This window comes from Halomicroarcula saliterrae, from assembly GCF_031624395.1.
In the GTDB taxonomy this organism is placed as follows: domain Archaea; phylum Halobacteriota; class Halobacteria; order Halobacteriales; family Haloarculaceae; genus Haloarcula; species Haloarcula saliterrae.
The window spans coordinates 1,037,082-1,092,164 of the sequence record NZ_JAMQON010000001.1 but is presented as its reverse complement, the minus strand read 5'-3'; the positions used below and the strand labels follow the sequence as shown (position 1 = coordinate 1,092,164).

General features: G+C 65.6%; 55 protein-coding genes, 2 tRNA genes and 1 pseudogene (2 of these 58 running past the window's edge). 30 read left to right on the top strand and 28 right to left on the bottom strand.

Going from position 1 to position 55,083, the window contains the following annotated elements; translation table 11 throughout:
• The 3 genes from NDI56_RS05980 to NDI56_RS05970 all read left to right on the top strand — a co-directional run.
• Nucleotides 1-1,373 carry the 3' portion of a DUF6789 family protein gene (locus tag NDI56_RS05980; protein WP_310918520.1) on the top strand. It extends 895 nt beyond the left edge of the window, so only the last 1,373 of its 2,268 coding nucleotides appear in the window; its start codon lies off the left edge, out of view; the stop codon is at nt 1,371-1,373.
• Between the two features lies 1 nt (nt 1,374).
• Complete coding sequence (locus NDI56_RS05975) at nt 1,375-1,884, top strand: DUF7979 domain-containing protein (protein WP_310918518.1); 510 nt, start codon at nt 1,375-1,377, stop codon at nt 1,882-1,884.
• Nucleotides 1,885-1,997: 113 nt separating this feature from the next.
• Nucleotides 1,998-2,384: a hypothetical protein gene (locus tag NDI56_RS05970; RefSeq protein WP_310918517.1), complete on the top strand. Its 387-nt coding sequence runs from the start codon at nt 1,998-2,000 to the stop codon at nt 2,382-2,384.
• 37 nt (nt 2,385-2,421) lie between these two features.
• On the opposite strand, the gene NDI56_RS05965 is transcribed toward NDI56_RS05970, so the two are convergent.
• The 5 genes from NDI56_RS05965 to NDI56_RS05945 all read right to left on the bottom strand — a co-directional run bounded on the left by NDI56_RS05965 (nt 2,422) and on the right by NDI56_RS05945 (nt 8,448).
• Nucleotides 2,422-3,240: a cytochrome c oxidase subunit 3 gene (locus tag NDI56_RS05965; protein ID WP_310918515.1), complete on the bottom strand. Its 819-nt coding sequence runs from the start codon at nt 3,238-3,240 to the stop codon at nt 2,422-2,424.
• 115 nt (nt 3,241-3,355) lie between these two features.
• Entirely contained in the window at nt 3,356-4,282 is a 927-nt protein-coding gene (locus NDI56_RS05960) for a hypothetical protein (RefSeq protein ID WP_310918514.1), read from the bottom strand.
• Nucleotides 4,283-4,352: 70 nt separating this feature from the next.
• Nucleotides 4,353-4,871: a PH domain-containing protein gene (locus NDI56_RS05955; RefSeq protein ID WP_310918513.1), complete on the bottom strand. Its 519-nt coding sequence runs from the start codon at nt 4,869-4,871 to the stop codon at nt 4,353-4,355.
• A gap of 4 nt (nt 4,872-4,875) precedes the next feature.
• On the bottom strand, nt 4,876-5,670 hold the full coding sequence (locus NDI56_RS05950) for a hypothetical protein (protein ID WP_310918512.1): 795 nt from the start codon (nt 5,668-5,670) through the stop codon (nt 4,876-4,878).
• Between the two features lie 1,911 nt (nt 5,671-7,581).
• On the bottom strand, nt 7,582-8,448 hold the full coding sequence (locus NDI56_RS05945) for a DUF8054 domain-containing protein (RefSeq protein WP_310918511.1): 867 nt from the start codon (nt 8,446-8,448) through the stop codon (nt 7,582-7,584).
• Between the two features lie 278 nt (nt 8,449-8,726).
• On the opposite strand from NDI56_RS05945, the gene NDI56_RS05940 reads away from it, so the two are divergent.
• Nucleotides 8,727-9,707, top strand: coding sequence for a hypothetical protein (locus NDI56_RS05940; protein WP_310918509.1), 981 nt, complete (start codon nt 8,727-8,729; stop codon nt 9,705-9,707).
• 123 nt (nt 9,708-9,830) lie between these two features.
• On the opposite strand, the gene NDI56_RS05935 is transcribed toward NDI56_RS05940, so the two are convergent.
• On the bottom strand, nt 9,831-12,092 hold the full coding sequence (locus NDI56_RS05935) for a CDC48 family AAA ATPase (protein ID WP_310918508.1): 2,262 nt from the start codon (nt 12,090-12,092) through the stop codon (nt 9,831-9,833).
• 1 nt (nt 12,093) lies between these two features.
• Complete coding sequence (locus tag NDI56_RS05930) at nt 12,094-12,339, bottom strand: DUF7127 family protein (protein ID WP_310918507.1); 246 nt, start codon at nt 12,337-12,339, stop codon at nt 12,094-12,096.
• Between the two features lie 149 nt (nt 12,340-12,488).
• Here NDI56_RS05930 and NDI56_RS05925 point away from each other — a divergent pair, with 149 nt between their 5' ends.
• Entirely contained in the window at nt 12,489-13,271 is a 783-nt protein-coding gene (locus NDI56_RS05925) for an alpha/beta fold hydrolase (protein ID WP_310918506.1), read from the top strand.
• Nucleotides 13,272-13,273: 2 nt separating this feature from the next.
• On the opposite strand, the gene NDI56_RS05920 is transcribed toward NDI56_RS05925, so the two are convergent.
• Nucleotides 13,274-13,960: a protein sorting system archaetidylserine synthase gene (locus NDI56_RS05920; protein ID WP_310918504.1), complete on the bottom strand. Its 687-nt coding sequence runs from the start codon at nt 13,958-13,960 to the stop codon at nt 13,274-13,276.
• A gap of 188 nt (nt 13,961-14,148) precedes the next feature.
• Here NDI56_RS05920 and NDI56_RS05915 point away from each other — a divergent pair, with 188 nt between their 5' ends.
• Nucleotides 14,149-14,682, top strand: a complete 534-nt coding sequence (locus NDI56_RS05915; RefSeq protein ID WP_310918502.1) for a DUF7504 family protein — start codon at nt 14,149-14,151, stop codon at nt 14,680-14,682.
• A 1-nt stretch (nt 14,683) separates the two neighbouring features.
• Here the strand turns inward: NDI56_RS05915 and NDI56_RS05910 are convergent, their stop codons facing one another.
• Complete coding sequence (locus tag NDI56_RS05910; RefSeq protein WP_310918501.1) at nt 14,684-15,130, bottom strand: SRPBCC family protein; 447 nt, start codon at nt 15,128-15,130, stop codon at nt 14,684-14,686.
• 131 nt (nt 15,131-15,261) lie between these two features.
• On the opposite strand from NDI56_RS05910, the gene NDI56_RS05905 reads away from it, so the two are divergent.
• Nucleotides 15,262-15,567: a PRC-barrel domain-containing protein gene (locus NDI56_RS05905; protein ID WP_310918500.1), complete on the top strand. Its 306-nt coding sequence runs from the start codon at nt 15,262-15,264 to the stop codon at nt 15,565-15,567.
• Here NDI56_RS05905 and NDI56_RS05900 read toward each other — a convergent pair.
• Nucleotides 15,564-17,018, bottom strand: coding sequence for a DHH family phosphoesterase (locus tag NDI56_RS05900; protein ID WP_310918498.1), 1,455 nt, complete (start codon nt 17,016-17,018; stop codon nt 15,564-15,566). The genes NDI56_RS05905 and NDI56_RS05900 overlap by 4 nt on opposite strands.
• Before the next feature lie 493 nt (nt 17,019-17,511).
• Between NDI56_RS05900 and NDI56_RS05895 the strand changes: the two genes are divergently transcribed.
• Nucleotides 17,512-17,585, top strand: a tRNA-Lys gene (locus NDI56_RS05895).
• A 302-nt stretch (nt 17,586-17,887) separates the two neighbouring features.
• Nucleotides 17,888-18,133, top strand: a complete 246-nt coding sequence (locus NDI56_RS05890) for a hypothetical protein (protein ID WP_310918497.1) — start codon at nt 17,888-17,890, stop codon at nt 18,131-18,133.
• A 1-nt stretch (nt 18,134) separates the two neighbouring features.
• Here NDI56_RS05890 and NDI56_RS05885 read toward each other — a convergent pair whose 3' ends face one another.
• Together NDI56_RS05885 and guaB are read right to left on the bottom strand one after the other, a co-directional pair.
• Entirely contained in the window at nt 18,135-18,572 is a 438-nt protein-coding gene (locus tag NDI56_RS05885; RefSeq protein WP_310918495.1) for a GNAT family N-acetyltransferase, read from the bottom strand.
• A 37-nt stretch (nt 18,573-18,609) separates the two neighbouring features.
• Nucleotides 18,610-20,094, bottom strand: coding sequence for an IMP dehydrogenase (gene guaB / locus NDI56_RS05880; protein WP_310918494.1), 1,485 nt, complete (start codon nt 20,092-20,094; stop codon nt 18,610-18,612).
• A 365-nt stretch (nt 20,095-20,459) separates the two neighbouring features.
• Here guaB and NDI56_RS05875 point away from each other — a divergent pair, with 365 nt between their 5' ends.
• The 4 genes and pseudogenes from NDI56_RS05875 to NDI56_RS21835 all read left to right on the top strand — a co-directional run.
• Nucleotides 20,460-21,347 carry a DUF5794 domain-containing protein gene (locus tag NDI56_RS05875; protein WP_310918493.1) on the top strand — a complete coding sequence of 296 codons (888 nt, stop codon included), beginning with the start codon at nt 20,460-20,462 and terminating at the stop codon, nt 21,345-21,347.
• Nucleotides 21,348-21,719: 372 nt separating this feature from the next.
• Nucleotides 21,720-21,947 carry a DUF5795 family protein gene (locus NDI56_RS05870; RefSeq protein ID WP_310918492.1) on the top strand — a complete coding sequence of 76 codons (228 nt, stop codon included), beginning with the start codon at nt 21,720-21,722 and terminating at the stop codon, nt 21,945-21,947.
• Nucleotides 21,948-21,990: 43 nt separating this feature from the next.
• A tRNA-Trp gene (locus NDI56_RS05865) sits at nt 21,991-22,171 on the top strand.
• A 240-nt stretch (nt 22,172-22,411) separates the two neighbouring features.
• Nucleotides 22,412-22,726: pseudogene (locus NDI56_RS21835) on the top strand (DUF7692 domain-containing protein); the annotation flags it as partial.
• Here the strand turns inward: NDI56_RS21835 and NDI56_RS05860 are convergent.
• On the bottom strand, nt 22,667-23,509 hold the full coding sequence (locus NDI56_RS05860) for a transglutaminase-like domain-containing protein (protein WP_310918491.1): 843 nt from the start codon (nt 23,507-23,509) through the stop codon (nt 22,667-22,669). The pseudogene NDI56_RS21835 and the gene NDI56_RS05860 overlap by 60 nt on opposite strands.
• 936 nt (nt 23,510-24,445) lie before the next feature.
• Nucleotides 24,446-24,994 carry a hypothetical protein gene (locus tag NDI56_RS05855; RefSeq protein WP_310918490.1) on the bottom strand — a complete coding sequence of 183 codons (549 nt, stop codon included), beginning with the start codon at nt 24,992-24,994 and terminating at the stop codon, nt 24,446-24,448.
• Between the two features lie 216 nt (nt 24,995-25,210).
• Here NDI56_RS05855 and NDI56_RS05850 point away from each other — a divergent pair, with 216 nt between their 5' ends.
• From NDI56_RS05850 to dinB, 4 genes are all read left to right on the top strand, one after another.
• Nucleotides 25,211-25,681 carry a hypothetical protein gene (locus NDI56_RS05850; RefSeq protein ID WP_310918488.1) on the top strand — a complete coding sequence of 157 codons (471 nt, stop codon included), beginning with the start codon at nt 25,211-25,213 and terminating at the stop codon, nt 25,679-25,681.
• 158 nt (nt 25,682-25,839) lie between these two features.
• Nucleotides 25,840-27,237 (top strand): FAD-dependent oxidoreductase, encoded by a 1,398-nt coding sequence (locus NDI56_RS05845; protein ID WP_310918487.1) that lies wholly within the window; start codon nt 25,840-25,842, stop codon nt 27,235-27,237.
• Between the two features lie 87 nt (nt 27,238-27,324).
• Nucleotides 27,325-27,636, top strand: coding sequence for a hypothetical protein (locus NDI56_RS05840; RefSeq protein ID WP_310918486.1), 312 nt, complete (start codon nt 27,325-27,327; stop codon nt 27,634-27,636).
• A gap of 171 nt (nt 27,637-27,807) precedes the next feature.
• The gene (gene dinB, locus NDI56_RS05835) at nt 27,808-29,130 is read left to right on the top strand and encodes a DNA polymerase IV (RefSeq protein ID WP_310918485.1); all 1,323 of its coding nucleotides are present in this window, start codon (nt 27,808-27,810) and stop codon (nt 29,128-29,130) included.
• A gap of 1 nt (nt 29,131) precedes the next feature.
• Here the strand turns inward: dinB and NDI56_RS05830 are convergent, their stop codons facing one another.
• The gene (locus NDI56_RS05830; RefSeq protein WP_310918484.1) at nt 29,132-29,479 is read right to left on the bottom strand and encodes a hypothetical protein; all 348 of its coding nucleotides are present in this window, start codon (nt 29,477-29,479) and stop codon (nt 29,132-29,134) included.
• A gap of 130 nt (nt 29,480-29,609) precedes the next feature.
• On the opposite strand from NDI56_RS05830, the gene NDI56_RS05825 reads away from it, so the two are divergent.
• Nucleotides 29,610-31,451, top strand: a complete 1,842-nt coding sequence (locus NDI56_RS05825) for a helicase HerA domain-containing protein (RefSeq protein WP_310918483.1) — start codon at nt 29,610-29,612, stop codon at nt 31,449-31,451.
• 73 nt (nt 31,452-31,524) lie between these two features.
• Here the strand turns inward: NDI56_RS05825 and tpiA are convergent, their stop codons facing one another.
• The gene (tpiA, locus tag NDI56_RS05820; RefSeq protein ID WP_310918482.1) at nt 31,525-32,172 is read right to left on the bottom strand and encodes a triose-phosphate isomerase; all 648 of its coding nucleotides are present in this window, start codon (nt 32,170-32,172) and stop codon (nt 31,525-31,527) included.
• A gap of 112 nt (nt 32,173-32,284) precedes the next feature.
• Here tpiA and NDI56_RS05815 point away from each other — a divergent pair, with 112 nt between their 5' ends.
• On the top strand, nt 32,285-32,842 hold the full coding sequence (locus tag NDI56_RS05815) for a response regulator transcription factor (RefSeq protein WP_310918480.1): 558 nt from the start codon (nt 32,285-32,287) through the stop codon (nt 32,840-32,842).
• On the opposite strand, the gene NDI56_RS05810 is transcribed toward NDI56_RS05815, so the two are convergent.
• Both NDI56_RS05810 and NDI56_RS05805 read right to left on the bottom strand, forming a co-directional pair.
• Complete coding sequence (locus NDI56_RS05810) at nt 32,839-33,363, bottom strand: multiprotein bridging factor aMBF1 (protein WP_310918478.1); 525 nt, start codon at nt 33,361-33,363, stop codon at nt 32,839-32,841. The genes NDI56_RS05815 and NDI56_RS05810 overlap by 4 nt on opposite strands.
• Nucleotides 33,364-33,576: 213 nt before the next feature.
• Entirely contained in the window at nt 33,577-35,166 is a 1,590-nt protein-coding gene (locus NDI56_RS05805; RefSeq protein WP_310918477.1) for a GMC family oxidoreductase, read from the bottom strand.
• A gap of 150 nt (nt 35,167-35,316) precedes the next feature.
• Here NDI56_RS05805 and NDI56_RS05800 point away from each other — a divergent pair, with 150 nt between their 5' ends.
• Entirely contained in the window at nt 35,317-36,177 is an 861-nt protein-coding gene (locus NDI56_RS05800) for a helix-turn-helix transcriptional regulator (protein WP_310918476.1), read from the top strand.
• A 186-nt stretch (nt 36,178-36,363) separates the two neighbouring features.
• Here the strand turns inward: NDI56_RS05800 and NDI56_RS05795 are convergent, their stop codons facing one another.
• The 4 genes from NDI56_RS05795 to hisC form a co-directional block, all read right to left on the bottom strand.
• Nucleotides 36,364-36,909 (bottom strand): hypothetical protein, encoded by a 546-nt coding sequence (locus NDI56_RS05795; protein ID WP_310918475.1) that lies wholly within the window; start codon nt 36,907-36,909, stop codon nt 36,364-36,366.
• Between the two features lie 133 nt (nt 36,910-37,042).
• Nucleotides 37,043-37,651, bottom strand: coding sequence for a CDP-alcohol phosphatidyltransferase family protein (locus NDI56_RS05790; RefSeq protein WP_310918474.1), 609 nt, complete (start codon nt 37,649-37,651; stop codon nt 37,043-37,045).
• Entirely contained in the window at nt 37,648-38,154 is a 507-nt protein-coding gene (locus NDI56_RS05785) for an adenylate kinase family protein (protein ID WP_310918472.1), read from the bottom strand. The genes NDI56_RS05790 and NDI56_RS05785 overlap by 4 nt, the downstream gene beginning before the upstream one ends.
• Nucleotides 38,151-39,233: a histidinol-phosphate transaminase gene (gene hisC / locus NDI56_RS05780; protein WP_310918471.1), complete on the bottom strand. Its 1,083-nt coding sequence runs from the start codon at nt 39,231-39,233 to the stop codon at nt 38,151-38,153. The genes NDI56_RS05785 and hisC overlap by 4 nt, the downstream gene beginning before the upstream one ends.
• Nucleotides 39,234-39,421: 188 nt before the next feature.
• On the opposite strand from hisC, the gene NDI56_RS05775 reads away from it, so the two are divergent.
• Both NDI56_RS05775 and NDI56_RS05770 read left to right on the top strand, forming a co-directional pair.
• On the top strand, nt 39,422-40,117 hold the full coding sequence (locus NDI56_RS05775) for a chemotaxis protein CheC (protein WP_310918470.1): 696 nt from the start codon (nt 39,422-39,424) through the stop codon (nt 40,115-40,117).
• A 76-nt stretch (nt 40,118-40,193) separates the two neighbouring features.
• A complete protein-coding gene (locus tag NDI56_RS05770; RefSeq protein WP_310918469.1) occupies nt 40,194-40,649 on the top strand; it encodes a transporter in 456 nt (151 codons plus the stop codon).
• Nucleotides 40,650-40,655: 6 nt separating this feature from the next.
• On the opposite strand, the gene NDI56_RS05765 is transcribed toward NDI56_RS05770, so the two are convergent.
• Nucleotides 40,656-42,293: a GMC family oxidoreductase gene (locus NDI56_RS05765; protein ID WP_310918468.1), complete on the bottom strand. Its 1,638-nt coding sequence runs from the start codon at nt 42,291-42,293 to the stop codon at nt 40,656-40,658.
• A 160-nt stretch (nt 42,294-42,453) separates the two neighbouring features.
• The gene (locus NDI56_RS05760; protein WP_310918467.1) at nt 42,454-43,227 is read right to left on the bottom strand and encodes a fumarylacetoacetate hydrolase family protein; all 774 of its coding nucleotides are present in this window, start codon (nt 43,225-43,227) and stop codon (nt 42,454-42,456) included.
• Between the two features lie 172 nt (nt 43,228-43,399).
• On the opposite strand from NDI56_RS05760, the gene NDI56_RS05755 reads away from it, so the two are divergent.
• Both NDI56_RS05755 and NDI56_RS05750 read left to right on the top strand, forming a co-directional pair.
• Nucleotides 43,400-44,134 (top strand): NAD(P)-binding domain-containing protein, encoded by a 735-nt coding sequence (locus tag NDI56_RS05755; protein WP_310918466.1) that lies wholly within the window; start codon nt 43,400-43,402, stop codon nt 44,132-44,134.
• Entirely contained in the window at nt 44,131-45,552 is a 1,422-nt protein-coding gene (locus NDI56_RS05750; protein ID WP_310918465.1) for a small ribosomal subunit Rsm22 family protein, read from the top strand. Before NDI56_RS05755 ends, NDI56_RS05750 begins: the two co-directional genes overlap by 4 nt.
• Nucleotides 45,553-45,630: 78 nt before the next feature.
• Here NDI56_RS05750 and NDI56_RS05745 read toward each other — a convergent pair whose 3' ends face one another.
• Nucleotides 45,631-46,791 carry a hypothetical protein gene (locus tag NDI56_RS05745; RefSeq protein ID WP_310918464.1) on the bottom strand — a complete coding sequence of 387 codons (1,161 nt, stop codon included), beginning with the start codon at nt 46,789-46,791 and terminating at the stop codon, nt 45,631-45,633.
• A gap of 582 nt (nt 46,792-47,373) precedes the next feature.
• Here NDI56_RS05745 and surE point away from each other — a divergent pair.
• From surE to NDI56_RS05725, 4 genes are all read left to right on the top strand, one after another.
• Complete coding sequence (surE, locus tag NDI56_RS05740) at nt 47,374-48,165, top strand: 5'/3'-nucleotidase SurE (RefSeq protein ID WP_310918463.1); 792 nt, start codon at nt 47,374-47,376, stop codon at nt 48,163-48,165.
• Nucleotides 48,166-48,192: 27 nt separating this feature from the next.
• Nucleotides 48,193-49,242: a lysylphosphatidylglycerol synthase transmembrane domain-containing protein gene (locus NDI56_RS05735; RefSeq protein WP_310918462.1), complete on the top strand. Its 1,050-nt coding sequence runs from the start codon at nt 48,193-48,195 to the stop codon at nt 49,240-49,242.
• Nucleotides 49,243-49,424: 182 nt separating this feature from the next.
• Nucleotides 49,425-50,132, top strand: a complete 708-nt coding sequence (locus NDI56_RS05730; RefSeq protein ID WP_310918461.1) for a carbonic anhydrase — start codon at nt 49,425-49,427, stop codon at nt 50,130-50,132.
• Nucleotides 50,133-50,154: 22 nt separating this feature from the next.
• Nucleotides 50,155-50,874: a DUF7117 family protein gene (locus NDI56_RS05725; protein ID WP_310918460.1), complete on the top strand. Its 720-nt coding sequence runs from the start codon at nt 50,155-50,157 to the stop codon at nt 50,872-50,874.
• Here the strand turns inward: NDI56_RS05725 and NDI56_RS05720 are convergent.
• The 3 genes from NDI56_RS05720 to NDI56_RS05710 form a co-directional block, all read right to left on the bottom strand.
• A complete protein-coding gene (locus NDI56_RS05720; protein WP_310918458.1) occupies nt 50,871-51,248 on the bottom strand; it encodes a DUF5789 family protein in 378 nt (125 codons plus the stop codon). The genes NDI56_RS05725 and NDI56_RS05720 overlap by 4 nt on opposite strands.
• Nucleotides 51,249-51,313: 65 nt before the next feature.
• Nucleotides 51,314-52,207, bottom strand: a complete 894-nt coding sequence (locus NDI56_RS05715) for a bifunctional methylenetetrahydrofolate dehydrogenase/methenyltetrahydrofolate cyclohydrolase (RefSeq protein ID WP_310918456.1) — start codon at nt 52,205-52,207, stop codon at nt 51,314-51,316.
• Between the two features lie 70 nt (nt 52,208-52,277).
• Nucleotides 52,278-52,784: a hypothetical protein gene (locus tag NDI56_RS05710; RefSeq protein ID WP_310918455.1), complete on the bottom strand. Its 507-nt coding sequence runs from the start codon at nt 52,782-52,784 to the stop codon at nt 52,278-52,280.
• 185 nt (nt 52,785-52,969) lie between these two features.
• Here NDI56_RS05710 and NDI56_RS05705 point away from each other — a divergent pair, with 185 nt between their 5' ends.
• Both NDI56_RS05705 and NDI56_RS05700 read left to right on the top strand, forming a co-directional pair.
• A complete protein-coding gene (locus tag NDI56_RS05705; RefSeq protein WP_310918454.1) occupies nt 52,970-54,421 on the top strand; it encodes a sulfatase family protein in 1,452 nt (483 codons plus the stop codon).
• Nucleotides 54,421-55,083 carry the 5' end (the start) of a sulfatase family protein gene (locus tag NDI56_RS05700; protein ID WP_310918453.1) on the top strand. The gene runs 780 nt beyond the window's last position, so only the first 663 of its 1,443 coding nucleotides appear in the window; its start codon is at nt 54,421-54,423; the stop codon falls past the right edge of the window. The genes NDI56_RS05705 and NDI56_RS05700 overlap by 1 nt, the downstream gene beginning before the upstream one ends.

Sequence of the window (55,083 nt, the reverse complement as noted above, 5' to 3'; positions counted from 1 at the left end):
TCTGGCAACACCTGTTCTGGTTCTGGGGCCACCCGGAGGTGTACATCCTCTTCCTGCCGGCGACGGGTCTGATGAGTCTCATCCTACCCAAGTTCGTCGGTCGAAAGCTGTTCGGATACCAGTTCATCGTCTACTCGACGCTCGGACTGGCCGTGCTCTCCTTCGGCGTCTGGGCCCACCACATGTTCACCTCGGGCGTCGACCCGCGACTCAAGGCCTCGTTCATGGCCATCTCCATCGCTATCGCCGTCCCCAGTGCCATCAAGGTGTTCAACTGGATCACGACGATGTGGGACGGGAACATACGTCTGAGCGCGCCCTTCATCCTCTGTGCCGGCGGTATCGGGACCTTCATCATCGGCGGCGTCACCGGGGTGTTTCTGGCGGTCATCCCCATCGACATCCTCTATCACGGCACGTACTACGTGGTCGGCCACTTCCATCTCATCGTCGTCGGCATCATCCCGATGCTGATGATAGCCTCCAGTTACTACTGGTACCCCATCCTCACCGGTCGGTGGTACGACAAACGGCTGGCGAAGTTCCAGTCGGGGCTGCTCATCGTCGGCGCGTTCGTCACGTTCATGGTGCTGCTGGTCATCGGCGGCCTCGGCCTCCCGCGACGGCAGGCCATCTACCCGCCGGAGTACCAGTTCGCCCAGCAAATCGCCACCGTCGGCGCGTACGTCATCGGCCTCAGTGCGCTGCTGTGGCTCTACAACATGCTGGTGTCGTACTGGCGCGGCGACGTGGTCAAGACCACCGACCCGTGGAACCTGAAGGCGACGAACCAGTTCACCCGCGAGTGGCAGTGGTTCGAAGAGCGGATGGTCGAGAAGTACGATATGGAACCGGCGCGGCCCGAGACCACCAGACGGTCCTACGCCCCGGAGCTGGAGCCCATGGGGCTGCTCGGCGGCGTCGGCAGCGTCGCCCAGAACGTCTACCGGAACGCCTCGATGGCCGCTATCGCCGGGTTCGTCGGCACCTTCCTGATGACCGGCGGCATCGGGACGGCCATCGTCATCGGCGTGCTCGACCCGAGCTCGTTCGCCGAGATATCGGAGCTGGTCGGACTGGGGACGAGCCAGCTCATCGGCGCCGCGCTGTTCCTCGCCGGCGGGACCATCATCTGGCCGCTGCTGTTCCTCTCCTTCCAGGAGTATCTGCCCGGTCGGCGGATGTTCGAGACCGGACTCGTGTTCGCGACGCTCATCGCGACCGGGTTCTCGGTGGCCTTCTACACCGACCAGACCGGACTGGCCTTCGTCGGTTATCTCACGTTCGTGTTCGTCGCCCACTGGGCATACGGGCTCGGGCTGACTGTGACGTTCCAGTATCTGCGGTCCCGACGAACCGACGTGGGGGTCTGAGATGAGCGACGAGTCGATTCTGTTCACCTACATCGCACCGTTCGTCGGCGTCCTCCTCGTCGCTGTCGGCATCGGCGGGGCGGTGCCCGGCGGGTACGCCATCATTCAGGACGAGATAACGACCTGTAACCAGCCGACAATCGCCGTCGAAGGGCCCGAGGAGACCGCCCAGCGGTTCAACACCACGAACCCGGAGCTGGCCACCTTCCAGTTCGAGGAGCTGTCCCGGTCGGAACAACAGGCCTTCGTGAACGCGACCGAGGACCCCGTCGGGGAGGCCCGCGTCACGGGCGAGTTCCCCAACGGCAACGCCTTCCGAAACGGCTCCATCGTCACCTACGAGGGCGAACAGCACTACGTGACCGTCGTCGCGGAGAACCCCTGTTTCGTCGCTCCGGAACTGCAGTTCCCGCTCGGTGTGTTCGCTATCATCTTCGGCCTCATCGGCATTCTCAGTCCGCCCATCTACCGGAAGCTGATAGAGCTGGAGGAGAGGGCGAACGTGGAATGACAGTCGGACGATAGTTTTTTCCCGCTGGGTTCGGTCGGTCTGGGTGTAAACTGAACTTTACACCCATGTCCCCCAGTTCGTCCCTCCCGACCCGACGGCGCTACCGCGAGCTAATGAGCAGTTCCATCGGTGTCGGTGTCGCCGGCCTGTTCGCCGCGACTGCCGCGGCGGTGTTCGCCCCGGACAGCGTCAGCGACCTCCTGCTGTCCGTCGGTGTCGGGGTCTACTACGTCGGCCTACTGGGGTATCTGGTCATCTGGCAGCGCACTGGCGTCCGGCTCCTCGACGAACGGGAGGCACAGATAGAGCAGCGGGCCTGCCAGCTCGTGGTCCTCGCACTAACCGGCGTCACGGTGTTGGCCGTCCCGGCGGACCTGCTGTTTGCGGTGACCGGCGTCGTCGACGTGCCGCTCGCGCTCCGCGGCGCAGTCTGGGGGTACGCCCTCCTGCTCGTCTTCTCGCTGTTCGTCTACGGTCACGTCGCCGAAAAGACGCAGTGATACGCCGCGTCGCCGAGTCGGTGAGTCCGACCCCGACCTATATCGTCGCGCCGACGTAGAGCACGACCACGAGGAACAGCCAGACGGCGTCGACGAAGTGCCAGTACAGCGACGTGGTCCGGATGGCCGTGTCGTGTTGTGGACCGTACTCGCCCCGCAGCGAGCGGCCGAAGGCGATGGCGATGAGGAGCACGCCCAGCGCGACGTGGAGGCCGTGGAGCCCCGTCAGCCCGTAGAACGCGCTCCCGAGGACGCCAGTCGACAGCGAGAAGCCGTCGACGACGAGCAGCTCGTAGTACTCGAAGATCTGGCCGCCGAGAAAGAGGACCCCGAGCCCCAGCGTCGCGCCCAGCAGCCCCAGGAACTTCCGCTGGTCGCCCTCCACGAGGGCCTCGTGGCTGTAGTGGATGGTGACGCTACTCGCGACCAGCAGCGTGGTGTTGATGGCGACCAGCGACCCCAGCAGGGGCGGCAGGTGGTCGGGCGGCCAGAACGCCGCCGACCGGATGAACGCGAAGTAGATGAACCCCGCCGAGAACGTCGCCACGTCGGAGACGAGAAACAGAATCATCGTCGTTGTGTAGACGTCCGCGCTCCCGCCGTGGCCGCTGGCGGGCGCCATAAAGGCCTCGTAGGCCCACCCGAACAGGCCGGTCAGCAGCCCGACGACGCCGGCCCCGGCGAGGCCGATAGGTAGTACCGCCGGGACGAGGTCGAGGCCGACGAAGAAGAAGCCGGCACCGAGATACAGCATTCCCGCCCCGACGGCTGCTATCAGCGGCCAGTAACTGCTGTGGTCGTGTTCCTCTCCGCCGTCCTCGGCGTGGCCGCCACCTGTGCTCAACCAACCTGACATTGGACTAGGGTGGGGACGCGGTGGTTAAATAACTGGCTTGCTCGGGTCTCCGGCCCACCCGGTTTGCTCTCGCCCGGCCGTGGGTAGCGACAGGCGCCGACGGTCACCACCGCCCCTATGTCCGACTGAACCGCACGAGGACGACCTCGTCGGTCTGTTCGAGCGTGTCCAGCTCCGCGGCGTTCGGGACGAGCTCCGAGACCAGTGTCGCGAGGTTGTTCTCCTCGACGGCCCGTGCGTTCGCGGCGGAGTCAAAGAGGAGATAGGTCACCGACTGCCGGGTCCCCTGCCCGTAGCTGCGCGCCGTCGCGTTCGCGCGGACGTCCGCCGCCAGCTCCCCCTCGTCGAGCGGTTCGGGCGCACCCGTAGACGCGGTCAGCCACGGGCTGTCGGCAGTCACAGACAGTACTGCCTCCCAGTCGTCGGTCGTCCCCAGCGACGCGCGCTCCCCGTATCTCGTGTCGAGCGACTCGTAGGGGCGAGTGTACACCAGCGTGCTCCCGTCGAACGCGACGAACTCGGACTTGTCGATCACGTTCAATCCCCTGTAGGAGTCCGTCTGCTCGGGCGTCTCGCCGTAGGCCCCGAAGATAGCCTCGGTGTCGAAAGAGCCCCGATACACCGACAGATGGGCGTCGTCGCCCGTCACCTCCGTCAACCGCGTCACAGTCCCGTACCGCTCTGCGACGCCGGCGTTTGGCTGTTCGAGCGCCCCCTCGGGCCACGTTTCCCTGGCGCGCTCGTAGTTCGTCGACGAGACTCGGCCGTCACCGACTACGTCGGCCGGAATCCAGCCGGCCCAGCCGGGGACGTTCCCCGACAGGGTGATATCGGGTCCCGTGTCCGTCTGACCGCCAGCCCCCTCCTGTGCCGGGGTTTCGGTAGAGTCTGCCGCCGCGTCCGTCGGCGTCTCGCGCTCGCTTCCCGGCGCGACGTCGGTCCCCGTGGGTGTCTCGGCCTCGTCGGCGGAGAGTCGGAGACAGCCAGCGGACCCGGCCGCAAGGAATCCCGCAGTCGCGGCGATGTAGTCCCTCCGGTCCATACCGGAAAGGCAAATCCCGTTGGAATAAGTTTTCTGCAACTGAAATTATCTCGGCCCGGAGCGACGCTCCCTACGTCTGGGCCTGTTCCTTGATGACGTCGTAGACGTCGAAGGGCTCCCGGACGTTCCGGAGCCGGAGGTCACCCAGTCCCTGATTGAGCATTATCGTGCCGTGGTCCAGCGCGTTCTCCACGCGACTCTGGTTCAGTTCGTGACTCCGGACGCGCTCGAAGGGCACCTGTCGGGCCTTCGACCGCCCCAGCAGTTCGTAGGTCGTGGTCACCACGGTGGGCGTGACGACGTACTCCGTGTGCCGGAGGACGACGTACTGGGACAGCTGTCTGACGACACCGATACCCACGAGCAGCTGAGTGGCAAGCAGCGCGATGTTGGTCACCTCTCGGTCGCCCAGAAGCTCCGGCCTCCGCAAGAAGACCCCGATGGCCGCGAGGCCGGCGACGACAATCACCACGAGTCTGACGAGGACTGGCTTCGTGCTCGGTGTCACTCGCAGCAGCTCGTCGCCGCTCGCGTCGGCTGGCTCCTCGTCCTCCGATGCGTCCGTCAGTCGATGAACTTGTGTCGTCATGCTGTTAGAGGAATACGGTGGAGTACACCACGGAGCCGGCGATGTAGATGACCGGGGCCGCGGAGATGGCGACCAGCACAGCGGTGCTTTGCAGGCGGTCCATCCCGTGGTTGATACGGGCACCGAGGTACAGCGAGTACACGAAGTAGAGGCTGGCGACGACGAGCAGCGCCAGAATCAGCTCGCCGGTCGTCGTGAGGCCGCCCACGACCAGCTGGCCCGGACGGCCGCCGGGGAGGGCGACATCGGCACCGAGCCAGTCGATGACCGCGTAGAAACCGGCCTTCTGGACGTTCAACACGAGCGTCTCAGCGGTCTCCAGCCCCGGCGTCGTGCTCAGGAACATGACCCCGGTGAACATGGCCGCCAGATACGCGCCCGTGGTGTAGACGACCGTATGGACGCTCTCCAGTAGGCCGCCAGAACCCCTGCTCACGAGCACTGCCCCGTGATACGAGACGAGCACGACCGCCGTCGCGATAGTCAGAAACGCCGAGTTCTGGAACAGGCCGACGAGCAGCCGCCAGAGGCCGGCGGGGTCACCCACAGTCGCGGGCGCGAGGGCGGCGAACCACTCCGGGGCCGACGCGGTCGACGTGAATCCGATGCCGGCCAGCGTCAGCGGGAGCGCGTACAGGAACACGTTCCAGACGTAGAACGCGACGAGGCCGACCACCTGTCTCGCGAGGCCGAGCCTCGTTCGGAACGCCGTTTCCCGGCGGACCGAGACGAACCGTTCGGGCCGGAAGACGGCGTCGAACATGCTTCCGGCCAGTGCTACTCCTGGGAGGGCACTCATATGTCAGCCAACCGTTCGGAACCAATTATAATTAACGCATCGAGCGGTGAACGAAACGCGGTCAGGCGGGAGCTATCGGGGTCCCGGAAACGAGAAAACGCGAGATTTCGCGGTTCCGAGCGGTCCTACTGGAAGGTCCGGCCGATCTCGTCGAGCGCGTGCTCGAACTGGTCCATCGTCACCCGGACGTTGCTCACCGAGTCACCGATGTCCTTGAAAAGCGGCACGAGGTCGAGTCCCACGAAGTAGAACTCGGCCCCAGATACAGCGTACTGGCTCTGACGGCCGCGATGCGGGGCCACCGACTCCGGTGTTCGTGATGCTCTCCGTCGTGGTCTTCCTCGGCGTGACCGCCTGCGGTGTTCAGCCAACCGGACAGTGGGGACGGAGTCGTTAAATAGGTGGCTTGCCGGACTCTCCGACCGATGGTGTGACAGGCCTCCCTGGCCGGAGCGTCGGGGCTGTGTGGCCCTCTCGGCCACGGGACTCACAGGGCGGTACGCGTCGGTGTCGTGCAGCGCCGTCGCCGGACTGACTCAGTGCCGACCCCGCTCACGGAACGGCGGGCCGTTCGCATGGTCCGAAGGACTGAAACTCCCCCACCGTACGTCCGGTCCCGTTGCCCGCGAGCCACTCCCGAGAACCGGGGCGCTTTCAGCGCCTGATTCTCATTTGGTCTCGTAGCTACTCGTCGCGGCGGGACAGGTGGCGCTTTCGAGAGTAATATTTAGCCATCGATATAAATCGCATTATCGTCAATGGAATGTTATTTAATATCATTAACGAATTGGTGTATATGCATCATGACGGCGAAACTGAAGGACGACTCGGACGAACAGGCAGGTCAGACAAGTCGTCGAGAGATGCTCAAACGGACGGCCACTGCGACAACCGCGATGGGTGTTGTCGGCACTGCCGCGACGGGCAACGCTAGCGCGGTCCATAATATCCCTGACAGAGATCGTGATTGCCCTGAGTGTGGACCAGAAGACTGTGATGCCGACGAGTGTGTGAGTAAGTATTATGACCCTATACTTTGGCCCGGGATGGGAGGGTGCTTTTGTGAACCCCCCGAAAAGTATGAAGACGACGGATTCTACTGACCACTCCTGAGAACCGGGGCGCTTTCAGCGCCTGATTCTCATCCGGTCTCGTAGCTACTCGTCGCGGCGAGACAGGTGGCGCGTTCGAGCGTACGACATAGCCACCGATATAAATCGCATTATCGTCAATGGAATATTATTTAATATCATTATTGAATTGGTGTATATGTATCATGACAGCGAAACCGAAAGACGGTTCGGACGAACAGGCAGGTCAAACAAGTCGTCGCGATATGCTCAAACGGACGGCCGCTGCGACAACCGCGATGGGTGTTGTCGGCACTGCCGCGACGGGCACCGCTAGCGCTAGCAACACGGATGATTTGTGCCCTGATTGTTCACCAGACGACTGTGATGGCGACGAGTGTGAGAAGGAGGGGTATATTAGCAATCCATATGGTGAACCCCCTGAACTTGTTTGCGAGTGTGTGCCCGCAGATCTAGGAGGAAACGGGTTCTACTGACCACTACTGAGAACACCGCCACGGTCCCTCGGCGAACGGTTGATTCGGCAGACCACGAATCCGTCGGTGGCCGGCTGCGTCGGTAGGTGACTCACGGACACGGCGGCCCGCAAGGGGCGGACGGACGCCCCCCGCGAAGAATTGCAGAGGGGCCACCACCCCGGTTTACTATCCTGACGGCACTGCTCCGAAGGCCCACGTGGCACAAGGAAGCGAGTCCATCGCAGCGACACGACAGAAGCTGGCGAGGGACAGGGCCGTGGGCGCTGAGACGGGCCCGTCGGGGACTGCCACACGGAGGAAAACTGGCGTGGCCGAACCGGCCCGACGGCCAGCGAGGGCACCTAGGCCGGCAGTTCGGCCAGTCGGTCGCCGCTGTCGGTACACTCCACTGTCGCGACCTCGTGTTCCGAGCAGCAGGACTCCACGGTGTCTTCACCGACGACGGTTTCGTCGCCGTCCGGACACGTCTCGATGAAGATTCGCACCGACTGGAAGACCTTGGCACGCTGGTACGTGTCGAGGTCGTCCCACTCCTCGTCCCACGCCTGGAGGACCGCGCCAGTCACCAGGTCGGCCTCGACAGCTGTCAACGAGGGCCAGTAGAGGCTCTGGGTGCCGTCGGGATACATGATCGCGACCCGGTGGTCGTCGACGTCCAGCCGTGGGGACTCCACGTCGTCGTTCGACCAGTCCCCCTGAAATAGGTCGAGGACCGGCTCGACGTCCGGATCCGATTCGGCGTCCGGCCAGTCCTCGAGCGCCTCGAGTTTGGCCTCCCAGGCCGACTGGAACTCCTCGGTCATCACGTAGTCTTGCCCGTCTGCCTCGGCGGTGACGACGCCGTGGTCCAGTAGATACTCCTCAGTGTCGATGGGGTCGCCCAACGCCTCCCGTTCCTCGTCGGCTAGCTCGGCGTCGGGCTCGAACGGCTCCTTGTCGAACCACGCGAGCATCCAGGGGGGCATGTACTCCTTTGTGAGTTCCGGTGTCTTCGGCACCAGGTACCCCCGAATCCAGATCGACAGGCCGGAAATCGCGAGGGTGGCAAGCGCCAGACCCCGTGCCCGGCGCCGCCCGATGAGTGGCCGACTGGTACGGTCGACGAGAACCGCACCGACGAGCGCGAGGACGGTGTTGACCGCCGTACAGGCCGAACATCTGTTCTCCCCGGTGTACGCATCGTTCTGGAGTTGGTCTATCAGTCCCATGGCAGTTTATTCCCGTGCCCCAGCAGTAATAATAATTTTGTATATGAAAATCGGCAAACATATCTATTTCGGCGTCCCTGCCCACCGCCACGAAATCCGGAACTGATAGTTGGATTTTCAATAAAAATACTTTAGATTTTCGTGGGTGTCAGTGCGTAGACAGAAGCAGACACAATGGCTCACTGCGTACGGCTCCATCACGACGCTGACGGACAGTCAAGAACCCTGCAACCACTCGGTCTGGCACTGACCGCCTGCGGGAACGGAGGTGGGCGGTCGTGAGCCAGCAGTCCGAGTTCCAGCAGCGCCTCAAGGCGGAACTGGACGCGGCGGGCCTGATCCTCTCCACTGCCGAGTGGGAAGAGTGGTTCTCCGGCGTCAAGGACGTCGGCGCCCGGGAGTACGAGCGCATGCGTGATTCACTGGGCAGCGACTGGGAGGACGTCACGTCCCAGCTCCGAGAGGTCCGCCGTGAAGAGGACCACCACCTACAGACTGGCTCCGGGTTCATCACCGGGCAGTATCTCGCGGCACCCCTGGATATCTCGCCGGAGAACAGGGAGCGGGTGGGCCGACTCGGGGCCAACATGATCTACCACGTCGCCCACTTCGACTGGCTGGTCGACGACGGCTACGACCACCGGCGGGTGCTGTCGAAACCGGGGCAACTGGTGGCGATGACCGGAATCAGACCGCTCACGTCGCTGTACGACTACCTCGCGAGCGGGTTGGACCGATGTTTCACGCGAATCCTCGCGGACTACTACCACGAACTCACGGCCCTCCCTCACGCGGGTGACCGACCCGAGGTCCGACGGAAACACGACGAGATGGTCGAGAAGATGTACCGGGCCGAGCGCGCCTCCGTCACCGGCGTCGATACGGCGGAGACGAACCGTATCACCTCGTCGTACCCGTTCGTCGTCATCGGGCTGCCCGCCTGGCTCGCGACGCCGACGTTCAGCGCGGGCCGCTATCGGGTCCATCTGGACTGGCTGGAGGAGTTCGGGCGCCTCCTCTGGTTCATGGACGACGCTGCGGACATCCACGAGGACCGCCGGGAGGGGTTCTATAACGAGGTGACTGCCCGTCGAAAACGAGAGCGCGACGAGGCTGTGATCGACGACATAGTATCATGTGCAAAACAGGTCCGGTCCGGCTGGTCCAGCCGCGTCGACGAATCCGCCTGTCCCGACCTCGTCGGCAAGACGCTGGCGGCTCGCGTCACGAAATGGATGGGTGGTCCGATAGCCGACTGACGGGGATTCCGGGCCGATTCCCCCCTACTGACACCGCACAGGCCGAAGTTGCGTCACAGTGACTTCGGTGCCTGTGGGGCTCTCGGCGACGGTCGGGACGTGTCTGCACCGCGGCGGCCGGTCCTACTGGAAGGTCCGGCCGACCTTGTCCTCTTCCAGTTCTGGTTCGGCGGTGTCGAAGCGCTGTTCGATCTCGTCGTAGCGCTCCTTGGTCTCGTCCGTGACGCTGGGGCCGACCTCGTCGAGCGCGTGCTCGAAGTGGTCCATCGTCACCCGGACGTTGCTCACCGAGTCACCGATGTCCTCGGGGTCGACGCTGTTGATGAACTCCCGGGTCGCGGCCATCGACGCCTCGCGGCAGACGGCCTCGATGTCGGCGCCGACGTAGCCGTCGGTCCGGCGGGCCAGACTGTTGAGGTCGACGCCGTCGGCCAGTGGCTTATCGCGCGTGTGGACCGAGAAGATGGCCCGTCGGGCCTCTTCGTCGGGCACCGGGACGTGGACGTGGCGGTCCAGCCGGCCCGGGCGCAGCAAGGCGCTGTCGATGAGGTCGGGCCGGTTCGTCGTCGCGACGACGACCACGTCCTCCATCTCCTCGATGCCGTCGAGTTCGGTCAGCAGCTGGGAGACGACCCGCTCGCCGACACCGGAGTCGGTGGTGCCGCCACCGCGTTCGGTGGCGATGGAGTCTATCTCGTCGAAGAACACCACCGTCGGGGCGTTCTCCCGGGCCTTGGCGAACACTTCGCGGACGCCCTTCTCGGACTCGCCCACGAACTTGTTCAGCAGCTCGGGCCCCTTCACGGAGATGAAGTTCGACTGGGCCTCGTTGGCGACGGCCTTCGCGAGCAGGGTCTTCCCCGTGCCCGGCGGACCGTACAGCAGGACGCCTTTCGCGGCGTTGAGGTCCATCGCCTCGAAGACGGAGCCGTACTCCAGAGGCCACTGGATGGTCTCGCGGAGCCGCTCCTTGGTGTCTTCGAGACCGCCGACGGAGTCCCACGTGACCTCGGGGACTTCGACGAAGACCTCGCGGAGTGCGGAGGGCTCGATGCCCTTCATCGCGTCCTTCATGTCGTCGTCGCTGATCTCCAGCTTCTCCAGGACCTCGGCGTCGATCTCCTCGGATTCGAGGTCGAGCTCGGGGCGGATGCGCCGGAGCGCGTTCATCGCCGACTCCTTCGTCAGCGACGACAGGTCGGCGCCGACGAAGCCGTGGGTGTTCTCGGCGTAGCTGTCGAGGTCGATCGCCTCCGAGAGGGGCATCCCGCGGGTGTGGACCTGCAGGATCTCCTTGCGGCCCTCCTTGTCCGGGACGCCGATCTCGATCTCGCGGTCGAAGCGGCCACCGCGGCGGAGTGCGGGGTCGATGGCGTCGACGCGGTTGGTCGCGCCGATGACGATGACCTGGCCGCGCTCTTCGAGCCCGTCCATCAGGGAGAGCAGCTGGGCGACGACGCGCCGTTCGACGTCACCCTGCGTCTCGCCTCGTTTGGGGGCGATGGAGTCTATCTCGTCGATGAAGACGATGGCGGGGGCGTTCTCCTCGGCCTCCTCGAAGACCTCACGGAGCTGTTCCTCGCTCTCGCCGTAGTACTTCGACATGATCTCCGGGCCGGAGATGGTCGTGAAGTACGCGTCTATCTCGTTGGCGACGGCCTTCGCCATCAGCGTTTTACCGGTGCCCGGCGGGCCGTGGAGCAGGACGCCTTTCGGCGGTTCGATGCCGAGCTGCTGGAACAGCTCGGGGTGGCGCATGGGCAGCTCTATCATCTCGCGGACCTGTTCGAGCTCGTCGTCGAGCCCGCCGATGTCCTCGTAGGTCACGTCGGGCGATTCGGGGCTGGCCGCGCCCTCGCCTTCGCGTATCTGTTCAGCCGGCTTCTCGCTGACCTGTATCTCGGTCGAGTCCGTGATGACGACGGTCCCGGAGGGAGCCGTCTCGGCGATGCGGAGCGGGATCTTCTGGCCCGACATCGACGAGAGCGGGCCGAGGCCGAAGCTCACGGGGACGGTCTGGCCCTGCGTGACGGCCTGACCGCTGAGATTGTTCCGAATCATCGGGCCGACGTTGCCCCGGACACGGAGGTTCTGGGGCAAGGCGACCGTCACGCTGCTTGCGGGCTTGACGTCGGCCTTCTCGACGGTCACGCTGTCGTCGATACCGACGCCGGCCTCCTGTCGGAGCTGGCCGTCGATGCGGACGATGCCGTTGCCGTCGTCTTCGGGGTAGCCCGGCCATACCCGCGCTACCGCTCGGTTCTTGCCTTCGAGGACGATGTAGTCGCCGTTCTCGAGGTCCATCTCGTCCATCGCGGCCCGGTCGATGGCCGCGAGGCCGCGCCCTGCGTCTTTCTGTTTGAGTGGTTTGACTGAGAGTTTCATTCTAGTGCTCCTCCTCCTCTGACAGTTCGATAGTGAGAACGCCGTTGTTGATAAACGCACGTGCGTCCCCGTCATCAGGCAGGGGCTGTTCGTACTGCTCGTCACCGGCGACGAGAATCACCGTGTCGTCGACGACATCCACGCTGGTGTCGTCGGAGACGCCCACGTCCGCGGCGAGCACGACGCCGTCGTCGTACTCGAATCGGCGGACGGACAGCTCGTCGAACAACTGTTGGTCTGTGTTCATCCTAACCATTAGTAAGTGCGATAACTATATAAAGCTATCGGTAAAAACCGCTATACAACGGGGAATCTGCGTTAGTTGCTTGAATGCGGTTCACACTCTACCCGTACGCCGCGGGTCCTTTTATCGGCTGTCCCCGCGTGCGCATGGACATGGATACTATCGCCCATCACGGACGGACCACGGCGTACCGGAGCGTCGCCGGCGACGGAACGGGACCGGTGACACTGTACGTCCACGGGAGCGGGACGACACACCGACTCTGGGGGCAGCAGTACGCGGCCTCGGGTCCCGCCCACCCGGCAGTCGCGCTCGACCTGAGCGGCCACGGGGAGTCCGAGGATATCGACACCGCTCCGGGGACAGCGACGGTCGACGCCTACACCGAGGACGTGGTCGCCGTCGCCGAGGCTGTCGACGCCGACGTCCTCGTCGGCAGTTCGCTGGGCGGAGCGCTCGCCCAGTGGGTCGCCCTGGAGTCGTCGTGGCGTCCCGAGGCCCTCGTCCTCGCCGGGACCGGCCCGACACTGCCGGTCTTCGATGGACTCTGCTCGTGGCTCGACGACGACTTCGAGCGGGCCGTCGAGTTCCTGCACGGGCGCGACCGACTCTTCCACGCGACCGACGAAGCGCTGCGTTCCCGGTCACGGGACCGGATGACAGCGGTCGGCCAGCGCGTGACGCGCCGGGATTTCCTGACCTGTGACCGGTTCGACGTGCGCGACCGGGTGACCGACATCGACGTGCCGACGCTGTCGCTCTGTGGCGAACACGACAAACTCACGCCCAGAACCGTCCACGAGGAGCTGGCCGCCGAGCTGCCGGCCGGTGAGTTCGCTCTCGTCCCCGATGCAGCCCACCTCTCGATGGTCGAACGACCGGTGGCGTTCAACGACGCCGTCGCCGGGTTCCTTCGCTCGCGCCTGCGGACGTAGCGTCAATCGGCCCAGTAGTACCGCGGGCCGAGCGCGAAAAACAGCGCGGCGATGACGAGCATGGCGCGTGGTCCCGCCCGCCCGAACGCCCTCGGGGCCACGACGGCGACGAACAGGACGGCGCCCATGGGGCCGACCGTCTTCACACCGGGTTTGGGGTAATCGAAGGGCGACACCTGCGCGACCGCCAGCACGGCCGCGCCGACGGCGATGGCGAGGGGGTTCGTGACACCGGCGAGATACGCCGTCGCCAGCAGTATCGCGCCCAGCGAGTTCGGCATCCCGGGCCGTTCCTCGGCCCCGTCGAAGTACGTCGTGTAGAACGCCGTCCGGAGAACGGAGAAGACGGCGTACAGCGAGGCGACGACGGCGGTCGCGACGAACAGCCCCGGGTCGGTCGCCGGTGTGACGTCGTATCCGCTCTGCAACACCACGTAGACGAACAGGCTCGGCGTGACGCCGAAAGAGAGCACGTCGGTGATGGAGTCGAGCAGCGGACCGACCTCGGAGCTGTTCCCGTTGCGGGCGGTGATGCCGTCGAGCGCGTCGATGATGACCGAAAGCAAGAGGAGCCTCGCAGCGAGGTGGAGGTCGGTGAAGGCGACGACCCCGGCGGCGAAGCCGACGACCGCGTTACACAGCGTGATGGCGTCGGCCCGGCTCAGTCGCCGATGCACCTCGAATCCCATGGTTGCCGGTCGCCCACCGCCTACATGAAAGAGTCGAAAACGGACCGGGAACGTGTTCGCTGGATTGCCTTACTTCGCTCCATAAATTATTTACGTTAAAACTGGCATGACTCCCCATGGTGGGGACCGAAAAGGTGGGATGGAGATGCAGTCTATCGGAGTGAGCGACCGGACCGGCGGAGGACACCGTGAGCTCTAGCGACGACACGCTGACGACCGAGCTCACACTGGAACCCGGAACACAGGTACTGCTGTCGCTCTCGTCGATGGCGTCGCCGATCGAACAGCTCCCTGCGCGCGCGTACCGGAACCTCATCGTCGTCTCCTCGGAGTCGCCGTCGAACGTCGCCGACCAGTTCCGGTCGGTCGGGGCCGACCTCGACGCCGTGGCCCATATCCCCGTCTCCGGGGCCGACACCGACTACGACGGGCCGATGTGGACCTGTGACCCGCTGGTTCCCGACGACCTGACCGGGCTGAGTATGCGCCTCTCCCGGGCCTTCGAGGCGCTCGACGGCGACGGCTACCTGCTCGTCGAGAACCTCAACGTCTTCTTGCTGTACGCGTCAGAGAGCCGCGTCGTTCGGTTTCTCGACCATCTGACCGAGCTGGCCGCTGACCACGGTATCACCGGCATCTACTCGCTGGTCGGGGACGCCGTCGACGACGGGACGTGCGACCGCATCCGACTGAGCGTCGACGCCGACATCGACCGACGGTGACCTACTCCGTCCGCGACTCGCGGTCCCGTAGTTCGACCGCTCGACGCCGCAGTCCGACGTTCATCTGCTCGAACCCCCGACGGATGTGGCGTTCCAGCCGGTCCACGACCGGCCCCGCGACGACACCGCTGAACTGCTCGGTCTGAACGAACCGGGTCCCGCCGTCGTCGAGCGGCTCCAGCAGGAAGGCGTGGTCGGCTTCGATTCCGAACAGCCGAGAGCGCCACCGGAGCGCGCGCTCGGGGTCGACGGCTGTTATCTCCGGCGAGATGGGGACGGTCGGCAGGCCGGGAATCGAGAGCCTGACGGCGGGCCGTTCGCCCACGGCCAGATCCCCGCGCACCGAGAGCAGGGTGTTCCACCTGGGGTACGCGTCGGTGTCGGTCAGCACCCGCCAGATGAGTTCCGGCGGCGCCGGCACGTCGATAGCCACGCTGACCTCGGTCATCAGGTCCAGTTGGGCGCCGGCAGTCAAAAGCGCTCGCCCGGCCCGCCCGTCACGGGCTCGTTCTGTCGGACTGCATACGCCTGTCTGACGCGCAATGAACATTTAATACCCGCCCGGTTCTGAGGAGGGGTATGGAAACTGAGAAGATTCCCCAGGAGATTACGACGCTGGTGGGGCGGGAAGTGTACTCGAAGAGCGGGGTCTTTGTCGGCGAAGTCGAGGACATCCGACTCGACCTCGACCGCCAGACAGTCACCGGGCTAGCGCTACACCAGCTGAACAACGAGCTGTTCGACGCCGAGACCAAGAGCGCCCGCGGCGTCATCATCCCGTACCGGTGGGTTCAGGCCGTCGGCGACGTGGTAATCGTCAACGACATCGTCGAACGCCTCCACCAGCCCGACGAGGAGGCCGACGAGGAAGAAGTCCCGGCCTAGTTCCCGTTCGAGCCTTCGCCGCTATCGACGCCCATCGCCTCGAACAGCTTTCGTTTGACGGCTTCCTCTGTCAGTTCTAGCAGCGTATCGCGGTTGTCGTCGCTCGTGTCCAGCCCGGTGAAAATGCCCAGCGGTATCTCGACGCTCGCGTCCGTCGAGTGACCGGCCGTCTCGCCCATCCCGCCGAAGGCGTCGGCGAGTACCTTCCCGATGTTCATGCGGATGTCCTTCGAGCGCGCGGCGAGGTAGATGGTGTCGTCGGCGATAGCGAACACCGCCGTCGTGGTGATCCCCTCCAGATTGAGGAGGTGCTGGGCCGCCTGTGAGAGCGCGTCCCGGTCGCGAATGAACCCTGCGTTCGAGACGAGGTGGCTCCCTTGGACCTCCCGATTTCTGATAGCCTCGGCGAGCACGTCGAGCGTCTCCGGGCTCATCGACGGCGACTCGACCTGTTCGAGCGTGTCGTGGTCGGCGAAGGGGTAGAGATACGCCGCGGCGGTCAGGTCCGCCGGCGTCGTGTCCCGTTTGAAATCCAGCGTCTCGGCGCGGATACCGTAGAGAAGCGCCGTCGCGACGGTCTGGTCGAGCGTGAGGTCGAGCTCCTGAATGTACTTCGTCAGGATAGTCGAGGTGGCCGAGACGTTCGGTCGGATATCGGAGAAGGTGGCGTCGTACTCGTCTTCGTGTTCGTAGTGGTCGATGATGATGTCGATGTCGTCGACGGTCAGCTCGCCGCCCTTCGCGACGTCGACCAGCGCGAACGTGTCGAACTCGGTCAGGTCGACCTCCTCGCGGGAGGCCAGTTCGATACCGAGCAGGTTCACGAACGCCCGGTTCTCCTGGTGGCCGATCTCCCCCTCGTAGATGATGTCGGCTTCGACGTCACGGCTCTCCGCGATGGCGCGCAGCGCCGCCGCGGAGGCGATAGAGTCGGGGTCGGGCGACCGATGGATGAGGATGGCCATTCGCTCCTCTGTCGCGTCGATGACGTCGCCCAGCTGGGAGGCCTTGTACTCCAGTTCGCCGGTCTCGAGGGCCCGCAGCGCGGAGTCCGCGATGACGGCCGAAGGGTTGATGACGACGTCGGCGCCCAGTTCGGTCAGCTCGTCGGCCGACACCGGGTCGTCCGCGCGAGCGACGATGAACTGGTCGTCGTCCGCCGCGCGGATGTTCTTGACCGCCGCCGCGTTGGCGGTCACGTCGGGGGACATGATGAGGATGACGTCCCTGTCGTTGACCGTCTCGGCGACGTGTTCGTCGGCGATATCCGCCTGCTGTGCGTTGAGGTCCTGGTCGCGCAACGCCTCGACGCGCCCTTCGTCGGCGTCGAGGATTAACACGTCCTTGCCCTCGTCGACGAGTTCCTCCGCCACGGCGTGGCCCACGCTCCCGCACCCGAGGATGGCGTAGGTAGACATCGAGGCCATCGTAATGCCACTGGCAGCACTCATTGGGAATCAGTGTGGTCGGCACACACTTATATCACACCGTCTCCGCCGGGATAGGCTCGGTATCCGGCGTTCCCGCCGTAGGGCCGTACGACGTCCGGAGTGTGGCTGACCCGACCGGAACTGTCCGACCGTGATCTGATGGGGGTGTACTATTCTACGCTCTGTACGCCCCGAATCCGTATGTTATCGACCAGCAACTGAGAGTATCTGGAATTCGGTGAGTGGTATCTAGATACGCACGATGGCAAGAATATAGTGGAAGATCAGATTACACGACGGACGATACCGCGAGCGGGGACCGCTGCGATGGTGGCCGGGAAACTCGATACGTCCGAGTGCGGGCCCAACTACCGACTCGGAGCAACAGCCGACGGGCGCTGGTCCGATCGTGTCGGCATGGCGGCTATTTTTCGCCACAAGACGACGTACGGAGCGGTGATTCCGCCGTCGAAAGGAAACGTATATACAAACCCCTCCGCAACCAATGAGTGCAGGGCCGGTAGCTCAGTCTGGCAGAGCGACGGCCTCTTAAGCCGTCGGTCGAGGGTTCAAATCCCTTCCGGCCCGCTTTCCTGCGAACGACAGTGAGCAGTGAAAACAACAGTAGGATTTGAACGATGGCACGAGCGAGCGGTAGCGAGCGAAGTGCAGGTGGTTCAAATCCCTTCCGGCCCGTTTCCCTGTGAACGACAGTGAGCAGTGGAAACAACAGTAGGGTTTGAATCAGGGAGGAGCTTGCTCCGACCGTGGTTCAAATCCCTTCCGGCCCGCTTTCCTGCGTCCGTAGCGTGTTAGCCACGGCGTTCACCTCGGCGACAGCGGTCGTCAGCGACCAGAAAATATTTCATGGTGACTGATGAGTGCCGAATATGTCCCTCCCACTTTTGCAGGTACCGGGCGGTCCCGAACTCATCATCGTCGGCCTGATCTTGGTCATCGGGCTCGTGCTGTTCGTCGCGGGTCTCGCGGCGACCTACTGGGTGTACACCGACGCGAAGAACCGCGGCAACGACAACGCCGCCGTCTGGGGTGTGTTGACTCTGCTCGGGTTCTTCGTCGGCCTGGTCCCGGGGCTGCTGGTCGTGGCCGCCTACTTCGTCGCCGGCCGCGAGTAGTTCAGTCGAGCGGCTTGACCATCTCGACGTGCGGGATACCCGCTTCCTCGAACTGCTCGCCGACCGCTTCGTAGCCGAGTCGCTCGTAGAACTCCGCGACACGCAGTTGGCCGTGTAGGAACGCCGACGTCGCGCCCCGTTCGCGAATCATCGACTCGGCGGTTTCCATTACGCTCGCACCCAGCCCCTCGCCGCGATACGCGGAGAGAACGGCGACGCGTTCGATTCGGGCGGTCGTCTCCTCGACGAACCGGAACCGCGCCGTAGCGACCGGCTCGCTGTCGTCGGTGACGACGATGTGGGTCGCAACCCCGTCCTTCCCGTCCATCTCCTCGGCTTCGGTGACACCCTGCTCGTCGATGAACACCGCTCGGCGGACAGTGTGGGCCATCGCGACGAGGCGCGCGTCGCCACCGACGTGATGGGTGTAGCGGGTCATACTGTCACTGGGACGGCCGAGAAAGAGAGCGTTGTGTCTAGCTGTCGGGGCTGTAGTTGGGCGCTTCGTCCGTAATCATCACGTCGTGGGGGTGGCTCTCCTGGTGGCCGGCCGAGGAGACGCGGACGAACTCCGACCGTTCCTTGAACTCGGGGATGGTCTCGGCGCCCACGTAGCCCATACCGGACTGCATCCCGCCGACGAGCTGGTGGAGCTCTGAGGCCAGCGACCCCTTGTACGGCGTCGCGGCTTCGACGCCTTCGGGGACGTAGTCCTCGTCCTCGTCGTCCTCCTTGAGATAGCGCTCGCCGCCGCCCTCGTTCATCGCGCCGACGCTACCCATGCCGCGGTACTGCTTGTACTTCTTGCCGTTCATCTGGATGACTCGGCCGGGGGCCTCGTCCGTGCCGGCGAAGTAGGAACCGAGCATCACCGCGTCCGCGCCGGCGGCGATGGCCTTGATAGCGTCGCCGGAGTAGCGGATGCCGCCGTCGGCGATGACGGGCACGTCGTGCTGGCTCGCCACGTCGGCGACCTGCGAGACGGCCGTTATCTGGGGCATCCCGGCGCCGGTGACGACGCGGGTGGTACAGATAGAGCCCGGGCCGATACCGACTTTCACGCCGTCGGCGAAGTCGACGACGGCCTCGGCGGCCTCGCTGGTGCCGATGTTGCCGACGACGACGTCGGCCTCGACGGTTTCCTCGATCTCCCGGGCGCTGTCGATGACGTTCGCGTTGTGCGCGTGGGCGCAGTCGATGAACAGCACGTCCGCCCCGGCGTCGTCGGCAGTCTCGGCGCGGTCGACCTCGAAGGGACCGACGGCGGCGCCGACGCGGAGCTGGCCCTCGTGGTCGCGTGCCGCGTCGTCGTACTCGCGGCGCTTGAGGACGCCACGCATCGTGATGAGGCCGACGAGGCGGTTCTCGTCGTCGACGATAGGGACGCGCTCGATCTTGTGGTCGTACATCAGCTCCAGCGCTTCCCGCGGTGTCACGTCCTCTGCGGCCGTGATGACCTCGTCGGTCATGGCCTCGGTGACGGCGTCGGACTCGCCGACTTCGAGATAGGGCCGGATGTCAGTGCCGGAGATGATACCCAGCACTTCCTCGGTCTCGTCGTCGACGACAGGGGCACCGGAGACGCCGCGGCGGTCCATCATCCTGTCGACCTCTCGGACGGTCTGTTCGGGGTGGGCCGTGACCACGTCGCGGATGATGAGCTCGTCGTAGCGCTTGACGCGCTCGATCTCGGCGGCCATCTCTTCGTCGTCCATGTTGCGGTGGAGCACGCCCAGGCCGCCCTGGCGGGCCATCGCGATGGCCATGTCGCTCTCGGTGACGGTGTCCATCGCGGCCGTCAGGACGGGGACGTTCAGCTCGACGCTCTTGGAGACGCGCGTCGCGGTGTCGGCCTCGTCTGGTTCGACCCGGGACTCTTTGGGTCGCAGCAGTACGTCGTCGAAGGTCAACGCCTCCGGAACGCGGAGTTTCTCGGAGAAAGGCTCGGAATCGTTCGCCATGTAAGTCGTCCAAGACGGCCGGCCAAAAACGTTGCGAGACTCGTATGGACTGTGTTGTACACTCATACCGTGGTGTCCGATGACAGGCCGTTGCGCGCTACACACGTCCAGTTGCATGTGGTAAATTCCCACGTTTCGCGGAGCGTGGTCCCGGTTCTCACACAACGCTTATATCTTCATGAAAGGTAATTATAGACATGCGCTGCACCCAACCCACCACCGAAGTCACCGGCCGGCAAGCGACGTGCCCCACGGCGACGAATACATTTTCGGTGGGTACTGGGAAGCGGAACTGGCGGGTCGCCAGCTCCGACGATGCAGCAGCCACCCTCGGGGAATCGGGGTATCCCCATCCCTGACAGTCGATGAGTAGCTCCAGACACCCGGTCGCGCTGGACATCGAGCGGCAGGTCGGTCGGGGCGGCCGACTGCTCGCGACGGTGATGGGCCTGCCCCTCGTCGACGGTATCTTTCCAGTGCTCGTCCTCGCCGGGGCGCTCACCACCTGGGCCGGCATGCTCGAAGTGGGCCTGCTCGTCTTCGGCGGCTCCGCGATGGTCGCCGTCGTCCTCGCGGAGATGGACGGCAGCCCCCGACAGCAGGCCACGGCGGTCCTGCTCATCGGCGCCGTGCTGATACCCATAGCCGTGCTCGAAGCAGCTATCGCGCCGACTATCGCCGGCGTGGTCCACCTCGCGACGTTCGAGCGCTTCGCCGGCATCGTCATCATGGCCATCGCGGCCCAGACCGCGAGCGCCCGCGTTGGCGAACTGCTTCCCCGGCCCGCTATCATCGTCGGGCTTGGCCTGCTTGCCAGCGTCGACCCCTCCGGCGCGACGCTGGTGGTCGACGCCGACCCCGAGATGCTGGCCCGCGCCGCTGCGACGGCCGGCATCGGCGTCGGCTTCGCGCTCCTCGTCGCACTCGCCAGCCCGTGGCTGCGCAACGCCGTCGACATCGACCGCTTCCGCTTCGGGAGCGCCGTCGCTCTGGGCGTGCTCGCGCTCTCCGTGCTCGGCCTGATGCCGACCCAGGCCCCGGTCGCTCTGGCGGTGCTCGGCGTCACGGCCCTGCTCTCGTTCGACCCGGAGAACGCCCGCGAACGCCACCAGGACTACCACCCCGACAGCGTGGACCTGACCGCCGCGTTCTCGGACGGCGGCGCTTCACAGGGAGTGGCCGCCGACGAGCGCACCGACGAGGGCGCCGCCGTGGAGTACGACCCCGACCAGGAACGCGCGCCGTGGCTCTAGGAATAAAAACCGGTTTTTGTAGCGAGAGCGGGGCTGGTGGCCGCTAAAAATCTATTCGATCCACTTTCGAGTATAACAGCGTGTCCCGCCAGAAAGCCCCGGCTGGCTCCAGTCGGGGGCTTCGCTGCGCGCTTCGCTCACTGCGTTCGTTGCAGTGCTTGCGTCAGCCGCCTTCCCGGAGCCAGCCGCCCCTTTCAGTCCCACCCAGCGCTGTATGACCAGCCGGCTACGGGCGGGACTTTCTGGCGGTGAGTCGTGGTAGAGACCGCAGTTCTTAGAGAGCCAGTCCGTCCGAAACCACTCCCAACGTCCGTTCACGTCAAAACTAGTACAGAGGGGAAGCTTTACGCGCCCGACGCTCCGCTCTCCGATATGGCCGACAACCGCGTAGTTCAGGGGCGCATGCAGACCCCGGAGAGCCTCGCCGAACTCATCGAAGGCGAGAGCGTGATGGACGCAGAACCGATCGAAGACGCCGACCGAGCGTGCCCGGACTGCGGCGAAAACGTCCTCTCCGTGGGCTACATGCCCTCGGCGCTGGAGTTCGTCACGGGCTACAAGTGCCAGGAGTGCGACTGGTCGGAGACCGACCGCGAGTAGCAATCGAAATCCCTTTACTATCAATCGCCATACGACGGAGTGCGGGGTCGTGGCCTAGTCCGGGAAGGCGGCTGACTCCAGAGGCCACGCGCCAGGGACGACATCCGAGGGCTGATATACTGAGCGGCCGACTGATCATCGGTTCCGCGACGATGACCCTCTGGAGTTCCGAGGCGCTGGACGGAGATATCAGCCGATCGGGGGTTCAAATCCCTCCGACCCCATTTCTTGTCGCGAACAAATCCGTGAGCGACAGAAATGTCTCGCGGAGGATTTGAACCACGCGAGACGAACGCAGTGAGTCTCGCAGTCGGGTGAATACTCCCTCCGACCCCATCAATATTCTAATTCTATCCTATCATTTCTTAGAGGTAGCTATCGCAACAAAACGATAGCCCATCGGTTCCCTCTCGGTCACAGTGTGATGAGAGGGTGGTTGTGGGCCAGTCGTAAAGGACGGAAAACACGCCCACCGAACCGATACCATCGAGCAGGCCGCCGAATTATGGAACTGCAACAAGACGACAGCGGTACTGCGGTCCACCGAGTTCTTCTGGCGAATCAACGAGCAAATCCGAAAGGTGCTGGAGCGGGACGACCCCACCGTTCAGCAGAAACAGAAGGTTGCCGAGACGCTCCGAGTGCCTAGCACCTACGAGATTCAAATAACTGAATCAGTAGTCAGAGTGAAGACCAGTCTTGGTTTTCAGCGTGTTAGTTTAGCCCATATTGCCCGAATCAACTGGTTCTCGGAACTCACTCCGCAGTCTATCTTGTAGAATCCCGTCCATCACGACACCAACCTCTGCACGTAGGTCCTGGTCATCGGGCGGTTCTAGGTCCAGTGTCACAGTGTGTTCTTCGTTTGGGCTCAATTGCGTAGCATCCGAAACTGCGGAGACAACCCTCTGTTGACTTCTGTTCTTGAAAGCGGCTTGAGCCTTCGCGCTTCCAGTTCCATCTCCGACGTTTCGCATAGTAATTTCAACCGAAGCCCCTCCCTCAGATGGAGTGTCGACGGCATACGAGAATACGAGAACACCGCTGTCGTTTACCGGAGTGATTTCCGGATTCCCCACCTCCATATCTGGCGGAAGTTGACCGATACGATAGCCGGGAGCCGTTGTTTCGGTATAGTAGTAGCGCTGTCCGCCCTGTTCGTAATACGTTCCTTCGAGATCAGGGTCACCAGCGACCCCAACCGCTGCGTGTTGCTGGTTTTTGAATATCAACAGCACCGACCCGTAACCGAACTGATCAAGCATTGATGATAGCAAAATCGAGCTGTCTTCACAGTCTCCCTCTTTATCGACGAGAGTTTCGATAGGATATTTCGGGTACTCGTTGTATCCCGCTGAAACCTCATCTGTGGTGTACTGGAGATTCTGCACGAATTCCATCATCTCGTTGATGATGCCGACATCGTTCAGGTTTTGCCGGTCTCCAAAATCCTCGAACGCTCCTACTATGTTCTGGATATACTGGTCGTCGTAAGTATCAGAGACGTAAGCACCGTAATTCGGTGTCCTCAGTCGCTTCCGGTAGTACTGATCCAGTCTCACTGGAACGTCCAATGTCAGTAGCCTTCTATCGCTCCCTGAACCCTGATCGAAATTCCGTGAGAGTGTTTCACCCCCTCTGAGTTCTGGGTCTGTACTTCCGCTAAGACCCCTCAAATGAAGTGGGAAAGTCGCCTGTTCCTGAGTCCCGACGAAGAAACTGCCGACAGACTCATTGATATTGCTTGACTCTCTGGGCCGAACTAACCAAAGAGTCCGGCCGCTCTCAATCGGGCCATGATTCGTGTCCGGACCGACTACAGTGTGTTGACCGCTTGAGTTGATTGTCGCAATTGCTTCACTACTGGGCGTGCCCTTTGTAACCAGTAGTCTCCGTGCCCCGTTGAGCTGGACAGTAACGCTTACTCGGTAGTTCAAGCCATCAAGGAGGTCTTCGGACCAAGACGAGATTTTTGGGTTAGGTGTCGGCGTGTCATTTGAAGGACCTGCCGAATCTCCCGACGGAGCTTCGGAATCACTGCCTGAAGAGACCAATCCAGTACAACCCGCCAGTCCTACCGCGGAGCTGGAGGAGAGGGCGGCGAGTAGATTTCGTCTGTTCATCGACACCTCGGGTTAAGTTCGGAGTGACTTGAATATACGTGCTGGCTCGCGATTTGAGCCGTGAAATTGAGAGTGGCAATCTACGCTGTTCTACTTTCTCTTCCACTCTACCCCCCATGGCTCATCCCCTCTAGCAAACAGGCCACAGTCCCTCGCATGGGTGCAACCTACGACGACAGGGAAGTCCACAACGAACTACACACGAGCCCGAAAGGTTGGACGACCATCGTCCCCGACGAATCGGTGAACGGATATGGAAGGTTTTGGGTCGGCTTGACTGTCCAGTAGAGGTCGAGACCGTCGAGACACTTCAGGTTCCCTGTAAGTGCAACGTCGAGTTATCGGAGACGGTTGCCGGTGAGAAACGCGGTAGGGCTACAAAGGCGCGTTCAGCGCCGCCACCTGTTCGGAGATGGCCCGTGCGACGGCGGTCTCACCCTTCGGAAACTGCCATGTCCTGTCGTCGAGCCCACCGGCTCGGTAGACGGTGACCGCTACCCCGCCACTCGTCCCGCCGAAGCCGGCGATGGCGAACACGGCGACGCCGAGGAGTATCAAGAGCGCCCCCGCACTTGCGATTACTACCTGCAGGAGCGGGCTCTGGGAGTACGCATCTCCCATGCCCAGTACCATACCGATGACACCGCCGAGTACCAACCCGGCGCCGAGAATCCATTCGAGAACCGGATAGTCGGCGCTCTGGTTGCGGTTGTAGTCCGCGCCGACCACGTAGTCGGTGTTGAGGAGGACGCTTTCGAGTTTAGTGTCTTCCCTCCGGTTCCCACTGCGGTGCCTGAGATCGAGGACTCGGCGGTCGGTAACGGCGACGGTCCGTACGTCACCGGAGTAGGCTTCGAGCAACTGCTCGCCGGAGGGGACATGCGGTTCGAGGAGGTCACGTTCCGTTTCAGAGACGGTTCCCATCGGGTGATTGTTCGCCACGGGGAACTTGTATGTGCATGGTGTCTCGGCGTCCGATATCGGCGACTGGACCGCTCCGGGTCCGCTGGCCTGTGCGGAGTCGCCCCGCGATATCGAATCGGTCTGCCCGGCACGGACTGACCGCCTCCGGTATAACGGTCACAGCCCTCGACGACCCCAGTACAGTAGAATTAAGTTCGGCTCCGGGAAGTATTGGCCATGAATAGTCAACTTCCGCGGCGAGCCGTCCTCCTCAGTAGCGCCGCTGTGACGCTTGGCCTGGCGGGCTGTTCCTCGGACAGCGACCCGTCGGGGTCGTCCGGTGGCGATACCGACTCCTGGCAGGAGATACTGAACACGCGCGAGACGGTTCAGGAAGACGAGTATCAGGCATGGAACTGGAGTGCGGACCAGTCCACGGAGATCCGCTGGGAGTTCACCGTCCGCAACGGACCGGAGGCCGAGCTGTTCGTGATGGAGTCGACCGAGTTCGACGAGTTCCAGGCCGGGAACCGCTTCTACGCCGTCGAGTCGGCGGCCGGTACCTCGGACGAGACGACGTTCACCGTCGAGAGCGGCGACTACCGGTTCGTGCTGGATAACACGAACGCCGGCGATATCGCGCCGCCGACCAACCTCGACGACGACGCCGCGGAAATCGAGCTCGTAGTCGAAGCCCGAACGGCCTGAAATCGGTCGTCTTTCTGCCGGAATTTTCGGCTGTCCGAGCGAACGCGGGACGAATACGCATACAGTCGATGGGAGTTTCGATGATTGTAGTAACGCGAGCCGAGAAAATATGAGTTATCCGTCTGGAGCGCAGTCGTCCAGACAGCGAGACCACAAGCATGTCAGGGAAATACGATCTGATAATCGTCGGCGGGGGTATCAGCGGGGCATCGCTGCTGTACACGACCGCGAAGTTCACCGACATCGACTCCATCGCGCTCATCGAGAAGGAAGACGAGGTCGCGGCCGTCAACTCCCATCACACGAACAACTCGCAGACGCTGCACTTCGGCGACATCGAGACGAACTACACGCTCGAAAAGGCCGAAGAGGTCAAAGAGGGCGCCGAGTTGCTCGCGGGCTATCTGGAGAACCACGACCCCGACCGCGAGATGCACGCCAAGCGCTCGAAGATGGTGCTCGCGGTCGGCGAGGACGAGGTCCCACAGCTCGAACAGCGCTACCACGAGGAGGGCTTTGGCGAGCTCTTCCCGAAGCTCCGGCCGATCGGGCGCGACGAAATCGCGGATATCGAGCCCAAGGTTCTGGAGGGGCGAGAGCCCGACGTCGACGTGCTCGCGCTCCAGACGCCCGACGGCTACGTCGTCGACTACGGCCGGACGACGAAGTCTTTCGTCGAGGAAGCGAGCGAGGAGACCAACGTCGACGTCTTTACCGGCACAGAGGTCACGGAAATCACGCCGACACTCTCCGGCTACACCATCGAGACCGACGACGGCCGCTTTGACTGCGACGCCACCGTCGTCGCCGCCGGCTCGCACAGCCTGCAGATGGCCAAGGAGCTGGGATACGGCGAGGACAAAGTTCTGCTCCCCGTCGCGGGCAGTTTCTTCCTCGCGGACGACCTCCTGAACGGGAAGGTGTACACGCTGCAGATGAAGAAGCTGCCGTTCGCAGCGGTCCACGGTGACGCCGACGTGCACGACTCGTCCGTTACGCGCTTCGGTCCGACGGCGAAACTCGTCCCGGCGCTGGAGCGGGGCAACGTCTCGACCGTCTCGGACTTCCTCGACGTGTTCGGCCTGAACGCCGCTTCGTTCCTCAGCTACGCCAACATCCTCTCGGACAGGGTGCTCCTGCCGTACGTGCTCCGGAACCTCCTCTATGACCTCCCCGAGGTCGGCCCGCGACAGTTCCTCCCGCACGTCCAGAAAGTCGTCCCCAGCGTCGAACTGGACGACATCGAGCGCGCGAAGGGATACGGCGGCGTCCGGCCTCAGATCGTCGACACGAAGGCAAAGTCCCTGGACATGGGCGAGGCGAAGATCGTCGGCGACGACGTGATTTTCAACATCACGCCGTCGCCCGGGGCCTCCACGTGCCTGAAAAACGCCATGCGTGACACCCACACGCTGCTGGAGTTCCTCGACGACGAGTACGAGTTCGACGAGGCGGCCTTCCGCGAGGCGACCATCGAGAACTTCCCGTACGCCGACGAGGCCCCGAGCGCGACCGGCGCGGACACGGTCGGCGAAGTGGCCGCGACGGACGACTGAGACCACCGACGCGCTTGCGGGTTTTGGACGGCGGCACACGCGGCTGACCGACCGCATAAATGTCTCCGTCCCAATATGTGACGTGTTATGACCCCCGACCAGAACGACGACCCGGAGATAGCCCACGCGGAGGAACCGACGCTCGCGCGGACTATCATCGAGGAGCGCGACGGCTATCCCGCACACGTCCGGGCGTCGGAGGGCGAGGGCGACAGCGGGCTGCTCCGGGTCGGCTTCCGCGGCCGCGAGGAGGACCTCAAGGAGCTCTCGTGGGAGCAGTTCCGCGAGGAGTTCACCGAGAAGGATCTGGTGGCGCTGTACCGGCCCGACGAGGGACCTGTCGAGAACGACCGCCCGGTCGTCCTGCGGGAGCGCGACCACGTGGACGGGGACTCCTGACCAGTCGGTGACGGCAGTCCCTGACTCGAACAGAAAGTTCATTACACGACCACGTAAGTTCCGTCGTGGGGACCTGGTTGTGGTATAGTGCACCCCCAGTTCCCCGTTCCTATCATCGCGTAGCCACTGCCGGACGGAGAGGTTTTCACCCACCGCGTGTATCACACCGCTATGGACGCCGCGCGACTGCCCGGAACCGCCCGCCCCGAACAGGTAGTCGCCCACGTGGATATGGACTGTTTCTACGCCGCGTGTGAACGCCGCCGGGAGCCAGAACTGGTCGGTGAGCCCCTCGTCGTCGGCATGGGCTACGAGGGCGGGGAGACCCACGGCGCGGTCGCGACGGCGAGCTACGAGGCCCGCGAGCACGGCGTGGAGTCGGCGATGGCCATCTCCGAGGCGCTGGAACGGCTGCCCAGACGGGCCGACGCCGAAACGCCCGGTTCCGACCACCCCGAGACCGGCATCTACCGGCCGGTCGATATGGACTACTACGAATCGGTCGCCGAGGAAGTCAGGGCGCTCCTCCACGAGCAGAGCGAGACCGTCCGGGAGGTGAGCATCGACGAGGCCTATCTGGATATCACCGACACCGTCGGCTGGGACGGCGTCGAGCGCTGGGCGAGCGAACTCCGGGACAGCATCGAGTCCGAAGTCGGCGTCGTCGCCAGCGTCGGCGTCGCCCCGACGATGAGCGCGGCGAAGGTGGCCAGCGACCGGGAGAAACCGGACGGCCAAGTCGTCGTCAGACCAGGGGAAGTCCGGCAGTTCTTCGCGGACCTCCCCGTCGAGGACGTCCACGGCGTCGGCCCGGTGACCGCGCGCGAACTGGCCGAGCTCGGCATCGAGAGCGCCGGCGACCTCGCCGACGCCGACCCGGAGACCCTCGAAGGCCGCTTTGGCGAACGGGGCCGCGAAATCTGGCGCTACGCCCGCGGCGAGGACACGCGGACCGTGACCCCGAGAGGTGACCCGAAGAGCCTCTCGCGGGAGTCCGCCTTCACCGACGCCGTCGAGGACGGCGAGGAGAAACGCCGGAAGGTCACCACGCTGGCCCGGGCCGTCGCTGACCGCGCCCACCGCAAGGAGGCGCGCTACCAGACTATCGGTATCAAGGTCGTTGAACCGCCGTTCGATATCAACACGCGCGCCCGGTCGCTCCCCGGCCCGGTGGCGGACGCCGACCTCGTGGAGTCGATCGCGCTCGACCTGCTCGGGGAGTTCGAGGACAGCGCGGTCAGGAAACTGGGCGTCCGCGTCTCGAATCTGGACTTCTCGGCCGGCGAACAGGCCAGTCTGGGCGGTTTCGAGGCCGCCGGGACGACCGAAAGCGACGGGTCGGACGCGGTGACGACTGAGTCCGGCGAGCCCGAACAGGCGGGCCAGACGAGCCTGACTGCCTTCGACGAGGACGGGACACCGTCGTCGGACGACGGCGGCCGGCCGGAACACAGTGAGACCGACGGACAGGCCTCCCTCGGTGACTTCGGGTAGCTCAGGCGACGCCGTTCTCCAGATTCTCCAGGAGCTTTCCGACGAACAGCCCCGTTCTCGGTGAAATCGTGTCCTCCGCGGGCACCGTCGTCGGGTGGGCCGCGAGCGTCTCGACGAACTGCTCGCTGTGGGTCATCGCCGAGAGCATGTCCACCACGTCGACGACCAGTCCCTCGTCGGATGTGTCCATATTGGGGTAGCGTTCCTTCTGGCGCTCGGCGTACGATATCGTCCACGCCGGCCCGCCGACGGCCGTGACGATATCGTCGAGCGGCCCGACGGGCAGCGGACCGTCCGTACTGCCGACGTAGACAGTGTCTCCCTCGACGAAGGTGTCGTAGCGTGCCATAGGTCCCAGCCCCAGCGCTCCGAAGGAGAGTCGCCACGACCATAGCCCTTGCTCACGGACCCGTCGGCCTGCTGACGCTCGTCTGACGGAGAGTTATGGGGCCTGGGGCGCTCTCTGTGGACAAGCACGTATGGCAGAGACTGAACACATCACCGTGGCCGACACGAGTTCGGGCCCCGGCGGGATGGAAGAGCCGGGCCAGTCCGTCGACATCCCGGTGGTGGAACTGCTCACCGGCCGCGGGTTCATCACGGGCAAGTCCGGGTCGGGCAAGTCCAACACCGCGAGCGTCGTCGCCGAGAAGCTGCTCGACAACGGCTTTGGCCTGCTCATCGTCGACATCGACGGCGAGTACTACGGCCTCAAAGAGGAGTACGAGATACTCCACGTCGGCGGCGACGAGGAGTGTGACATCCAGGTCACGCACGAACACGCGGGCAAAATCGCCTCGCTGGCGCTCGAACAGAACGTCCCTATCATCCTCGACGTCTCGTCGTTTCTCGACGAGGCGGAGGCCGAGACGCTGCTGACGGAGGTCGCAAAGCAGCTGTTCGCCAAGGCCAAAAAGCAGAAACAGCCGTTTTTGCTCCTCGTAGAGGAGTGCCACGAGTGGATCCCGGAGAAGGGCGGGATGGGCGAGGTCGGAAAGATGCTCATCAAGATCGGGAAGCGGGGCCGGAAACACGGGCTGGGCATCGTCGGCATCAGCCAGCGCCCGGCCGACGTGAAGAAAGACTACATCACCCAGTGTGACTGGCTCGTCTGGCACCGGCTGACCTGGAACAACGACACGAAGGTGGTCGGGCGTATCCTCGACAGCCAGTACGCCGACGCCGTCGAGGACCTGAACGACGGCGAGGCGTTCATGATGACCGACTGGGCCGAGCAGGTCCGCCGGGTGCAGTTCCACCGCAAGCAGACCTTCGACGCCGGCGCGACGCCCGGGCTCGACGACTTCGAGCGGCCCGAGCTGAAATCGGTCAGCGAGGACCTCGTCTCCGAGCTCGAAACGATAAGCGAGGAGAAACAGGCCACGGAGAGCCGTATCAAGGAGCTCCGCGAGGAACTCGACAAGAAGAACTCCCGCATCGCGGAGCTGGAGACCGAACTGCAGGACGCCCGCGACCTCCAGCGGATGGCCGAGCAGTTCACCGACGCCCTCGTGGGCCACGTCGAGGGGACCAACCCGGGCCGGACGGCCAAAGACGAGATGCGCCGGAAGCGCGAGCGCCGTCGAGCCGGACAGGTACAGCCGGCAGACGCGGACACGACGGCCGCGGACAGCGCAGCGGAGGACCCGGCACCGGACAGCGCAGACGACGACCCGGCACCGGACACCACCTCCGGCGGCGGCTTCGGCGACGCCTTCAGCGCCTTTGCCGACGACGGCGTCGCGATGAACGGGGGTAGCGAGGCCGCAAACGGAGCGAGCGCGACGGGCGCGACGGCCGACGGTGCCTCGAAGAACGGTGACGGCGCGACGGCCGACGGTGCCGTCGCGAACGAGTCCACCTCCGACGACGACTCCCAGCCCGTTCAGGGGAGCTCCGACGCGGCCCTCGAAGCGGCCCTCGCCGCGGTGGCCGAAGAGGAGGAAGCCGGGGAGGGGGGAGCCGAGACGGAGGACGGCGAGGCGACGGCGTACCGCCCCGAAGCCGTCCGGGATATCGAGGCCGACATCGCCGACCTGGAGGACAAGACCCGGCGGATGCTCACCTACTACAGGGACCACGGACCGGGAACGCCGCTGAACGCCCACTTCTCCGCCGGCGGCTCCGGCGACCGGACCGCGGCCTACGCCCGCAACCGGACCCTGCGGCTCCGCGGCGCGGTCGAACACGTCGGCCGCGGGAAGTACGACTACCGACTGGCGGAACTCGTTCACGAGGAGAGCGACGAGACCCTCGACGACGAGACGGCCCGGCGGTACGCCACACAGATAGAGCGGGCCGTCCTCCGGCGGGCCGACTGAGGCGTCTGTCGCTGGCGTTCCGACGGCGTATACGCAGCTCTCTGCACGGTGGCGTCTGAAAGAAAGACGGGGGTCAGTTCAGCGGTTCGACGAGGTCTTCGAGGGCCGCGCGCGGGTCGTCGGCCTTCGCGACGCCGCTCGCCAGCAGGACGCCGGTCGCCCCGAGGTCGCTGGCCGAGACGAGGTCCTCGCCGGTCGAGATGCCGGCGCCACAGAGCACGTCGACGTCGCCGTCGACGCGGGCCGCGGCGTCCACGGCGCCCGTGACGATGTCGGGGTCGGCCTTGCTGACCGGCGTCCCGGTACCGATGAGCTCCGGCGGCTCGACGGCGACGGCGTCAGGACCCAGCGCCGCTGCGGCGCCGATCTGAGCGGGGTTGTTCGCACAGACGATGGTCTCGAGGTCCGCGCGCTCGGCGGCCTCCAGCGAGCCGTCGATGTCGGCGAGCTTGAGCCGGTTCTCGGAGTGGTTCAGGAGCGTTCCCTCGGCGCCGGCGTCGGCGGCCGCTTCGGCGAGCGTGGAGCCGGTGTAGCTGCCGTGTGGGTTCGGGCTGACGTGCTGGGCCCAGGTCTCGACGCCCGTCTCGGAGACGGCGTCGATGTGGGCGGCCTGGGGCGCGACGGCGACGCGGACGCCGGAGTCGTCGGCGACGTCGGCCGCGGCGGTGGCTACCTCGATCGGGTCACACGGATACGCCTTGAGATTGACAAGGACGAACATGGGTGAAAGCGCGAACGCCGCCGGGAAATAGATTGCGTGTTCGGCCTCGCATGGCCCGCTCGTACCAGTGAGCATTAAGACGCTGGACGCTGTACGTTCCGGAAGACAACCCGTGCGCACAGGCGACGCGACCCCGACCGTACTCATCGTCGAGGACGAACAGCACCTGGCGGACCTCTACACCGACTATCTCGCCGACAGCTACGACGTGGCGACGGCCTACAGCGGGGAAGAGGGGCTCGAACGCCTCTCGGAGGATATCGATGTCGTCCTGCTGGACCGCCGGATGCCCATCGTCTCGGGCAACGAGGTGCTCGCCGAGATCGAGGAGCTCGGGCTCCAGTGTCGCGTGGCGATGGTGACGGCCGTCAACCCCGACTTCGACATCATCGAGATGGGGGTCGACGACTACCTCGTCAAGCCGGTGACCCGCGAGGAGCTCACCGAGGTCGTCGAGCGCCTCCAGAAAATTGCGGCCTACAACGAGCAGCTGCAGGCGCTGACGACACGCAAGCTAAAGCGAAACGTCCTGCAGGTCGAGAAGAGCCGGACCGAACTGGAGGGGAGCGCGCGCTACCGACAGCTCCAGTCCGAAATCGCCGAGATATCCGAACGCGTCGACGAGCTGGCGGCCGACCTCGACGTCGAGAAAGAGGACCTGCGACTCTAGTCTTTCCGCTGGACGACGTCTCCCAGCGTGTAACTCCCCTCGCTCTCCCCGCTGGACCACTCCGTGTCGTCGGAGCTCCCGCCGGCGCTCAGGTCGAGGTCGAGCGCCCCTTCGAGCTTCTTTCGCACGTCGTCGCTGGGCAGCGAGTTCCCCTGTTCGAGCTTCCGGATGAGGCTCGCTTTCTCGTTTAGCTGCTGGGCCAGTTCCGCCTGGCTCAGCCCCTTGGACTCCCGGGCCGACCGGATCTGGTCGTCGAAGTCCTGTGCGATCTCGTCCATCTCGTCGAACATGTCGCGGCGACGGCCGCCACCGGACGAACTCGACGAGGACGAGCTGGACGACGACGAGGAGCTCGACCCGCTCGACGAAGTGGAGTACTTCGTCGAGGTCGACGAGGAGTCGTTCGTCTTGAGCTCGGTACCGAAGTCGGTACACTCGTCACAGACGTCGAGTTCGGCCCCCTCGATTTTGACGCGGCTCGGAGAGGAGACCTCCTTGCCGCACATCTCGCACTGAACCATACGGCGGAGTTGGAGAGGGTCCCGTATAAATGGTGCGCTGGCCCGGGATTTCTGTCAGCCGCCAGTAGCGATTGCCAGCTTCGGACGGATGACCGCCGGATGCTCCGATAGTATCGGACCCAGCGACCCGCTGCTCGCGTAAGTCGTCGTGTTTCAGCGGCCGACGTCGACAGTCGAGTGACGGGCGCAATCGAGCGAGCGAATCGCGGGCATCTATGCGTTCAGAATATCGTCGGCGGCCTTCTCGGCGATCATGGTCGTCGGGGCGTCCGTGTTCCCGCTGGTAATCGTCGGCATGACCGAGGCGTCGACGACGCGCAGGTCATCGAGCCCGTGGACAGCGAGGCGGTCGTCGACCACCGCCATCTCGCCGTCACCCATCTTGCAGGTGCCGACGGGGTGGTAGAGTGACGCCGCCCGCTCACGGATATGCTCGATGAGTTCCTCGTCGGACTGCACGTCTGGCCCCGGTAACACCTCTCTGTCACGGTACTCGTCGAACGGTTCGGCCTGCAGAATCTCACGGACCAGCTTGACCCCTTCGAGCAGTATCTCCAGGTCATCCCCCTCGCTCAGGTACTGTGGGTCGATGACCGGGTCGTCGAACGGGTCTGTCGACCGGAGCGAAATCCGACCGCGGCTGTCCGGGCGCAGTCGGAGCGCACCGAGCCAGAAGCCGTGGCCGTCGGGGTTGTCGAACCCGTGGTCGACGGAGTACGACGGACCGAAGTGAAGCTGGATATCGGGGCGCTCACCCTCCCCGGAGACCGACGCGAAGCCGCCGGCCTCTGCGAGGTTCGAGGTGAGCGGCCCCCCTTTCAACACCAGATACTTGAGGAGGTTCCACAGCGAGTCCGCCTCGTCGAGCGTGACAGATTTCTCGCAGGCGCAGTTGACTTTGACGTTGAGATGGTCCTGGAGGTTCCGGCCGACACCTGGGAGGTCGTGGACGACCGACACGTCGTGGTCAGCGAGATGCGCCGCTGGCCCGACACCCGACAGCATGAGCAGTTGCGGTGAGTTGATAGCGCCCGCCGAGAGAATCACCTCCTCGGTCGCGTCGACCGTTTCGGGCGGCCCGCTCCCGTCGCGAACGTACTCCACGCTGACTGCCTCCCGGCCGTCGAACCGGACACGCGTCACCTGCGCTCCGGTCACGGCGGTCAGATTCGAGCGGTCCAGCACCGGCTTCAGGTAGCCGTCGGCGGCGCTGTGGCGCTCGCCATCTTTCTGGGTCACCTGGTAGAGTCCCACGCCCGACTGGTCGCCCGCGTTGAAATCCTCGTTGTGTGACAGTCCGACTGCCTGTCCCGCCTCGACGAACGCCTCGCTGAGTTCGTTTGGCGACTGCTGGTCGGCCACGTTCCGCGGGCCGTGGGTCCCGTGATACTCCGAGGGGCCGCGTTCGTTGTGTTCGGCCCGTTTGAAGTAGTCCAACACGTCCTCGTAGGCCCAGCCGTCGTTCCCGAGTTCGGCCCAGTGATCGTAGTCCGCAGGCTGACCGCGGGCGTAGATCATCGCGTTTATCGAACTCGACCCCCCGTAGGTCTTCCCGCGGGGCCAGTAGAGTTCCCGCTCGTTCAGTTCCGTCTGGGGCTCGGTGTCGTACTCCCAGTCCACGTCGGAGTTGAACAGCTCCATGAACGCCGCCGGGATTCCAATCTCCCGCTTCTCGTCCGGTGTCCCCGCCTCCAGTAACAGTACTCTCTCGCCGTCGGCCGAGAGTCGATTCGCTAGCACACAGCCCGCCGACCCCGCACCGACGATAACGTAGTCGTAGGTTCCGTCTCCCCGGTTCGACATGGTACCTCATGCCTCGACTGGTCCCTTAAATCCCGAAGTATCTCCGAAAAGAACGATGAACTGGTGGGTGAGCGGTGAGCCGATGGGTGTCTGGTCCGTCGGGTGTGTAATCTGATAATTTAAGTGTGAAGACAACGGCGATAGAAACGAATGCCGTCCCAGTCGCAAAACGAGTTCGTCCTCACGTCTTCGGTGCGGACGGAAATCGTGCTTCGGGTGTCCGAGCGCACGACGCCGACCGACGCCCTGCTGGCCGGGATCGACGCGAGCGACTCCGCGGTCTACGACGCGCTCTCGACGCTCAGGAGCCGCGGTCTGCTCACCGAAGACGACGGGGGATGGGAACTCACTGCGCACGGACATCTCGTCGCCGACAGCGTCTCCGAGTGGCTCTCTTCGGAGGAGTTTCGCGCGACGGACCCGGCGTTCTGGAAGAACCACCAGATCGACGTTATCCCGCCTGCGTTCCGGCGCCGACTGCCGGAGGTCGGGGAGTACGAGGTCGTCCGCGACGTCCCTCAGGAACCCAACAGGTGTGAGGATGTCGCCGTCGGCATGCTCGAATCGGCCGACCACTGTGAGGTTACGACGCCGTATTATTCGCGGCGTCACCAGGAGGCAATCCCGAGACACCCGGAGACGCGCTTGCTGGTGACCCGGGAGGCACTCGACGTCAGCTTACGGCGGTACCGGGACGGCCGCCGCGAAGAGCTGAACAACATGGAGCCGGCTGCCCTCCGACTGACCGACTGCCAGTTCGCGTCGGTCGTCACCGACGAGAAACTGAAGTTCGAGCTGCCCACAGTGAGCGGGGGTGGGACGGACCGACACGACGGGACTGGGAGAACTCACCCGTTCGAACGCGGTTCGGTCGCTGGCACGACCGCGCTGTTCGTCTCCGAGACCGAGTCAGCGGTCCGGTGGGGACGCGACCTCTTCGAGGCGCTCTGGGCGGACTCGGACCCTCTCGGCCCGTACGTCGAACGGCAGTTCCCAGAACTGCTGGAGTGACGCTCGACGCGGTTCCTGCAGTGAGCAACGCGAACGAGGAACCACGGGCGAAACAAGGCCGTTCACAGCTCGACCCGGCGGATATTTCCCATCGATTCGTATTTGCTGAAGGTCGGTCGGCGAAGCCGCGGTCCGGCCGTCCCCCTCTCCCAACCAGAGCGACTCAGCTATGCGACAGCGAGACTGCTACCTCGGGTCGGGCCGCGTCGCGCGGTGGACACCGTAGACGAACCCCGCGCCAACGAGCATGACGACGACGGGGGGCCAGATATCGAACAGGGACTTTATCAACAGCTCTTTCGGGCCGTACAGCGACTGGGTCGCTCTCAGGAACTGCTGGAGGAAGAAGTACCCGAAGGCACCGCCAATCCAGGGGATAGCCGCGGCTGTCAGGAGGAGCCTGTGGCTGCCGTCGGCGGGCGCTCCCCGGTACAACTCACCGGCCCGATACAGCGGAATCGCGGACAGCATCGCCAGTGGAACGAACCCGATGGCGAGCAGCATCGGGATTCCTTCCCCCAACTGACTGGTAGTCGCCTCCTCGACTCCCGCAACCACGAACAGCACCACGAGTACCAGCAGGGCGCCGATGACGGCCAACTGCTGGCGGTGGTTCCGTGCGGCGCCGAGCGCAAACGCCAGTGCCATCCCGCCGGTGAACACGAGACTGACGGCGAAACCCCAGTCGATGACGTTCTCGACGACAGCGACGATAGCGACAGCGCCCGCCACTGGGAAGACGACCGCTACAAGAGCCAGTCGGAAAGAGACACGCCCAGCCGGAAACGGCTTCATGAGCGTCGGTATCGCAGCTAAAATAAATGTCTTGTGTCGGTCGGTGACGTGTCCTCACGAACAGCCCAGTTCAATCCAGCGCCCGCATCGCGTGGTAGAACCGCTGGAGCGCGGTGACGTGGCCGACGACGGCGAAGACGACGAGCAGCAAGCCGACCAGCGTCAGTCCGTAGAGGGTCGGCTGGACGAACGCCGCGACGCCGGTGACGACGCCCACCAGCGCCAGTCGGTCGGCGCGGCCGAGCGCGCCGCCGTAGACGCGGTCCAGTCCGACGGCCTGAGCCTGCGTGCCGAGATACGAGGTCATCAGGACCCCGGTGACGGCGGCGATGCCGAGCGCCCACCGGCCGACGCCCGCTGCCAGCCCGACGATGATGATGATGTCGGCGTATCTGTCGAGGACGTGGTCGAGCAGGTCGCCGGCCGAGGACGCGACGTTCAGTTCGCGGGCCAGCGCGCCGTCGACGAGGTCGAGCCAGCCGTTCAGGAAGACGAGCACTGCGCCGGCGAGATACAGCAGCGGCTGGCCGGTCGCGACGGCGTAGACCCCACCGGCCGCCGCGGCCAGCAGGAAGGCGATGACGCTGACGCCGTCGGGCGAGAGGCCGACCGTCCGGGCCAGCCCGACGAACGGGTCGAGCGCGCGGTCGGCCACCCAGCGGAATCTATCGAGAGTCATAGCCAGTCGACGTAGCTGACGGTGCCGGCGCTCGGTTCGCGCTCCCCGTCGACGACGGCGCGGATGGCGGCGGCCACCTCGTCGGGGTCGCGGTCGGTCGTGTCTATCTCGTAGACGTTCTCGGTGCCGTGGTGGTGGACGGCCTCCGAGAGGATCACGTCCAGCGCCTCAGACTCAGCATTTTCGTAGCCCTTCGAGTCAGAGTCCCCGCGCTCACGGAGGCGGGAAACGACGGTGTCGGGGTGTGCTCGCAGGACGACCACGCGGTCGGCCTCGAAGTTGTGCGCGAGATGCGATTCCACAATCGCGTCCTCGTGGCCGTCGAGCCACTCGGCGAGGGCGTCCATGTCGGCGACGAGGCTGCCGCGTTCCTCGTCGGTCCCCGTCGAGAGCCCCTCGGACTTGATGACGTCGTTGAGGTGAATCACGTCGAGGTCCGTCTCCAGCAGGTCGGTCGCCGTGGTCTTGCCCGTCCCCGGGGTCCCCGTGACGGCGACTCTCACTGCCCGACCTCCGCGATAGCGTCGTTGAGAACCGAGACGGCCTGTTTCGTATCGGCCTCCGTTCCGCAGGTGATGCGGATGCACTCGGGTAGGCCAAAGGAGGAGCAGTCGCGGACGATGACGCCCTCGGCCTGAGCGGCGTCGGCGACCGCCGCGGCGTCGCCGACCGCCGCGAGGACGAAGTTACCCGCACTCTCCCACGTGGGGGCGTCGAGTTCCCGGTAGATGTACTCGCGGGCCCACGCGGCCGTCTCGACGCTTCGGTCGACGTGTTCCTCGTCGGACAGCGCGGCGAGCCCCGCCCGGCAGGCCAGTTCGCTCGCCGAGAACGGGGTGTTGATTCGGGCGTAGGCGTCGGCCCACGCCTCGGGGACGAGCGCGTAGCCGAGGCGGACGCCCGCGAGGCCGTAGGCTTTCGAGAACGTTCTGAGCAGCGCCACGTCGTCGCGCTCGTCGAGCAGCGGGCGGGCGCTCGGGCTGTCGGTGAACTCGCCGTAGGCCTCGTCGACGAGGACGAGCGTCTCCGCGTCCGTTCGCTCGGCGATTTCCCGCACCGCGTCCCGCGCGAACTCCTTGCCGGTGGGGTTGTGCGGACTGGTGAGATAGACGATGCGCTCGCCGTCGTAGTCTTTCAGCACCGCGTCGGCGGTCTGTTCGAAGTCGTCGGCCTTCGAGAGCGTGTACTCGGAGACCTCGCCGTGGTGGTAGCGGGCGCTCATCTGGTAGTAGGCGAAACCGGGGTCGGGGACGAGCACTTCGTCGCCGGGGTCGAGCATCGCGCGGGCGATACAGTCGAGCGCCCCGTCGCCGCCGTTGCCGAGCCACACCTGCTCGGTCTCGGCGTCCCACATGTCGGCGAGGCGCTCGACGAGGTCGGCGTGCGAGGACTTGGGGTAGTGGTGCATCCGCTCGGCCGACTCCCGGATGGCCTCGACGGCTCTCGGGCTGGGACCGAACATGTTCTCGTTCGACGATAGCTTCACCATCGCGTCGGGGTCCAGCCCGAGCTCTCGGGCGACTTCCTCGATACCGCGGCCCGCCCGATACGCGGTGTGCGCGGAGAGGTCCCGTGGGTTCATACACGGGGCAAGCGGGCCGGGCGGCTTAAGCGTGCTCACATACAGAGCCCCCAGTTGAACCGTCCCTCGGCGCCGTCTGGACCAGTCCGTCGTCGCCGAATACGGCCCCTGTGTCGCGGCGGCCGTTATCAGGAACGATAGCACTGGCCGAAAGTGTAAGATAGGGCGGTGAGAGTATCGGGTAGAGAATGCCACTGCTCATCGACGTCAGGAAGCTCTCGCTCATCACCGAACTCATCCAGGACGGGGCCGAGGAGGTGGCGGGGTCACTGGCCTCGCTGGCGGGCGTCGAGGCCTGCGTGGAGATAAAGAGCCTCTCGTTCGTCCAGCCGGGCGACATCCCGACCGAGATGGGGACCGGGCAGATACACAGCGCCCGGATTCGATTGACAGAGCCGCCTTACGGCGTCTTCCTGATGACCTTCTCGACGGAGACCGCGGCCGAAATCGCCCGGCTGATGACCGGGACACCCGTCGAGGGCGAGTTCACGCAGATGCAGCAGTCGGCGCTCCAGGAGATGTGTAACATCCTCACGTCCGGGTTCATCGACGGCATCGCCGACACGCTGGAGACGACGATAGACATGGGGACGCCGACCGTGGAAGTGGCCGACACGTCGGCCGTCGCCGACGCGGCCCTGTCACACGTCCGCCGTGACTCACTGACCATCGTGCTGGATTCACTGGTCGACATCAAGGAGACGGACGTGGCCTTTTCGCTTCGCATCTTCCTGATTCCGGACCCGGGGTCGTTCGTCCACCTCATCGACCAGCTGGACCGCGACGTCGAGACCGGCGAACCCACGAACGTCGCCGACACGGAGGTAGAGGAGCTGGATATGTCCGCCGACGTGTCGGCCTTCGAGGACAGCGCGGGCCGGTAGGCCGCGGGCGTCCGACGATGCCTCCGACGGCGAGCGATTACATGACGTTCAAGGCAACGGGGACCGACGGCCCAGTATGTCTCTGGTCGACGCCACGATCTACGCCACACACCTCGTCTTCGCGGGGCTGTGGTCCGGTACCGTCCTCTTTACGAGCTACGCCGTCCTCCCGGCGGCACTGAACGGCGACCTGCGGGCCGGCGCCCTCGAAGCGATGACCGGCAAGCTCCGGACCGTCTCCCGTGCCAGCGCGCTCCTCCTCCTGCTGACCGGTGGGCACCTCGCCGCGACCATCTACACTGCCGAGAGCCTCTTCGCGACGGGCCGTGGCCACCTCGTCCTGACGATGGTCGCGCTCTGGTTCACCCTCGCTGCCCTCGTCGAGGTGGGCGCCGCGAAGCTCGTCGACGGCACCGAACAGCAGAAGGTCCGCCAGCCGGCGGCCGACGCCCGCCCGTTCCTGCTCGGGGCCTCGCTGGTCGCCGTCCTCCTGCTCGTCGACGCCGGCGCCATCCTCGGGCTGTACTACTGAACGGCGTCAGAGCCGCTCGCCGACGTGGTCGGCGCATTTCAGCGCCAGCGCCGCGATGGTGAGTGTCGGGTTCATCGACCCCGCGGTGACGAACACCGAGGAGGAGGCGATAGAGAGGTTCGAGAGGTCGTGACTCTGTAACTGGGGGTTCACCACGCTCTCTTCGGGGTCGGTCCCCATCCGCGTGGTTCCCATGTGGTGGTAGGCCGGGCCGGAGCCGCCGTCGACGTTGGCCGTCCAGCCGATGTCGACGCCGAGCTCCGAGAGGACGGCGTGCTGGATGGCGTTGGCCCGCGAGACGGACCGGCGGACCCGGTCGCCCCACGACCACTGGATGTCGGGGACCGGGTTGCCGTGGTCGTCGGTCCGCGAGGTGTTCAGGGTCACGCGGTTCTCCCGCCGCGGTGGCTGCCCGACCAGCCCGCCCATGGCGATGTTGTTGCCGTAGGCGTCCCTGATGTGTGACAGCATGGAGTCGCCCCAGTCCTCGCCGTTCAGCGCGATTTCGACGGGCGACGGGCCGGCGTAGTTCAGGAACTCCAGCTTGATTGGCGAGTACGGGGCGTCGCTCTCGGCGACCAACGTCTCCCCGGTGTCGACGTGTTGCACTCCGCTGCCGGGGTCGTCGTAGAACTGGTGGCACTCGCTGGTGATGAATCCGACGTGGTTCTGCCGGGTGCGCTCGTCCAGCGTCCCGCCCGAACCGGCAAAGAGGTGGTCCATGAAGTACCGGCCCACGGCCCCCGAGGAGTTCGCCAGCCCGTCGGGGTGGTCGTCGTTCGCCGACAGCAAGAGGAGCCGTGGAATCTCGACACCGCCCGCCGCGAGCACGAACTCGCGGGCCTCCTGGCGGTGTTCGGTCCCGTCGGGGGTCGCGTAGACGGCCGCGCTAATCCGGCCGTCGCCGTCGGTTTCGAGCCGCTGGACCGGCACCCGGTCGATGACTGTCGCACCCGCCTCCTCGGCGTCCTCGACGTGGACGCCGGCGTCGTACTTCGCGCCGGAGGGACAGACCGGCTGGCAGGTGCCGTACCCCACGCACTGCCCGCGGCCGTCGTAGGACTCGGAGTTGCGGGCGTTGGGTACCGAGTGCGTCGTGATTCCGAGCGACTCGCAGGCCTCGGCGAACAGGGAGTCGCTGTAGGAGGGTTTGAAGCCGGGCATCGGATAGGTCGGCTCGTCGCGCGGCGGTGCAAACGGGTTGTCCGAATCGCCGGCGACGCCCAGGGCCGCCTCGGCGTCGGCGTAGTAGGGCCGCAGGTCGTCGTAGCTGATGGGCCAGGCCGGGTCCGCGTTGTCGTGGCCGGCGTCGAAATCCGCGGGGTGGAGCCGCATCACCATCCCCTGCCAGTGGAGCGTCGACCCGCCGACGCCTTTCACGCGGGAGACGTTCAGCGGGTACGTCCGCTCGCCGGTGTTCGAGTAGGCGTCTCGCTCGCCGCCCATCTCCCAGACGGAGCCGCGGTCACCCGGCCGAATGGCCTGTTCCATCTGGCCCTGACGTTCCTCGAATGCGAACCGTCGCCCGGCCTCCAGTACGACCACGTCGTTCCCATCGCTCGCGAGGCGACTGGCGACGAGTGCGCCCGCCGGGCCGGCCCCGACGACACAGACGTCGGCCCGGGACCGTGGCTCTCGCTGCATCTGCCTCCGGATTAGGCTAACCTAAACTTAGGCGTTGCCATCGGCGATAACCGTGTCAGCGACGGAACCATAGTGACGGTTTACACACCGGCCACACTGTCGTCGTGCGGTCGGGTGTGCGTTGATTTCGATGGCTACGATAGCCGTAGTTCGGGCCGACTCAGGGAATCTTGACCGAGTGTTCGAGCGTCCCGACGCCCTCGATCTCGACTTCCACGTTGTCGCCGTCTTCGAGCGGACCGACGCCGGCCGGGGTGCCGGTCGCGATGACGTCACCGGGTTCGAGCGTCATGTAGTCCGTGATTTCGGCGACGAGTTCCTCGACGGAGAAGACGAGGTTGTCCCGCGAGGAGGACTGCTTCGTCTCCCCGTTGACGCGGCACTCGATAGTGGCGTCCTCGGGAACGTGCTCGGGCGTCGCGACCAGCGGGCCGATGGGACAGGCGTTGTCGAAGGCCTTCCCGCGGACCCAGTTTTGCTCCCTGTTCTGGTCGTCGCGGTTCGAGATGTCGTTGAGGCAGGTGTAGCCCGCGACCACGTCCATCGCGCCCGACTCGCTGACGTTCCTGCACTGCTCGCCGATGACCACGCCGAGTTCGGCCTCGTAGTCGATGCGCTCTTTCCCGGCGGGCAGCGTGAGCGTGTTGCCGTGAGAGGCGACGGCGTTTGGCCCCTTGAGAAACAGCATCGGCCGGTCGGGTAGCTCCGACCCCATCTCCTCCGCGTGGTCGGCGTAGTTGCGCCCCAGACAGACGATCTTCGTGGGTTCACAGGGCGGCAGGATATCCACCTCCGCGGGGTCGTAGCTCTCGTCCCCGAAGGCGATACGGCCGTAGGGGCCGGCGGCCGCGGTGACCACGGGTTCGCCGTCTTCGATGGCCCAGCGGCCGCCACGGACGTTCCCGGCGGAGTCGCGGAATCGGACGCGCTTCATGTTTCTGGCGACTCGGCGGCGACGGATAAGCGTTTAGGAGCGGCCAGCTACCAGCCCGCAAGCGATTCGACAACAGACTAGGCGCAAATCGGCGACTGTTCAACAGCAGGGAGCACACGCAGGTTTGAGCCGACCGAACGCCTTTTGAGAGGGCGCGGGCTACGCTCGTCGCATGAACGTCCTCGTCGTCGGTGCCGGGTCGATGGGGGAGTGGTTCGCCCGGACGCTGGCCGAGCACGCCGACGCCTCCGTCGCCGTCACCGACATCGACAGCGATACCGCCCAGCGAACGGCCGGTTCGGTCGGCGGCCGGGCCGTCCCGACCGACACCGAGGAGCGCTTCGACGTGGTCTGTCTCGCCGTGCCGATGCCCGTCGCCGCCGTGGCAATCGAGGAGTACGCCCCGCTCGCCACCGAGGCCGTCGTCGACGTGACCGGGGAGATGGCCGGCCCGCTCGCGGCGATGGCCGACGCGGCGCCCGACCGCCAGCGTGCGAGTCTCCACCCGCTCTTCGCCCCCGCGAACGCGCCGGGCAGTATCGCCGTCGTCACCGCAGCGGGCGGCGACACCGTCGCGGCGGTGCTCGACGCGCTCGCCGCCGCCGGCAACGACCCCTTCGAGACCACGGCCGAGGAACACGACGGCGCGATGGAGTCGGTACAGGCCGCTGCCCACGCGGCGGTGCTCGCCTACGCGATGGCCGCCGACGACGTGCCCCGGCGGTTCCACACGCCGGTCTCTGCCGGCCTCGACGCCCTCGTCGACCAGGTGCTGGGCGGCGAGGCGAACGTCTACGCCGACATCCAGCGGACCTTCGACGGGGCCCGAGCCCTCGCCGACGCCGCCGACGAACTGGCCGCTGCCGACCACGACCGCTTTATCGAGCTGTACGACGAGCTCTCATGAACCCCGAAACACGACAGCAGATACGCGAGAACGCCCAGTACCTCCGCTCGGTCCGCCCGCTCGACCCCGACGAGATATACGAGTACGTCGAGGGCCAGCCCCACCCCGCCGTCGTCCGGCAGGTGCTCCGCGAAGAGGCCGTCGACCTCGCGCTCGTCGAGCGGGAGGACGGCACCTTCGTCCCCGCGCCCGAGGAGCCGCTGTCCGTGTCGGTCCACGGCGTCCAGCGCTTCCCGCGCGAGTACGAGCGCCGCGTCGAGGAGCTGCTCGCGGCGGCCTACGGCGACGACTGGGCCCGCGGCGATAGCGGCGACCGGCTCCGCGAGCGAGTCAGAGACATCAAAGAGCGGTATCTCCACCGCGAGCGGGTCGACTACGACGAGCTGTCGGCCCACGGCTACGCCGTCTACCACCTGCCCGATTACTACGCCGTCGCGACCTACGTACTGAGCGAGCTCGCCGCCGACGGACTGCTCCCCTCGAAACTCCGGGTGCTCGACGTGGGCGCAGGCGTCGGCGGCCCGGCGCTGGCACTTGCCGACCTCGCCGCCGAGGGCGACGCCCTCCTCGACTACCACGCCGTCGAACCCAGCGCCGCGGCGGACGTGCTCGAAACGCTGCTCGGGTCCGCCGAGGGGAGCCGCGAGGTCACCGTCCACCGCGAGACTGCGGAGGTGTTCGACCTCGCGAGCGAGGTCGAGAAGGGCGGGCCGTTCGACCTCGTCCTCTTCAGCAACGTCCTCAACGAACTCGACGACCCGGCGGCGGTCCTCACCCGCTACCTCGACGGGCTGGCCGAGGACGGCAGCGTCGTCGCCCTGGAGCCGGCCGATAGGAACACCGCCACCGGGCTGCGCGAAATCGAGCGCGCCGTCGCCGACGACGGCCCTGCGACCGTGTACGCGCCCACCGTCCGGCTGTGGCCACACCAGTCGCCCGAGAGCGAGTCGTGGTCCTTCGACAAGAAACCGGACCTCGAAATCCCGCCGATGCAGAAACGGCTCGACGACCCCGCCGGCGGCACCCGCGAGTTCGTCAACGTCGACGTGCAGTACGCCTACAGCGTCCTCCGGACCGACGGCGAGCGAGCTATCGAGATGACGCCCGACCGCTCCACGCACGCCCCGATGGCCGACGCCGGGAACTACGTCACCGACCGGGTGAACCTGCTGGCTATCAAGCTCAGCCACGACCTCTCCGAGGAGGGGTCGAACCCGCTCTTCCTGCTGGGTGACGGGAGCCAGAAGACCGACCACTTCGCCGTCGTCACCGACCCCTCGCTGCTGAACGACGACCTCGGGACTGCGGAGTACGGGGACCTCCTCTCGATTCAGAACGCGCTGGCGCTCTGGAACGACGACGAGGAGGCGTACAACCTCGTCGTCGACGGCGAGACGACGGTGGACCGGGCGCGTTAGGTATCTCGTCGCTGTCTCCGCGCCGCTCGAAGCAGCGGCCGCTCGAAAAAAGTGTTCGCCGACCCGACGAAGCTTCCGTCAGACCTCGTCGCGGTTGCTGACCCGGGCCTTGATCTTCGTCGGCTCGACCAGCATGGTGCGGTTGCCGACGATGGCCTTCGCCGTCACGTCCGCGTCGTCGTCGGGGTCGACGAAGACGTGGAGCGCCCCGCGCAGGCGAACATCGTGGGTACCACCGGTGCCGGTCTTGACCCAGTTGAACGAGTTCGCGCTCTTGGTCTGCAGGTAGATCGCGGAGAAGATGTCCAGTTCGAGAAGTGCCGCTTTCACGTCGTCGTAGGAGGTCGCCACAGTCTGGACGAAGTCCACGTACGCGCTCCAGGAACCGACGACCTCCGTGGCCCTGGCGCTGTACTTCTCGGCGGTCGTCCGGTCGATTCCTAGCGTTACGAGCCAGTCCTCGTGGGCCGTATACGAGGCGAACTCGTTCAGCTTCGCCCGGTAGTCCGCGAAGTCGGGATACTCGGCTTCGATGGCGGAGAGCACCGTCTCGACCTCGTCCAGCGCCGCCTCGATGAGCGCATCGAGGTCCCACTCGAGTTCGAGGTTCCGTGTGTTGAACGCGACGATTCCCTGCGCGAGTTCGCGCAGACGCTCGGGGCTGCTCGCGTCGAGACCGCCGTCGTCGGTGATGTTCGACGCCGTCGGCGGGGCGACGAGGTCGTCGGTGACCGTTACCATCTGCCAGGCGTCCTCGCCGGCCCCGCTGTCCTTTATCTCTATCCAGCCGAGAATCCCGGCGACGGCCATGGAGCTTCCGGAGCCACCGCTCACGCTCACGTCCGTCAGGAGGCTGGTCTCCAGACTCGGCTGGAGGACCAACGAATCCTGCCAGCTGTTGGACTGTTTCACGCTGTCGACCCGCATCAGCGTCTCGACCGGCGAAGTGTTCTGGCCCGTGTCGGACGACGCGGACATGATATGCCAGCTCTCACCGGCGAAGCGGAACTGGTTCGCGGCGCTCGTGCCCACACCGCCGCTGTCTTTGGTCTTGTCCCTGTTACCGCCGCCGCTCTCGTTCTTTCCCGGGTCGGCCGCGACGTTTGCCGTGAAGCTGCCCAGACCCAGCGCAGCCAGCCCCGCCCCGGCGCCTCGCAGCGCGGTGCGCCTGTCGAGGGGGAGCCGCGTGTTCGTAGATAATTCGTCGGTAGTTTGCTCTTCGTCGTGTTTGTGACCCATAGTTTCAGTGCTGCTGCCGTACCATCGCGCAGCCGCGGTTCACCGACCCGCCCCGGACCCGCCCTTCGAGACCGCATCGTAATGGTAACACAGCGACCGCACACAGGATAAACTTAATTATTAATACTTACTATCGTCGTGTGATTTCAGTTGCATAGCTATCGGGTTTCTGTTTTTGATAACCGGTTAATCACCGGGTAGAGCCGCCTATTCCGCTGAAGCCGTCGTTCTGTGAGCGGCGTTTAGCCAACCGTTTCGCGTGTGCTTACCGTGGTACAGCGGCCCCTTGAACGCCGTCAGTTCGCTGACCAGAGCGGTATCGCCGCTGAGAATTCGTCCGGAGTCGCCCCGCTCGGACACTGGCTGTCCAGCATAGACCGGCCGGGGTCGTCGGTAGCAACGCCCGCGATTTCCATCGGATATCTCGGCTGATGGCGCCCGCATCGAACACCGTCTGACGTGATAACGCGGCTGACTGCTCATCCGACTCCGTCAGTGCGTTCGGTTCAGCTTCCCCCCGCAACGACCGCTCGAACTACAGCTAGGCAGTGGCTTTTTCTCCCGGAGGACCACAGACGGCGTATGGACGAGCCGACCATCCTGTTGACGAACGACGACGGTATCGAGGCCGCCGGTCTCCGGGCGGTGTACGACGGGCTCTCCGAGGTCGGCGACGTGGTGACGGTCGCGCCCGCGACCGACCAGAGCGCCGTCGGGCGCAAACTCTCCCACGAGGTCGACGTGTGGGGCCACGAACTGGGGTACGCGGTCGAAGGGACGCCGGCGGACTGCGTGGTCGCGGGGCTGGAGGCGCTCGTCCCGGAGACGGACCTCGTAGTGGCGGGCTGCAACCGCGGTGCGAACCTCGGGGCGTACGTGCTTGGCCGGTCGGGCACCGTCAGCGCCGCCGTCGAGGCCACGTTCTTCGACGTGCCGGCGATGGCCGTGTCGATGTACATCCCGGTCCGGGAAAACACCGACTTCACCGACATCGACGACGGGGAGCTCCGCTACGACGAGGCCGTGCGTGCGACGACGTACCTGGCCGAGCACGCCGTCGAGGCCGGCGTCTTCGACCAGTGTGACTACCTCAACGTCAACGCTCCCGTCGCCGACTGGGGGCCGGCCCCGCTCGCGGTGACACGGCCCTCCAAGGAGTACGAGATGACGGCCGAACGCAACGGCGACGCCGTCACCCTCCACGACCGTATCTGGGAGCGGATGGCCGAGGGGTCGATTCCCGACCCCGAGGGGACCGACCGCCGCGCCGTCGTGGACGGGGCCGTCAGCGTCTCGCCGCTGACCGCGCCACACACCACCGAACACCACGAGGCGCTCGATACGCTCGCCGCCGGCTACGACCCAGTGGATTGATACGACTCGGTCGACCACGAACAGAAAATGGCCACGGTCTCGAAAGAGCGACGGGGGTACGGCCGACTGCTCCTCGGCGTCGGTCTGGCCGTCGTGCTCCTTGGCGGGCTGGCGATGACGCTGGACGTACGCGCAATCGGCCGCGCGCTGGCCGACGCCGACCCCGGGCTCGTGGCGCTCGCGGCCGGGCTCTCGCTTTCGGCACAGCTGTGCTGGAGCCTGACGACGGCGACCATCCTGGAAGGCGTCGACGGCTCGCTCCCCCGGCGGCGCATCCAACTTGGCTACCTCTCGGGCACCTTCGGCAAGCAGGTGTTGCCGCTGGGGAACGTCGGCGGGTCGGCGATTCTGTCCTACGTCATCGCCGAGGACCTCGACCGTCGGTTCCGGGACGTGTTCGCCGCCGTCACCGCCAGCGAGCTGCTCGTGTTCGCCGGGTCGGTCGGCGTCGCTGTCGCCGGGCTGGTCTCGATACTGCTCAGCCCGTACTCGGGGCTCCCGACCGCGCTCGTGCTGGCGGTCCTGACAGTGACCGTCCTCGTCCTGGTCGTCGGGGGCGCCGTCCTCGCGTACCGCATCCATCTGGTTGCGACGTTCGTCGAGCACGTCGCGTGGCTGCTCAGGGTCACTCTCGGTCGTATCTCGGTCCGTGTCCACCGCTCGCTCGCGCCGGAACGCGTCGGTAGCGGGACGCGGTCGTTCCTCGACGCGTTCGGGACGGCGACCGGCGAGACCCGGCGGCTGGTCGTCGCGACGACCCTCGCCGTCCTCGGGTGGCTCGCGTTCTCGCTCGCGCTCTCCGTCGGCCTGCTGGCCGTCGGCGCGCCGATGCCGCTCGGGTTCGCTCTGTTTCTGACCCCGGCCGCCGGTGTGGTGACGCTGTTGCCGACGCCCGGCGGGCTGGGTAGCACGGAAATCGGGCTGACAGCGGCGCTCACCGTCGTGCTCGCGTCGTCGCCGGCCGTAGTGGCCGCCGGCGTCATCGTCTTCCGGCTGGTGACCTACTGGCTCGTCGTCGCCGTCGGAGGGGTCTCCTCGCTGTATCTCTCGGCCACCGTCTGGCACGCGCTGGACTGATACAGGTGGCTGTACGTTCGCAAAGATATTCGCCACCTCGCGGTGGGAAAGTACGTCAGTTTGTTACAGCCATCAGTGTGAGCCGGCGACCGCTGAATCGAGGGGGCTCGGCGCTTGTATCAAGTGGTCGCGGGCCGAGAACAGGCGAAGGAATATAATCGACGGCGAATCACTACAGTGGTATGGATTCCACAGTCGTCGAGCTGCTCGACCGGAACGTCGAGCACGCCGAGAAGGAGAACGCCCGGTTTGACGACCTCCAGGAGACCCAGTTCCCGGACGCTGTCACCATCTGCTGTTCGGACTCGCGGGTCCTGCAAGACGACATGTGGGGCAACGACGAACCCGGGAAGATATTCACCTGCAGCAACATCGGCAACCGCGTCACCCAGCCGACCAGCATGGGCCATCTCGTCTCCGGGGACGTGATGTTCCCGCTGTGGAACACCGACACCAAGGTCGCCATCGTCGTGGGCCACACCGGCTGTGGCGCCGTCACGACCGCGTTCCAGTACCTGACCGAGGACGTCATCCAGCCCCGCGGCATCAAGTACTGTCTGGAACAGCTGAAACCCCACCTCAAGGAAGCGCTCGACGTCCTCCCCGACGACCTCTCGGACGCGGCGGCCATCAACCACCTCGTCGAGTACAACGTCGACCACCAGGTGAGCCGGCTCGTCGATAGCGAGGACGTGCCCGACGACGTGACCGTGCTCGGCGTGGTGTACGACTTCCAGGACGTCTACTCCGACCAGCGCGGAAAGGTCCACGTCATCAACGTCGCCGGCGAGACCGACGTGGCGACGCTGCGGGGCGACCATCCGGAGATCGCCGACCGCATCGGCCGCCTCTGGGAGTACGGCCGGACGCTGACCGCGGAACAAACTTGAGGCCGGCGCGCCGAGAACCACTATGAAAATCCGTGGGGACCGAGAGTGCAAATCCTGTGGGACCCGGTGGTCGTACTACGACACCGGGAGCGTCGCCTGTCCGTCGTGTGGGAGCGTCCACAGCGTGGGCGTCGACGACCGGACCGAACACACCGACTCGCCGGTCGAACTCGACCTGACGCCGCTCAGAAACCGCATCGACGAGGCGACGACCGCCGAGCTGGCCGAAGACGTGGCCCGGACCTGCCGGGAGTACGCGCGAAAGCGCGGCTTCATCGACAGCGGCCGGCTCAAACCGCTGGACGAGACGTACGTCGCCGCCGTCGAGCTGGCCGCCGTCGCGGGCGCGTTCGCCCGGCGGACCCGGCCGGGCGACGCGGCCGAACTGTATCTGCTCGACCTGCTCGCGGGCGCTGACGCCGGTGAGCGACCCGGCCACGAGTCCGTGCCCGACGAGCTGCGGGCGGCGTTCGGGCTGGCGATGGCCGACGCCGTCGACAGCTACCAGCGCGACGTGCGGACCTATCTCGACAGCAACCCCGACGAGCACGCGCGGCGGCTCTCGGGTCGTATCCGCGACCACCGCAAACGGGTCGAGGCGCTGGACGGCGACGTCGACCCCGCCGACGCGAACCGGCTCATGCACGCCGCGCGCGACCTCGGACGGTATATCGACGGGGACGAGAGCGCCGCGGTCACCGCCGACAACTGGCTCTCGGGGCTGGAGCGGGACAGAACCTAGCCCTCCGGGTTTCGCCTGTCGTCGTTCGTCGCGGGCCCCTGTTCGAGGTCCGCGGCCGTCTGCTCGGCGGCGTCCTCGGCGGCCTCCGTCTCGACCGGATGGGAGCCGCCGCGGTCGGAGTAGTTGGCTCTGCCTTCGCTCCCCCGGGGCATCTGTGAGAGGAGCATCTGTCGGACGGCCTCGTCCGACTCGAAGGTGTCGTCGATGTACCCGAACAGCTCCTCGACAGAAATCGGGGGCGCGTTCGTCCGCTCCAGTTCCCGATCGCCGTACTCGTCGACGAGTTCGTCGGTCGTAATCGGGTAGGAGACGTCGTCGAGGAGCGGGTTAATCGACGTGAAGTCGACGCCTTCGACGTGGTCGGGGTCGTCCATACCGGGGCTACGGAGACGGACCTGCAGACGCTAGGGCCTGCGACTGCAAGCCGTGTAACCCGACCTCAGGGGAGGTCGACGGACACGTCGTGCTGGAGTCCGGCGGCCTTGACCGTGTTGTACAGCAACATCGCGCGGGTCATCGGCCCGACGCCGCCGGGAACGGGGGTGATGGCGCCGGCTTTCTCTTTCGCGCTCTCGAAGTCGACGTCGCCGACCAGCTCGTAGCCCTTCTCGGTGTCGGCGTCCACGCGGTTGATGCCCACGTCGATGACCGTCGCGCCCTCGCCGACCATCTCGCCGTCTATCATCTCCGGCACGCCGGCGGCGGCGACGAGGATATCGGCCTCGCGGGTCTTCTCGCCGAGGTTCTCGGTCCGGGAGTGACACACCGTCGTCGTCGCGTTGCCGCCCGGGGCCTTCTGGATGAGGAGGTTCGCCATCGGCTTGCCGACGATGTCGGAGCGGCCGACGACGACGGCGTCTTTGCCCTCGGTGTCGACGCCGGCGGACTCGACGAGCTTCTGGATGCCGTGGGGTGTGCAGGGCTTGTAGCGGGCGTCGCCGGCGACGAGTCGGCCGACGTTCTCGGGGTGGAACCCGTCGACGTCCTTCCGCGGGTCGATGGCCCGCAGTACCTGCCGGTCGGAGACGTGGTCCGGGACCGGCATCTGGACGAGGATGCCGTTGACCTCGTCGTCGGCGTTGAGGTCGGAAACGGCGTCGTACAGCTCGCTCGCGTCGGCCTCGGGGTCGATTTCGATGTCGAGCGCCTCGATGCCGACCTCCTCGCAGTCGGACTGTTTCATCGAGACGTACGTCTCGCTAGCGGGGTCGTCGCTCATCAGCACGGTCGCCAGTGTCGGCGTGACGCCCGCGTCGGCCAGCTGGTCGATAGCCGTCGCGAGGTCGTCCCGAACCGACTGGGCGACGGCGTCGCCGTCGATTATCTCTGTCATACTCCAATAGGGACGCCCGCGGGGCAAAAACGTCACTATACTTCAGCGGACTCGACAGCCTGGGGCGCGGTCAGGGACAGTCGCTCTCGTCGACCGCCCGCCGGTCGGGGCCCTGCTGTAGCGGCTCCGTCGCTCCGTCCCCGAGCGCGACGGCCATCGCCTGCCCGCCGTAGCCGTGGGTCTGGTCGTGGCCCCGGACCACGACACACGAGACGCCACCGGGGACACCGGCCGTCGTCGAACGGGTGACCGGCTCGGTACTGTGTGGGTGGCTGAGGTCCCGTCGACCCAGTGGCTCCCCGCTGAGCGTTTCGACCTGCCACCAGTTCGCGTAGCCGTCCTCGCCGTCGTCGTCGTGGTACAGCGTCACGTCGAAGCGATACTCGCGTTCGCCGGCGTCCTCGACTGTGACGGCGGTGACGTTAGCCTCCCGGAGGTCGAGCTCCGAGGCCTCGGTCGGCACCGGCGCCCCGTCCGTTGGAGCCGAGCTCCCTCCGCCGAGCCCGCTGCACCCAGCGAACGACGACGCGAGGGCGGCGCCGCCAGCGAGGACGGCCCGTCGTGTCGGCGTATCCATAGCTGGCCTTTACCGCCCAGTCCCAAAAGCAGTCGGCACCACCGGACCGCCGGGAGTGCGCTCTCACCCGCATCGATTAAACTACTGACACCTGCAAGCCGAACTACAGTATACCCCCACGGCGACACCAGCACTGTGATCGTATTCATAGCTACTCCTGTCTCGCTGTTGTCGACTCTAGAACCATGACCGGGGAGACCGATCGGGACGACCCCAATATCGTTCTGTTCGTGATGGACACGATGCGCGGGGTCGAGACGGTCCCGGCCGACCCGGAGCTGACCCCGAATCTCGCGGCGCTGGCCGAATCAGGCACCGAGTACACCGACGCGTTCACCACGGCGCCGTGGACGCTCCCCGCCCACGTCTCGCTGTTTACCGGCACTTATCCGTCGAAACACGGGGCCCACGCCGAACACACGAAGTTCGACGGGGAGCTCCCGACCATCGTGGACGCGTTCGCCGACGCGGGCTACGAGACGGCCGGTATCTCGAACAACGTCTGGATCGCCGAGGAGTTCGGCCTCACCGGCGGGTTCGACACCTTCCGTGAGGACGGCGAGCGGACGGACGCCTGGAGCGGTGCCGGCTCGCTCGGTGACCGGCTCACCAACGCCGTTCGCGAGAGCGGACTGGGCGGGACGGCGTTCGAGCGCCTGCGCAGGCTTCTGACTGGCCCGACCGACGACGGGGCCGCGGCGACGGTCGAGTGGGTCGAGGACTGGTTGCGGGGCCGCGACAGCGACGTGCCCTTCTTTCTCTTTGCCAACTGTATCGAGCCGCACCTGGAGTACCGGCCGCCGCCGGCCTACGCCCGCGAGTTCCTGCCCGAGGGGTGGAGCTACGACCGGGCGATGACGCTCAGACAGGACCCCCGGGAGTTCGACGTCGGCGAGTTCGACTACACCGACGAGGAGTGGAGCGTCGTGCAGGCGCTCTACGCGGCGGAGATACGGTACCTCGACGAACAGCTCGGTCGGCTCCGCGACGCCCTCGAACGCGCGGGGGAGTGGGACGACACCGTGTTCGTGGCGGTCAGCGACCACGGGGAGAACATCGGGGAACACGGCTTTCTGGGTCACCAGTACAGCCTCTACGACACGGTCTTGCACGTCCCGCTCGTCATCAACGGCGGTGCGTTCTCGGCGACGGACACGCGGAGCGAGCGGCTGGTCCAGACGGCGGACCTGGCGCCGACGCTGCTGGACGTGGCCGGCATCGACGCACCGGCGGTCCGCGAGGCGTCTCAGGCTCTCTCGTTTCATCCAGTCAGGGGCGACCAGCCGCGTTCGCGCGTCATCGCCGAGTACATGCAGCCGCGGCCGCCTATCGAGGTCCTCGAATCGAAGTTCGACCACGTTCCCCAGGAGATATACGACTACCAGCGCTCGCTGCGGGCCGTCCGGACGACCGATTACAAGTTCGTCCGCGGCTCCGACGGCAGCCAGTGGCTGTACGACCTCCGGGCGGACCCCGGTGAGAAACACGACATCTCGACGTCCAGCCCTCGCACGACCGCCGGGCTGGCCGCCGACCTCGACAGATGGCTGGGGAGCTTCGACCAGACCGACGCCACCGGCAGTGTCACTGTCTCCGACGCCACCGAAGACAGGCTCGCCGACCTCGGGTACCTCTGATGGCCCGAAACACGGACCGGCCGAACGTGCTCCTCCTGTTGACCGACCAGGAGCGCCACGACCTGCTCGCACCGGACGGCATCCCCGCCGAGACCGACGCTATCGACGGACTCGCCGCCGACGGCGTCCGGTTCACGAACGCGTACACGCCTATCAGCATCTGTAGCAGCGCCCGGGCGTCGCTGCTGTCCGGACGCTACCCACACAGACACGGCGTGCTCAACAACGTCCACGAACGGGACGCGGTCCGGGCGGACCTGCCCGAAGACGTACCGACCTTCGGCACGGCGCTCCGGGAGGCCGGCTACGAGAACGCCTACGTCGGCAAGTGGCACGTCGGCCGTCACAAGACGCCGGAGGACTTCGGGTTCGACTACGTCGGCGGGAGCGACCAGCACCACGACGCCCACCTCGAATCGGGACTGGCGGCCCACCAGCGCGACCTCGGTGTCGACCCGGACGCGGTCGAACCGGAGGACGCGATCTACGCCGAGTTCCCCGACTCGCGCGACCTGCTGGGCGCCACGCTGCCGATTCCCCCGGCGGCCACCCGGAGCTACTACAACGCCGAGCTGACGATTCAGCGGCTGGAGCGACTGGCCGACGCCGACGGCCCCTTTTTCCACCGGGTCGATTTCCAGGGGCCACACCACCCGTATCTG

What these genes read in the sequence shown, in the direction of transcription:
- NDI56_RS05705 (WP_310918454.1), top strand. Translation starts at nt 52,970, where the DNA reads ATGACCGGGGAGACCGATCGGGACGACCCCAATATCGTTCTGTTCGTG.
- NDI56_RS05775 (WP_310918470.1), top strand. Translation starts at nt 39,422, where the DNA reads ATGCCACTGCTCATCGACGTCAGGAAGCTCTCGCTCATCACCGAACTC.
- NDI56_RS05905 (WP_310918500.1), top strand. Translation starts at nt 15,262, where the DNA reads ATGGAAACTGAGAAGATTCCCCAGGAGATTACGACGCTGGTGGGGCGG.
- NDI56_RS05760 (WP_310918467.1), bottom strand. Translation starts at nt 43,227, where the DNA reads ATGAAGCGCGTCCGATTCCGCGACTCCGCCGGGAACGTCCGTGGCGGC.
- hisC (WP_310918471.1), bottom strand. Translation starts at nt 39,233, where the DNA reads ATGAACCCACGGGACCTCTCCGCGCACACCGCGTATCGGGCGGGCCGC.
- NDI56_RS05800 (WP_310918476.1), top strand. Translation starts at nt 35,317, where the DNA reads ATGCCGTCCCAGTCGCAAAACGAGTTCGTCCTCACGTCTTCGGTGCGG.
- NDI56_RS05845 (WP_310918487.1), top strand. Translation starts at nt 25,840, where the DNA reads ATGTCAGGGAAATACGATCTGATAATCGTCGGCGGGGGTATCAGCGGG.
- NDI56_RS05830 (WP_310918484.1), bottom strand. Translation starts at nt 29,479, where the DNA reads ATGGCACGCTACGACACCTTCGTCGAGGGAGACACTGTCTACGTCGGC.
- NDI56_RS05935 (WP_310918508.1), bottom strand. Translation starts at nt 12,092, where the DNA reads ATGAAACTCTCAGTCAAACCACTCAAACAGAAAGACGCAGGGCGCGGC.
- NDI56_RS05970 (WP_310918517.1), top strand. Translation starts at nt 1,998, where the DNA reads ATGAGCAGTTCCATCGGTGTCGGTGTCGCCGGCCTGTTCGCCGCGACT.
- NDI56_RS05920 (WP_310918504.1), bottom strand. Translation starts at nt 13,960, where the DNA reads ATGGGATTCGAGGTGCATCGGCGACTGAGCCGGGCCGACGCCATCACG.
- NDI56_RS05900 (WP_310918498.1), bottom strand. Translation starts at nt 17,018, where the DNA reads ATGAGTGCTGCCAGTGGCATTACGATGGCCTCGATGTCTACCTACGCC.
- dinB (WP_310918485.1), top strand. Translation starts at nt 27,808, where the DNA reads ATGGACGCCGCGCGACTGCCCGGAACCGCCCGCCCCGAACAGGTAGTC.
- NDI56_RS05875 (WP_310918493.1), top strand. Translation starts at nt 20,460, where the DNA reads ATGAGTAGCTCCAGACACCCGGTCGCGCTGGACATCGAGCGGCAGGTC.
- NDI56_RS05870 (WP_310918492.1), top strand. Translation starts at nt 21,720, where the DNA reads ATGGCCGACAACCGCGTAGTTCAGGGGCGCATGCAGACCCCGGAGAGC.
- NDI56_RS05745 (WP_310918464.1), bottom strand. Translation starts at nt 46,791, where the DNA reads ATGGGTCACAAACACGACGAAGAGCAAACTACCGACGAATTATCTACG.
- NDI56_RS05960 (WP_310918514.1), bottom strand. Translation starts at nt 4,282, where the DNA reads ATGGACCGGAGGGACTACATCGCCGCGACTGCGGGATTCCTTGCGGCC.
- NDI56_RS05950 (WP_310918512.1), bottom strand. Translation starts at nt 5,670, where the DNA reads ATGAGTGCCCTCCCAGGAGTAGCACTGGCCGGAAGCATGTTCGACGCC.
- NDI56_RS05945 (WP_310918511.1), bottom strand. Translation starts at nt 8,448, where the DNA reads ATGGGACTGATAGACCAACTCCAGAACGATGCGTACACCGGGGAGAAC.
- NDI56_RS05810 (WP_310918478.1), bottom strand. Translation starts at nt 33,363, where the DNA reads ATGGTTCAGTGCGAGATGTGCGGCAAGGAGGTCTCCTCTCCGAGCCGC.
- NDI56_RS05790 (WP_310918474.1), bottom strand. Translation starts at nt 37,651, where the DNA reads ATGACTCTCGATAGATTCCGCTGGGTGGCCGACCGCGCGCTCGACCCG.
- NDI56_RS05730 (WP_310918461.1), top strand. Translation starts at nt 49,425, where the DNA reads ATGGATTCCACAGTCGTCGAGCTGCTCGACCGGAACGTCGAGCACGCC.
- NDI56_RS05930 (WP_310918507.1), bottom strand. Translation starts at nt 12,339, where the DNA reads ATGAACACAGACCAACAGTTGTTCGACGAGCTGTCCGTCCGCCGATTC.
- NDI56_RS05805 (WP_310918477.1), bottom strand. Translation starts at nt 35,166, where the DNA reads ATGTCGAACCGGGGAGACGGAACCTACGACTACGTTATCGTCGGTGCG.
- tpiA (WP_310918482.1), bottom strand. Translation starts at nt 32,172, where the DNA reads ATGTTCGTCCTTGTCAATCTCAAGGCGTATCCGTGTGACCCGATCGAG.
- surE (WP_310918463.1), top strand. Translation starts at nt 47,374, where the DNA reads ATGGACGAGCCGACCATCCTGTTGACGAACGACGACGGTATCGAGGCC.
- guaB (WP_310918494.1), bottom strand. Translation starts at nt 20,094, where the DNA reads ATGGCGAACGATTCCGAGCCTTTCTCCGAGAAACTCCGCGTTCCGGAG.
- NDI56_RS05755 (WP_310918466.1), top strand. Translation starts at nt 43,400, where the DNA reads ATGAACGTCCTCGTCGTCGGTGCCGGGTCGATGGGGGAGTGGTTCGCC.
- NDI56_RS05910 (WP_310918501.1), bottom strand. Translation starts at nt 15,130, where the DNA reads ATGACCGAGGTCAGCGTGGCTATCGACGTGCCGGCGCCGCCGGAACTC.
- NDI56_RS05850 (WP_310918488.1), top strand. Translation starts at nt 25,211, where the DNA reads ATGAATAGTCAACTTCCGCGGCGAGCCGTCCTCCTCAGTAGCGCCGCT.
- NDI56_RS05735 (WP_310918462.1), top strand. Translation starts at nt 48,193, where the DNA reads ATGGCCACGGTCTCGAAAGAGCGACGGGGGTACGGCCGACTGCTCCTC.
- NDI56_RS05955 (WP_310918513.1), bottom strand. Translation starts at nt 4,871, where the DNA reads ATGACGACACAAGTTCATCGACTGACGGACGCATCGGAGGACGAGGAG.
- NDI56_RS05770 (WP_310918469.1), top strand. Translation starts at nt 40,194, where the DNA reads ATGTCTCTGGTCGACGCCACGATCTACGCCACACACCTCGTCTTCGCG.
- NDI56_RS05975 (WP_310918518.1), top strand. Translation starts at nt 1,375, where the DNA reads ATGAGCGACGAGTCGATTCTGTTCACCTACATCGCACCGTTCGTCGGC.
- NDI56_RS05750 (WP_310918465.1), top strand. Translation starts at nt 44,131, where the DNA reads ATGAACCCCGAAACACGACAGCAGATACGCGAGAACGCCCAGTACCTC.
- NDI56_RS05925 (WP_310918506.1), top strand. Translation starts at nt 12,489, where the DNA reads ATGGATACTATCGCCCATCACGGACGGACCACGGCGTACCGGAGCGTC.
- NDI56_RS05765 (WP_310918468.1), bottom strand. Translation starts at nt 42,293, where the DNA reads ATGCAGCGAGAGCCACGGTCCCGGGCCGACGTCTGTGTCGTCGGGGCC.
- NDI56_RS05885 (WP_310918495.1), bottom strand. Translation starts at nt 18,572, where the DNA reads ATGACCCGCTACACCCATCACGTCGGTGGCGACGCGCGCCTCGTCGCG.
- NDI56_RS05840 (WP_310918486.1), top strand. Translation starts at nt 27,325, where the DNA reads ATGACCCCCGACCAGAACGACGACCCGGAGATAGCCCACGCGGAGGAA.
- NDI56_RS05725 (WP_310918460.1), top strand. Translation starts at nt 50,155, where the DNA reads ATGAAAATCCGTGGGGACCGAGAGTGCAAATCCTGTGGGACCCGGTGG.
- NDI56_RS05965 (WP_310918515.1), bottom strand. Translation starts at nt 3,240, where the DNA reads ATGTCAGGTTGGTTGAGCACAGGTGGCGGCCACGCCGAGGACGGCGGA.
- NDI56_RS05825 (WP_310918483.1), top strand. Translation starts at nt 29,610, where the DNA reads ATGGCAGAGACTGAACACATCACCGTGGCCGACACGAGTTCGGGCCCC.
- NDI56_RS05855 (WP_310918490.1), bottom strand. Translation starts at nt 24,994, where the DNA reads ATGGGAACCGTCTCTGAAACGGAACGTGACCTCCTCGAACCGCATGTC.
- NDI56_RS05890 (WP_310918497.1), top strand. Translation starts at nt 17,888, where the DNA reads ATGTCCCTCCCACTTTTGCAGGTACCGGGCGGTCCCGAACTCATCATC.
- NDI56_RS05715 (WP_310918456.1), bottom strand. Translation starts at nt 52,207, where the DNA reads ATGACAGAGATAATCGACGGCGACGCCGTCGCCCAGTCGGTTCGGGAC.
- NDI56_RS05710 (WP_310918455.1), bottom strand. Translation starts at nt 52,784, where the DNA reads ATGGATACGCCGACACGACGGGCCGTCCTCGCTGGCGGCGCCGCCCTC.
- NDI56_RS05720 (WP_310918458.1), bottom strand. Translation starts at nt 51,248, where the DNA reads ATGGACGACCCCGACCACGTCGAAGGCGTCGACTTCACGTCGATTAAC.